Here is a 55,958-nt window from a genome sequence, read left to right as displayed (position 1 = left end):
GGCGCACCGGTCCACCGCGTGGGCGACGACACGTCGGTGGAGGCCCCGCTGAACGGGAAACTCGCCGACGGCGTCTACACCGTCTCGTGGCGGGTGGTGTCCTCCGACAGCCACCCGGTGCAGGGCGCCTACACGTTCACCGTCGGTACGCCGGGCAGCCGGCCGGCCGACGTCACGCCCGCCGACGATCGTTCCGGCGATGCCGCGACGGCGTACGGCGCCGCCCGGTGGGCCGCGTTCGCAGGGTTCGCCGCGCTGCTCGGCACCGCGTTCTACCTGGTGTGGTGCTGGCCGGCCGGTGCGCGGCGACGGCCGGCCCGGCGGGCGTTGTGGGCCGGCTGGGGCGCCAGCCTCGCCGCCGCGATCGTCTCCGGCCTGTTGTACGGGCCGTACGTGGCCGGCGGCGATGTGGCGGGCGTCTTCGACCCACGGCTGCTGTCCACGACGTGGGACACCGACCTGGGCCGTGCCCTCGGGATTCGCGTCGCTCTGCTGCTCGCCGCGGCGCCCGCGCTCGTCTGGCTGCTGAACCGCTACCCGGACGCGCCGGACCGCCGCGCGCGATGGACGGCCGCGGCGGCGGTGCTCGCGGCCGCCGCGGCGCTCGCCACGACCTGGAGCATCGCGAACCACAGCGTGACGGGCGAGGCCGGCGGGTTCGCCGTGCCGGTCGACGTCGTGCACCTCGTGGCCGGCTCGGTCTGGCTCGGGGGTCTCGTCGCGCTCGCCATGACGCACGTGCCGACCCGCGACACCGTCACCCTGCGCGTGGCGGTGCCCCGGTTCTCGCAGACCGCGCTGGTGTGCGTGGCGCTCATGGCCGCCACCGGCCTGTTCCAGGCATGGCGGCAGGTCGGGTCGCCGCCGACGCTGTTCGCCACCGCGTACGGCCTGGTTCTGCTGGCGAAGGTCGCCCTCGTGGTCGTGCTGGTCGCGTTCGGCGCCGCCGCCCGCGGATGGGTCGCCCGCCACTACGGAGCGGGCGGCAACCGGCGCAGCGGCGGCCCTGACCCGCACCAGCTCTACGCGTTCTACCGGCGGCTGCTGGCCGAGATGACGGTGGGCGCCGTCGTGCTCGGCCTGTCCGCCGCGTTGGTCGCCATGGAGCCGGCCCGCTCGGCGTACGCCGGGCAAAGCTCGACGGCGGCGCCCGCGAGTCCGGCGGCGCCCGCGAATCGAGCGGCGCCGGTGCCGGCCTTGCCCACACCCGTGCCGTTCTCGGCCGGCTCCGGCCCCGCCGCGCGCGGTGCGGTGATGCTCGTGGTATATCCGCCCAAGGTGGGGCCGGCGCAGCTGCACCTGTCGGTGCTCGACTCGAAGGGCGCGCCGCTCAACGTGCCGGAGGTGCACGCCGCCATGACCCTCACAGACCGGGACCTCGGGCCGATCCCGGTGCAGCTCCAGGGCGCCGCCGGGCACTACATCGGCCAGCTGAACCTGCCGTTCCCGGGTCGCTGGCAGGCCGTTCTCACGATCCGCACCACGGAGACGGACCAGGCCACGGTTCGCGTCGTGGTCGACGTGAGCGCCTGAAGGGCGGATTCGGACAAGCCACGCGGCATTCATCGCCGCTCCCGTGTGCCCTTGGTTCAGCCGAGTCGCCGGCTGACCATGCCGTCGATGAAGTGCTGCCAGGTGTTGCGGTGGAAGGTGAGGAAGGCAGAATCGGGATTCTTGCTGTCGCGGACGGCGGTGCGGTCGCCGATCTCGGCGATTTCGACGCAGGCTCCATTGCCGCCGCTGTGGCTGTTCTTGTGCCAGGTGATGCTTGATGAGGTGAGGAGTGTTGACATCTCGTGATTCCTCTCAATTCATCTCCTCGGACAGCGCGGCGGCTATCAGTTTGCGGGTGGCCACCGGGCTGGAGGATATTGCTCGGAGATGTTCGAACACCTGATTGTGCCGCTCTATATCGGTTTCGCTCTCCAGGAAAAGATCATTGGTCATGCTTTCCAGGTAGATGGCGTCAGCGTTGCCTTGGTCGAACTGCATGACGATGAAGCTGTCGTGCATGCCCGGATGTGCTCCGCCCTGAAATGGCACCACCTGAGGGGAGATATTCGGGCTTTCCGTCGCGTCGAGGAGCGCCTGGAGTTGAGCGTGCATGACTTTCCGGCCGCCGACGCCACGGCGCAAGGCCCCCTCATTCATGATCGCCCAAAGGTGCGGTGGATCTGCCTTGGCGAGCAGCGCCTGACGGCGGATGCGGGCTTCGAGGCGACCTTCGATCTCCTCCCGGTCTGCCGTCGGCAGCGTGCCCTGGATCACTTTCGGGTAGTCGAGCGGGGCCGGGAATGCTCTCGGTCCTGGGTGGCGCTCGTGGCTGGGGGAGGTCATCGCTGGTCGGGGTGCCGGGGGCTTTGCTAGCTTCTAGGTGTCCCGTCTAGGTGGGGAGTGACGATCCCGGTGCAGCGGAGGGACCATCCTGCGGAGTACGAGCGGCTGTGCCGCGAGTACGGCGACCGGCTCTACGACTACTGCCGGTCGGTCCTGGACGAGGAGGAGGCGCTCGACGCGACGGCGGGAGCGCTGCACGGCGCCATCGCCCACAGCGACCGGCTGTACGACCTGGCGCGGCTGCGCGCGTGGCTGTACGCGCTGGCCCGGGCCGAGTGCCAGGCCCGCCAGGACGGCACGGGACACAGAAGGCCCTCCACCCGGCGCGGCCACGACGGCGCGGCGGAGCTCGCGCTCGAGGTGCTGGCGTGCCTGGAGCCGCGCGAGCGCGAGGTCCTGGACCTGACGCTGCGCCACGGGCTGAGGGCCGACGAGGTGGCCCGCGTGCTGGACATCCCGGTCGACACGGTGGAGTCGGCCGGCCGTGCGGGCCGCCGCGACGCCGAGCAGTGGCTGGCCGCCGTCGCCGACGCCCGGGGGGCCGAGCCGCGCTGCCCGGTGCTTCCCGGCCTGGTGAGGTCCTGGGCCGAGTCGCCGACGCGGGTGCTGCGCGCCCACATGACCCGGCACATCCACTCCTGCGACCTGTGCGGGTCGGCGCTGGTGACGACCTCGGCCGAGACGTTGCTGGCGCGCGTCCCCGTCGCCGCCGGCACCGTGTCCGATGGGCCGTTACCCGACGGCACTTCGTTCACCGCGGCCGAGAATCGCGCCGAGAGCTGGCATCCCGACGGCTTCCCGGTGCAGCCCGACGCCCTGGAGGAACGGCCCGCGCCCGAGGCGCTGCTGACCGTCGACGAGGGGTTCGCCCCGGAGCGACGCGCGGGCGTCGGGTCCGTGGCCGAGTTCTGGGAGCCCGACCCCGACGCCGACGACCCCGAGAGCCGCATCCGCTGGGGGCGCGTCTCGCTGGTGACGCTGGTGTCGGTGGCCTCGGCCGGAGTGCTCTGGTCGCTGCTGTTCTCTCCCGCGTCCACCGGCAGGCCGGTGGACGCGAAGGCGGCCGGGGGGCCGATCGTCGTCACCCCCGGCGAGTCGCTGCCGCCCCTGGTCGAGTCTCCGCCGCCCCCGCCGTCCGCCACCACCGCGCGGCCCGAGCCGAGCCCGAAGGCGAAGTCGTCCGCCGGAGCCGGCGTGAAGCCGAAGGCGTCCCCCACGGCCGGCGCGAAGGCGACGTCCTCTCCCACGGCCGGTGAACGGCCGCGAGCCCGGCGGACCGGCGCCGCCTCCCGCTCACCGCGTCCCCCGCTCCTGAGCACCCGCAGGACGGTCGACGTGGGGAACAGCGGCAAGGGCGTCGTGCCGATCACCTCCACCGGAACGATCCGCTGGAGTGCGGCCGGCTCTCCCTACGTCCTCGCGTCCCCGGCCGGCGGCACCCTCGGCGACGGCGAGGCCGGCGCCATCGGTGTCACGCTGAACGACCCGGTGCCCGCGACCGCGGCCGACTGCGACCGGCCGCTGAGCACCTACGTCACCATCACCTGGTCGGGAGCGAACGACGGCGTCCAGAGATCGGGCAGCGCCACGGTGACCATCGCCTACCGCAAGCCCTGCCCCGCCAACGGATAGCGCGCCATCAGCGCAGGGAGATCCACTCGCCGTGGTCGGCCAGGCGCAGGACGGAGGCCAGGCCCGCGTCGTCGAACGCGCGCTCGATCTCGGCGCGGCCCTCGCTGAAGTGCGCCCACCCGTCGTAGTGGGCGGGGACGACGACCGGCGCCCCGAGCACGGCGGCGGCCGCGCAGGCGCGCTCGCCGGTGAGCGTGAGCGGACGGCCGCGCTCTTTCGCCGGCACCCGCGCGGCCCCTACGAAGAGCACCGCCGCGTCCACCCGGCCCACCCGGCGTGCCATCTCGGCGACCACGCCGAGCGAGGCGTTGTCGCCGCTGACGTACACGGTGGGCAGGTCCGTACCCGACAGCAGGAAGCCGGTGACCTCGCAGTTCACGTGACCGTCCTCGTCGCGGTCGCCGTCCTCGGGGCCGTGCACGGCCGGCACCGCCTGGATCGACAGGCTTCCGCCGCCGTCCGGGCGCGAAAGGACGTGGGTGGTCCAGGGCGCGAGCCCGACGGCGGGCGGGCCGAGCCGCCGCGCGCTGACCGGCCCGGTCAGCAGCACCGGCGCGGCCAGCGCGAACGCCCGCCCTCGCTCGTCGAGGTTGTCCGGGTGCAGGTCGTGGCTGACCAGCGCGGCGCCCACTGCGCCGAGGTCGCCCTCCGAGGCGGCGGGGCCGTCCAGTTTGGTGAGGTACCCCTTCGGTCCAGGCCCGTCGAAGGTGGGGTCGGCGACCAGCCGGAGACCGCCGATGTCGATCACCGTCGTCGGCCCGCCGAGCACGGTCACCGCGCACGCCTGCCGCGCCGGCCCGATCCGGGATGTCATGGCGGCTCCTTCCCGACTGCGGACCCGCGCCGGGCCCAGGCTGCGACCTCGTGAGGCCTGCGAGACGATCTCGCGAGGTCCAGGTTACGGACCAACCGAAGCGGCCCCGCCGCCGACGTGCCCGATCGGCCCGCCGCCCACCTACACTCCGGCCGGGGGCGAGACGGCGTTCAGTTTCACGAGGGCCTGTCACCTCATCCTGTCCGGCCCGCGCTAGAGCGTGTCTCGCGTGGCCTTCGTCAGCCAGGCGCTGAGATCGCGGACGCCGGTCTCGCCTCGCCGAGTCGCGTCCAGCATCTCGATGGCGGTCGCAGGGTCGAGCTTCGGCAACTCCAGGCCGTTGACGCGGAGATAGCGCATGGCCACGATCCAGGCGAACGTGCGGTTGCGCTCGCCCAGCGCTTCGACCCGCAGGAGGCTGTGCAGCAGGGCGGCGGCTTTCGCGGTGGCCGTCGGATAGATGTCGTCGCCCACCACCGTTCCGGTGTGCCGTGCCTCCGCGGCGACCAGCGCGCCGTAGTCGAGACGTGCGGATCGCCGGGCATCTCCTCCGCCAGGATGAGCATCGCGCGGACGTCCATGCCGCTCATCGCGCCTCGAGCTCGTCGAGCCAGACGCCGTCACGGTCCAGGATCTCGGCGATGAAGGACGCGGCGGCGGCACGTTCGGAGTCGATGTCGCGGCTGATCAGCGACGTGACGTAGTCCTGCACCGTCTGCTTGCGGTCGGCTCGGCCCGCGCCCGGATCTGGTCGAGCATGCCGTCGGAGACGCGGATGTTCAACTGCTTCACCCTTTCAAGCTAGCTGCTGCTAGCACGTCTTCCCAGAGTGCTCATTGTCATCACTTCATTACGTTGTGCTGAATCAAGAGTGAGGGGTGTGGATGGCTCTGCCGGGCATCGGCGGCGGTGCCGTGGGGTGGGGGAGGCGAGAGTTTCTGAGGGGAAGCCTTACGCGGCTCTTTACGGGGGCCGGGTGGTGTTGTTGAGTCGCTTGTGTGGACCGGTCCTTGCGATCGCGGAGGCTGGTCGGTGGAGGGGCGGGCTCTTCCTCGAGGAACAGGAGTCGTATGAGCGTGCTGCGGGATGCCGTGCCGATCGCTCACCCGTTCGACCAGGATGCGGAGGGAGTCAACCGGCCTGGGCTGTACAAGAACGACATGTACCACCGGGTCCGGGAGAGCGGGACCGGTGTGGCGGAGGTCGTCCGGGCGAACGGGACGCGGGCGAAGCTGGTCACCCGGTACGACGACGTGACGACCGTGCTGCGCGACCAGGAGACCTTCTCGCGCAAGGCCGCGCTCGACGTCGACGACGTGGACCTGGAAGGCACCCTGCTCGGCCTGGACTCCGGCGAGCACGCGGCGGTCCGCGACGTCGTGAAGGACAGGTTCACCCCGCAGGCGGTGGCCGCGTTGCAGGCGGCGATCGAGGAGCGCGCGGCCGGGCGGCTGAAGGAGATGCTCGCCGCCGGTGCCCCCGCCGACCTGATCGACGCCTTCGCGCTGCCGCTGGCCCTGGACACGATCGCCGACCTGCTCGGGCTGCCGGACGGGGACCGTAGCCGGTTCCGGGAGTGGGGGGAGGCGTTCCTCGCGACGAGCGCCGCCTCCCGGGCCGATGCCGCCGCCTCCCAGCTCGCCATGGCCGGCTACCTGGCGGAGCTGCTCGAACGGCGGCGGGCAGAGCCGGGGCCTGACCTGCTGTCCCGCATCGCCGCCGCGGCAGGGGCGCTGCCGCCCGACCGGGTGATCAAGTTACCGATCGCGCTGCTGGTCGGCGGCTGGGAGACCGTCGCGGCGTCCATCGGCACGTTCGCCGAGGTGCTGCTCACCCACCCCTACGGCGGCCACGACACCGCCTACGCCTACCTGGCCACCCATCCGGGAGCCGTCCCCGGGGCGGTCGCCGAGCTGGAGCGGATGTTCTCCACCACCGCGGCCGACGAGATGCCGCGCCGGGTGGTGCGCGATGCGACCCTGCCGAGCGGGGCCCGTCTGCGCGCCGGTGAGGTGGTGATCCCCTCGCACGACGCCGCCAACTTCGACCCCCGGGTCTTCCCCGACCCGCACCGCATGGACTTCGGCCGCTCCCCGAACCGGCACCTGTCCTTCGGCTACGGCGCACACCACTGCATCGGCCGCCATCTCGGGCACGACCAGGTCATCGCCGCGATCACCCTGCTCGTTCGCGAGGTGCCCGGCCTGCGCCTTGCCGTACCGGCCGGTCAGGTCCCCCGCAGGACGGGCCACGCCATCAGCGGCCCCACCCACCTCGCGGTCGCCTGGTCCTGAGCGCCCCGGGCGTCCGCTTGCCGGCCGGACCGTGGGCGGGAGCGGCGCGCGGCACGGGTGACCTATGGGCGGTGTCCAGGTGGGCGCGGCCGGGTCGGCAGCCGCCCCGGCCGAACGGTCCAGCGTCTGCGCCGGTACGGCCCTGCTTTGCGACCACACGCAACGCGGGGGCGGTTCGTCAGAGTTTGCGGTAGGTCCGGGCGTCGTCGGCGGCTTGCAGGACGGCGGGGAGGGGGGCGCCGGTGGCGGCGAGGACGGCGGCGGCGATGGCGCCCTCGACGAACGGGACGTCGGCGACGACCACGGCGGACGGCCGTTCGAACAGGCGGGCGGTGAGCACCGAGCCGCCGAGGTCGGGGATGATCAGCACGCCGATGCCCTGGTCGACCTGTTCGATGGCGGCGGCCACCTTGTCAGGGCTGGTGCCGCAGCCGCCGTCGTCGGTGCCGCCCGCCGCGGCGATCCGCGCGTGCGGGCCGGCGAACTGCCCGGCCAGCGTGGCGGTCTCGCGCGCCAGCGCGTCGCTGTGCGAGACCAGGACGATGCCGACCTGGCTGTCGGGTTCGGGGGTGGTCATCGGCGGTCGGTTCCCTCCTCGGCCGGCCCGGGGTCGCTCACCTCAGCCGCCGGCGACCGTGCGCAGCGCGGTGAAGAGGAGGACGGTGGAGGCGGCGCCCGGGTCCTCGTGGCCGGCGCTGCGCTCGCCGAGGTAGCTGGCGCGTCCTTTGCGCGCCTGGAGCGGGATGGTCGCCCGCGCTCCGGCGCGGGCCGCGGCCAGGGCGGCGTCGAACGCGTCCTCGGGTTTCAGACCGGCCCTGGCCGCCTCGGCGAGGGCACGGGTGGCCGGAGCCAGCGCGTCGACCATGGTCTTGTCGCCCTCGGCGGCGCCGCCCAGCTCGCACACCGCCGCCAGCCCCGCCTCGAACGCCGCCGCCAGGTCGGCGAGCGTCACCATGACCATGTGATCACCGTCGCCCGGCGCGCCGCCGGGGCCGGCCTCGTCTCGGGCTCCTGCCGTGCCCGTGAAGCCTGCTGTGCCAGGGCCGGGTGCCTCGATGCCGGTTCCCGGAACGGCCCCTGAGGTGCTGTCGAGGCCGGTGCCGGCTCGGCCCGCGACCGCTTGGGCGGCGCGGGCGGTGAGGGTGGTGCCCATGTGACGGTAGGCGGTGCCGTACAACGGGCCGGAGGCGCCGCCGACCTTACGGATCAGCGTCGTGCCGGTGAGGATGAGGACCGCGCCGGGGCCGGCCGGAGACGACGCCGACAGGGCCTCGCGGACGGCGGTGAAACCGCGGTCCAGGTTGGTCCCGTGGTCGGCGTCGCCGATGGCGGCGTCCAGCGCCGTCAGGCGGTCGCGGTCGGCGGTGATGGTCCGCGCCGTCTCCTCGACCCAGGCGGTGAAGAACTGGGCGTTCATCCGAACTCCTTCGAGGGACCACCGGCATCGGCCGGTGGAGGGATCGAAGGCCCCTTCGAGGCGGCCCGGCGTGGCCGGGACGGCCGGCACGCGGGTGCCGGTTTCGGGGACCACGTGTTCGTGTATCGGCGTTGTGCGCAGTTTATTGGTGTGCCGGTGACCGGCCAGGTCCTGCGGTGGCGGGGCATGGCCTCGCGGTGCCACCCGTCAGCGGCCCCAGCGCAGCGCCGGGGTCTGGACGGGGGCGTCCCACAGCCGGGTCAGCTCGTCGTTCAGCAGGCAGACGGTCACCGAAAAGCCCTGCATGTCCAGACTCGTGACATAGTTGCCGACCAGGCTGCGCGTCGCGGTGGCCCCCTTCTCGCGCAGGTACGCGGCGACCTCGGCGAACACCACGTACAGCTCCATGAGCGGGGTGCCGCCCATGCCGTTCACCATGACCAGCACGTCGCCGGACAGGGGGAGGTCGTCGTTGACGGCGTCCATCGCGACGCGGGCGAGTTCGCGCGCGGACGCGGCGGGCACCCGCGCGCGTCCCGGCTCGCCGTGGATGCCGATGCCGACCTCCACCTCGCCGTCGCCCAGTTCGAACGTCGGCTTGCCCGCCGCCGGGACGGTGCACGACGACAGCGCGATGCCGAACGACCGGCTGCGCGCGTTGACCTGACCGGCGATCCTCGCCACCTCGCCCAGGGCCGCGCCCGTCTCGGCGAGCGCGCCGGTGATCTTCTCGACGAACAGGGTGGCCCCCGTGCCGCGGCGCCCGGCGGTGTAGAGGGAGTCCTTGACGGCGACGTCGTCGTTGACCAGGACGGTGCCGACCTCGACGCCCTCCTCGGCGCACAGCTCGGCGGCCATCTGGAAGTTCATCACGTCACCGGTGTAGTTCTTCACGATGTGCAGCACCCCGGCGCCGCCGTCCACGCGGTGCGACGCCTCGATGATCTGGTCGGGCACCGGCGAGGTGAACACCTCGCCCGGGCAGGCGGCGTCCAGCATGCCGTGGCCGACGAACCCGGCGTGCAGCGGCTCGTGGCCGGAGCCGCCGCCGGAGACCAGCCCGACCTTGCCGGGCGTCGGCAGCGACCGCCGGTACACGATCTTTTGGGCGAGGTCGATCCGGAGGTCCGGATGCGCCTCCGCCATCCCGGCGAGCGTGTCGGTGACGACGGATTCGGCGCTGTTGATGAGCTTCTTCATGGTCTGGCCCCTCGCGTCGCATCGGTGGTCCCTCGGCCAATCTCTCCCCGCACACGCGTCCTGGCAAGCGATGCGGACCGGTCCGATGGCGGCCAGGGAACGGCGCGCGGGCGGCGGGGGAGGGGTACGGTGGTCCGGCGGGTGACCGTCCGTGACAGGAGGCCGGGGAGGCCGGGCGCGGACGGGCCGAGGTCAGGAGGGGGCCGGGGCGGCGGCGAGGGCCTCGTCGAGGGTGGCGAACACCGGGATGCGGGACGCCAGGCCGGTGATCCACAGCACCCGGGCGGCGCTACGGCGCACCGCCACCACGCCGAGCCACCCGCCGGACTCCGAGCAGCGCTTCCAGCAGTTGACCAGCAGGCCGGTGGAGCGCGAGTCGAGCAGGTCGAGGTCGAGCAGGTCGACGACCAGCTCGGGCCCGCACTGGGCGAACGCCTCGTCCAGGAAGTCCTCCAGGACCTGCCGCACGGCGTAGTCGAGGGTGCCCTTGAGCGTCACGACCCCGATCGTTCCCCGGCGTTCCGCCGTGAAGTGAGCGGCGTCCGTCGAGACGTTCAGATCGGACGGGTCGGACATCAGGCACTCCCCTGGGCGATCGGCGTCACATGTGCGACGAGGATGCAGGTGTCGTCACTGGTATTGCTCGGGACCAGAGCCTCCATGACGGCCGACAGCCGGTCGGCGGGCGCCGCCCGCATCACCCCGGAGATGGTCGCCGCCAAGAGGTCCAGGCCCTCGTAGAGATCACGGCCGGGTCGCTCGATCAGGCCGTCGGTGTACATCACCACGAGATCGTCGGGCTCCAACCGGATGCTCGCGTGCGTGTAGGCCGCGTCGTCGAAGACGCCGAGGAGCACTCCGGGGTGCAGCACGCGCCGCACCGTGGTGCCGCGCACGAGGAGCATCGGCGGGTGGCCGGCATGGGTGTAGGTCAGCGTGTTGTCCAGCCGGTTGTACCGCGTCACCACGGCGGTGGCGAGCACGTCCGGGCGGACGGTGCGCAGCAGGCGGTTCAGCGCCACGAGGATGCGGTCGGGGTCGTGGTCGGCGAACGCCAGCCCGGTGATCGCGTGGCGCAGCTTGGCCATGGCCGAGGCGGCGGGCAGCCCGCTGCCCGCGACGTCGCCGACGGCCAGCAGCGCCCTGTCGTCGCTCAGCCGCATCGCCTGGTACCAGTCGCCGCCGAGCAGCGCCGTCTGGGCGGCGTCGTACCGCACGCCGACCCGGAGACCGGGCAGGTGGATCAGGCTCTCCTGCACCGGCATGATGATGTGCTGCAGTTCGGCGGTGAGCCGCAGCTCCTCCTCCAGCCGCCGCCGGGTCAGGGCGAGCTGGTCGTTGGCGTGCCGCCAGGCGGTGATGTCCTGGGCCACGCCATGGATCTCGACGGCCTGGCCCGAGGCGTCGCGGTCGGCCTGGAGGACGACGCGCAGGTGGCGCAGCACGTCCCCGACGTACACCCGGATCTCGAACTCGTGGGCGCCCTCGGTGTTGGTGACCGTGGCCAGCGCGTGGTGCAGGATCGGCTGGTCCTCGACGTGGGTGATCGCCAGATAGTCCTCAAGATCGAGCGGCCCGAGCGCGGGGGCGCGGCCGTGCAGGTCGTACATGTGGCCGGACCACTCGGCATCGCCGGTGACCAGGTTCCAGTACCCCCACCCGAGGTCGCCGAGGCGCTCGGTGTACGACAGGCGGGTGAGCAGCCGCTCCTCGTCGTCCTCGCGCGCCCACGCCGCCAGCAGCCCGCCGGCCACGCGCGTCGCCGTGACCGTGTAGACCGAGCGGTGCGGCACGCCCTCCCTGGTCTCCAGGTGGACGTACCCGGAGATCTCCTCGGGGTCCCCGGTCTCCATCGCGCGCAGGTAGCCCTCCCAGAGGGCGGTGCCGGCCACGGTCGGGTAGGCGGGCAGGACGCGCAGGCCCACGAGCTCCTTGCCGGTGCGCCCGTGGACGTCCTTGGCGAGCGGCGAGGCCGCGCGCACCTCGAAGTCGGCGATCATCCCGTCCTGGCCGCGGATCGGCGTGTACCAGGCGGCCTGCGCGGGGATGGCGTCGAGCACGGCCTGGATCAGCGGAGCCGGGCCGGTCACCGGCGCGACGGCCCGGCCGTCTGCCGATGGTGGCGCCACGGGGGCGGGCCGCAGGCCGCGCTCACCACCGTCCATCGCCATAGCCACCTTCCCAAGGCACGCCTCGTCCGAACACCGGTCCATCGCCCCGGCGTGCGGCTCCTGGTCGGAGAACGATCCGCAAAGTGACCTTACCAATCACTCGGCTCGCTCTTCGGAGGGCCGCCGGACGGGGCGCCCGCTCGCGCTTTCCCGGTACGGAACGGTGGTTCCGCCGGGGCCAGGCTCGGGCCGGACGACGTTCACAGGGGAACGGTCGCGGCCGCTACACGGGGGACAAGGTGGCGCGCCAGGACACGAGAGTGCGGAGAAAGCCTACCGGACGTGCTCGTCGGCACGGACGCGCACTCCGCCGGCCGCGGTGGCGTCCGGCGGAGCGGGCGGTGGAGCGGCGCAGGCGCTCCCGATGTGTGTGGGCGATTCTAGCTGACAGCGCGTGATTGACAGGCCTTACGCCGTGGAGTCCAGGCGTCCGGTGCGCGTGTCGTGTCTCGGTGAAGGGGCCGCCAGGCATGTCGTCGCGGCTCAGCCGTCGTCTTCGCCAGGGTGGTGAACACCGGTCGAGCGCATGTGACCCGGTGGTCACGGCCCGGGCGGGAGGCTCACCAGGGGAGCGGGCCGTCGCCGCCGAAGCAGCCGCCCGTCGGGCCGTCACCGCGCAACGTGGCCAGCCGTACCGCGATCGCCGCACCGTCGGCGGCGCTGCGCGGCAGCCCGGCCACCGCCGGGGAGAACCCGGTCGCGCACGGCCCGGGGTCGGCGGCGTTGACCAGGACGCCGTGCGGGCGCAGCGCGTTGGCGTACTGCACGGTCAGCGCGTTGACCGCCGTCTTGGACGGCGGGTATCCCACCGACGGCGGCCTGCGGGCGAACGGGCCCGACGCGTCGCTCATCAGCGCCAGTGAGCCGAGCCCGCTGGTGAGGTTCACCACCCGCCCCGCCGGTGAGCGGACCAGCAGCGGGATCATCGCCGTGGTCACGGCGATCACGCCGAAGACGTTGGTCTCGAACACCTGCCGGACGGCGTCCAGGTCGGCCTCGCACGGATCCTGGCCGGCCACCTCGCCGAGGATGCCGGCGTTGTTCACCAGGATGTCCAGCACGCCGAAGTGCTCCTCGACGTACCGGGCGGCGGCCTTGACCGACGCCGCGTCGGTGACGTCCAGCCGCACCGCGCGCACGTCCGCGCCGGTCGCGGCGCGCAGCTCCGCCGCGGCCTCCTCGCCCCGGCGAAGGTCGCGGGCGCCGGCCAGCACCGTCACGCCCATCGCGGCGAGCTGGGCGGCGATCTCCCGGCCGATGCCCTGGTTGGCCCCGGTCACCAGCGCGACCTGCGCCCGCGTGCCGGCCGCCGTCTCCTGCCCGTCGCCCTGCGCCCGCGTCTCAGTCATCGCCGTCCGCCCGCCGGCCCGCGCGGCGCTCGGCACGCAGCACCTCCACGACCGCGCCGATGTCCGCCCCCTCGCCGCACAACTCGGCCGCGCGTTCGTAGCGCTGCCCGACCAGGCGGGCGATCGGCAGCGCGAGCCCGCCGGCCTCGGCCGCGGCCACCACGTGCCGCACGTCCTTGGCGCCGAGCCGGGTGGAGAACCAGCCCTGATGCTCGCCGCCGATGATGTCGTCGATCCGGTTGCGGACGGCGATCGGGACGGTCGGCCACTGGTCCAGCACCTCGCGCAGCAGCTTGGTGTCCAGCTCCGCCGCCTCGGCCGTGGCCACCACCTCGGCGATCAGGGCGATCCCGGCCATCAGCAGATAGTTGTTGAGCAGTTTGAAGGTCGTCGCCCTGCCCGGGTCCTCGCCGCAGTACCAGTGCGCCTCGAACAGCCGGCACCACAGCGGCTCCAGCCGGTCCACCAGCCGCCGCTCGCCACCCAGCAGCCCCGACGCCCGGCCTGCGGCCACCGTGACCGGCGCGGCGATGATCGGCGCGGCCACGAACCGGTGCCCGGGCGCGAGCTCCGCCAGCCGGCGGGAGGTGCCGGGGGCGACGGTGCTCATGTCCACCACGACCGGGCCGTCCGCTCCGGCGGTGTCCGGGCCCGATCCGTTGGCCCCGGACCGCTTCGCGCCGGAGGCCGCCTCCGCCAGCCGTCCCATCACGGCCAGCGCCGCCTCGTCGTCGGCGAGCGACATGATGACGGCCTCGCAGCCGCGTGCGGCCTCGTCCGGGGACCGCTCCTCCACCGCGCCCGCCGCGACGGCCTCCCCGGCCCGGCCCGGCGTGCGGTTCCAGACCCTGACCTGCTGCCCCTGGGCGGCGAGCCGGCAGGCCAGGGCGCGCCCCATGTTCCCCATTCCGAGTACCGCGATCTGCATATGTCATCCCCCCTGCGGTCATTGTCGCCGCCCCGGCCCTTCCGGCCGCGGTGACGCGCGGGAAGAAAGCCGGAGATTCAGGTTTGCCGCCGTATTGGCACACCCGGTCCGCGGATATGGTGAAGCGTCGCCAACAGCGGCTTTGAACAGGGCAAACACCGGAAACATAGCGAATTTCGCAATGATTATCCCTGGCGATGGGACACCCGCACCCATTTCCAGGAGGGGACGCGGGCACCGTATATCTTTTCCTCAGGAGCGTACGAACGGAGGCACGAATGAGAATCCGTGGACGCAGCAGTACGACGAGCGGCCTGGTGCTCGTCGCGGGGGTCGGCGCGGCGCTTTTCTGCGCCGTGCCACCGGCGGTCGCCGTCACACCCGACGCGCCGCCCGACGGGGACCTCGCCGCGCTCGGCGACATCTGGCGGCGCCAGGCGGCGGCCTGGTCCAAGGGGGACGCCGCCGCCTACGCGGCGATCTACAGCCCGGACGCCGACCTGGTGAACATCAGAGGCGAGCACCTGCACGGCCGCGGGGCCATCGCGTCCCGCATCCAGCACTACTTCGCCAACGACCTGAAGCAGACGCGGATCCTCCGGCTGGACGAGAAGATCCGCCTGGTGTCGCCGGCCATGGCGATCATCGTCAGGAAGGACTGCGTCCTGTACGGCGCCGAGCCGGCCTGCCGTCCGGCCAACCTGTCGGTGAACAGCAGCGTCATGGTCAAGCGCTACGGGCAGTGGCAGATCGAGTCGTTCCACAACACCCTGGTCGAGCAGGGTGAGGAACGCCGGCGTCCGTTCCGGCTCGTCACCGCGGCCTCACCCGCCGCCGCGGACGTGGCGGCGGCGCCTGCCGCGCTCCCGGCCACCCCGCCGGGCGGCGCGCCGCCCGCCGTCCAGGCTCCGCCCCCGGGCACCGACGAGGCGGACAACTCCGCCGCGCGGGAGGCACTGCGCAAGCTGTGGCTGCGGCAGGCCGAGACGTGGGCGAAGGGCGACGCCAAGGCGTACGCCGCGACCTACACGCCCGACGCCGACTTCGTCAACGTCACCGGCGAGCACATGCGCACCCGCGACGTGATCGCCCAGCGGTTCCAGAGCTTCATGGGCAACCAGTTGAAGAACAGCCGCATCATCACGCTGGAGGAGAAGGTCGACCTGGTCGCGCCGACGGTGGCCGTGATCGTCCGCAAGGGCTGCGTCATGTTCGGCGCCGAGACCGCCTGCCGTCCCAACACCTTCTCCTACAACACCAGCATCGTCCTCAGGCAGCGGGACGGGCAGTGGCTGGTGCGGTCCTTCCACAACACCCTGATCCCGCAACGCGACCCGGCTCCCCGCCCCGGCCGCCGGGGCGCCACCCCCGGCGCCACCCAGAGCACGACCCCGAGCTGACCCGCCACCCACCGGCCCCGCCCGCACAAGACGCGGCGCGGGGCCGCCGGGGTGCTTCGGGCGGGTGTCAGCCCATGTGGGGGTAGCGGTGGTCGGTGGGCGGGACGAAGGTCTCCTTGATCGCCCGGGCGCTGACCCAGCGGACCAGGTTGAAGATCGAGCCCGCCTTGTCGTCGGTGCCCGAGGCGCGGGCGCCGCCGAAGGGCTGCTGGCCGACGACCGCCCCGGTGGGCTTGTCGTTGATGTAGAAGTTGCCCGCGGCGAAGCGCAGCCGCTCGGTCGCCGCGGCGACGGCGTACCGGTCCTGGGCGATGATCGAGCCGGTCAGCGCGTACGGCGACACGCTCTCCATCTGGTCCAGGACGGCGTCGTACCGCGAGTCGTCGTACACGTGCACCGCGAGGATCGGCCCGAAGTACTCCTTGACGAAGATCTCGTCCGTCGGGTCCTCACCGACCAGCACGGTCGGCCGGACGAAGTACCCGGCGGAGTCGTCGTAGGAGCCGGTGAGCACCTCGATGCCACCGGTCGCCCGTGCCCGGTCGATGGCGGCCTTGTGCTTGGCGAAGGCGCGCCCGTCGATCACGGCGCCCATGAACGCCGACAGGTCGGTGGCCACGTCGCCCACGGTCAGCGACTCGGCGGTCGCCACGAAGTCGTCCCGGATCACCGACCAGACCGACCGCGGGATGTACGCGCGGGACGCCGCCGAGCACTTCTGCCCCTGGTACTCGAACGCGCCGCGGATCAGCGCGGTGGTCAGCGCGGCCGGGTCGGCGGAGGGGTGGGCCAGCACGAAGTCCTTGCCGCCGGTCTCGCCGACCAGCCGGGGATAGCCGCGGTAGCCGGTGATGTTGGCGCCGACCGTGGACCACAGGTGCTGGAAGGTCGCGGTGGAGCCGGTGAAGTGGATGCCGGCCAGGTGCGGGTCGGTCAGCGCGACCTCCGAGACGGCGGCGCCGTTCCCGGTGACCATGTTGATGACGCCCGGCGGCAGCCCGGCCTCCTCCAGCAGCCGCATGGTGAAGTGCGCGGCGAACTGCTGCGTGGGCGACGGCTTCCACACCACGACGTTGCCCATCAGGGCGGCCGAGGCCGGCAGGTTCCCGGCGATGGCCGTGAAGTTGAACGGAGTGATCGCCAGCACGAACCCTTCCAGCGGGCGGTACTCCATGCGGTTCCACACGCCCGGCGAGGAGATCGGCTGCTCCTGCAGCAACTGCCGGGCGAAGGACACGTTGAACCGCAGGAAGTCGATCAGCTCGCAGGCGGCGTCGATCTCGGCCTGCTGCACCGACTTGGACTGGCCGAGGATCGTGGCGGCGTTCAGCGTGGCGCGCCACGGCCCGGCCAGCAGGTCGGCGGCCTTGAGGAAGATCGCGGCCCGCTCCTCGAACGGCAGCGCCCGCCAGGCCGGCGCCGCGGCCAGCGCCGTGTCGATGGCGGCGCGCACGTCGGCGGCCGAGGCGTCGGCGGTGCGGCCGAGCACGTGGGCGTGGTTGTGCGGCTGGACGACGTCGATCGGGGCGCCCGCGGCCATGCGGCGCTCACCGCCGATCGTCATCGTCAGATCGAGCGCGCTGCCGGACAGTTCCTTCAGCCGGCCCTCCAGGACGGAGCGCTCGGCGCTGCCGGGTGCGTAGCCGTGCACCGGCTCGTTGGCCGGGACGGGGACGTTGCTGACGGCATCCATGGAAGACCTCACTGGGAGCGGAGTGAACGCAGGAAGAAGGCGACGTTGGCGGGACGCTCGGCCAGGCGGCGCATGAAGTAGCCGTACCAGTCGTCGCCGTAGGGGACGTACACGCGCACCGTGGACCCGGCGCGGGCCATGGCCTCCTGCTTGTCGGTCCTGATGCCGTAGAGCATCTGGTACTCGAAGGAGTCCCGGCCGCGTCCGGCGCGGTCGGCCAGCAGCTCGGCGATGGAGATCAGCCGGTCGTCGTGCGTGGCCACCATGGGGTACCCCTTCCCCGCCATGAGGATGCGCAGGCACCGCACGTACGCCTTGTCCACGTCGGCCTTCTTCTGGTGGGCCACCGAGGCCGGCTCGGCGTAGGCGCCCTTGACCAGGCGCACCCGCGACCCCTCGCCGGACAGGTCGCGCAGGTCGCCCTCGCTGCGCAGCAGGTACGCCTGCACGGCGACCCCGGTCGAGGGGAAGTCGGCGCGCAGCTCGCGCAGGATCGCAAGGGTGGAGTCGACCGTGGTGTGGTCCTCCATGTCCAGGGTCACCGTGGCGCCCGCGTCGCGCGCGGCGGCGCAGATCTCCCTGGCGTGGTCCAGCGCCATGCGCTCGTCGAGCACCTGCCCGACGGCCGACAGCTTCACCGAGACCTCGGCCCGGCCGCCCAGCCCGAGCGGCGCCAGCGCGTCGAGCAGCGACACGTACGCCTTGACGGTCCCGGCGGCGGCGCGGACGTCCCTGACCTCCTCGCCCAGGTGGTCGAGGGTGACGGCCAGACGGGCGTCGGTGAGGCGCTGCACGGCCGCCAGCGCGGCCGTGGTGTCCTCACCGGCGACGAACCGGTCGACCACGTGCCGGGTGACCGGGAGACCGGAGACGGCGCGGCGCGCGAGCGAGCTCCGCGATGCCGCCAAAAATACGGAACCGAGCATGTTCACCACCATAAATCCGCAGGTGAGCGGCTTCTATGGACATCCGCCACGGCCGTCGTCTACCCCGTTCATACAGATGTATGACAATGGACGGGTGGATCTGCAGGAAATCGTCGACGACATCGCGCGCGTCCTGGACGCCCCGGCCACGCTGGAGGACCGCGCCTTCCAGTTGCTCGCCTACGCGGCGCAGAGCGGCGACATCGACGCCGTCCGGCGGGAGTCCATCCTGCGCCGCCGCGCCTCCGACGAGGTGCGCGCCTACTTCGAGGGCTACGGCATCGCCACGGCCACCGGCCCGGTCCGCGTCCCCGGCGACCAGGGCCTCGGCGTGCTCGCCCGGGTCTGCGTCCCGCTGCGCCACCGCGAGGTGACCTACGGGTACCTGTGGCTGCTCGACTCCGGCGCGCTCACCGACGCGCACCTGACCCAGGTGGCCCCACTGGTCGACCGGGCCGCCGCCGCGCTCGCCCAAGAGGCCCGCCGCCGCCAGGACCTCGGCGTGCGCCTGCGCGACCTGCTGTCGGCCGACCCGGAGGTCCGCGCCGGGGTCCGGCTCGAGCTGCCCGGCCCGGTGGCGGCGATCGCGGTGCAGAGCGCCTCCGGCCGGGTCGCGCCGCTGTGGACGCTGCCCCGTGGCGTCCCGGCCGACGCCGGCGACCCGGTCACCGCCGTCCTGGCGCCCGCGGCCCAGGCGCGTGCCGTGGCCGAGCGGGTGCGGGCCATGTACGGCACGGCGGCGGGCATCGGCGGGCCCCGGCAGGACACCGGCGAGGCGTGGCGGAGCTGGCGGGAGGCCCGGCTGGCGCTCCGCGCGGCCCAGCGGGTGGCGAGGTTCGCGCCGGTCGCCGCGTGGACGGACCTCGGGGTGCACCGGCTGCTCGTCCGGCTGTCCCCGGCCGAGCTGGCCGACCTCGCGGGCGAGGCGGCGGCGCTGGACGCCGAGCTCGCCCGCACCGTGGTCACCTACCTCGACCAGGGCGGGCGCGCCCGCGACACCGCCGCGCGGCTCGGCGTGCACCGCCAGACCCTGTACTACCGGCTGGCCAAGGCCGAACGGCTGACCGGCCTGGACCTGGACGACGGCGAGAACCGCCTGGTGCTGCACCTCGGCCTCAAGGCCGCCGAGCTCCTCGCCGGCCCGGCCTGAGGGCCGGCTCCGGGCGCCCGCGTCCGGCGGCGGGCCGCCCGGTGGCCGGTCCAGGAGGCCGGCCGGTCACGGGGCCCGGTAGATCTTGACCCAGTCGACGAACATCGACACCGTGCGCGGGGTCGAGGAGTCGCGGCACGGCGACCACTGGTTGCACACCACGTCGTTCTGCAGCGTCAGGTGCACCGGGCCCGAGGGGACGAGCGGCCCGGTGTAGTCCCAGACCCGCCTGCCGTCCAGCCAGAACGTGAGCCGGCCGGGCAGGTGGTCGACCGCCACGGTGTGCCATTTGGTGAAGTCGGCGCGCATCAGACTCTGCGCCTGAGGAGCCTCGCCGCGATGGACGTAGATGCCGGCCGTCTGCCGGGTCGGATCGATCGACTCGGTGAAGTCGATCTCGCTGTAGTCCCCCGAACTGGACCACAGCAGCGCGACCAGGGAGTACCCTGCGCCCGCCTCGCCGCGCATGCGCACCTCCCAGCGGCCGTAGGTCTGCGACAGGTGGCTCGCGACGCCGCCGGACAGGTCCTTGCCGCCGTAGAAGCCGCCGGTCATCTTCAGCACGCCGCCGCCGACGCTCGTCGCCTGCGCGGTGCGCGGGTTCACCTTGGCGTCGGGGGAGTGGTACACCTCCCACCTGCTCCGGTCGATCTGGGCGCCGTCGAAGTTCTCCACCAGCACCGGCGTGCCCCACCGGGCGTCCGGCGCCGAGGACACGCGCCCGTTCGCGGTCGGCGTGGCGGCCGGGGGCGTGCCGGCCCGGGGCGCGGAGGAGGGCGGGAACGGTACGGGGGGCGGCGGCGGGGTGTCCGGCCCGGCCGGCGGCCACGGGGTCCCCGGCGCGCCCGGCGGCCGGGACGGAGCACCTTGCCCGGACCCGTACCGGTGGTCGTACACCGGGGGAGGCGGGTACCCCGGCGGGCCGCCCGGGCGCACGGAGGCCGCGGCGCCCGGCGCGCCGCCCGGAGTCCGGCCGGCCACCGGCGCGCCACCGGGCGGGCGGCTGGCCACCGGTGCGGCGTGCGGCGGCCGGGACGTGGCCGCGGCGGTGGGGGAGGCGGCCTCCCGGACGGCGGGCGGCCGCCCCGCACCCCCGGAATGGCCGGCGTCCGGCCTGCCGGGACCGGGACAGAGGGTCAACGTCGTCGCCGCCACGATCATGTACGCGCTACGCATCGACATGCGCCCATGAAAGCAAGCATGCTCCGCTGATCACAGGGTTATGACGATACGGTGTCGCGGATCTCCGCACTGCTTCACCAATCAAGTGGTTAGCCGCACACTGAAAGCTGTGTCCGATTACGAGGTACTCGTCCTGGGTTCCGGACCCGGTGGCCAGAAGGCCGCCATCGCGGCCGCCAAGCTGGAGCGCCGCGTCGCGATCGTCGAGCGGCGCAACATGATCGGCGGGGTGTGCATCAACACCGGCACCATCCCCTCCAAGACCATGCGCGAAGCCGTTCTCTACCTGACCGGCCTCAACCAACGAGAGATGTACGGCCAGAGCTACCGGCTGAAGGAGGACGTCACCGTCTCCGACCTGACCATGCGCACCGCGCACGTGGTCGGCCGCGAGATCGACGTGGTCAGAAGCCAGCTCTCCCGCAACCATGTGACCATGCTCGTCGGATCGGGCCGCTTCCTGGACCCGCACACCGTCGAGGTGACCGACGAGAACGGCAGGGGCACCAAGGTCACCGCCGACAACGTCATCATCGCCACCGGGACCCGGCCCGCCCGGCCCGGCAGCGTGGAGTTCGACGACCGCACGGTCATCGACTCCGACGGCATGATCAAGCTGGACCGGGTGCCCGACTCCATGGTCGTGGTCGGCGCCGGCGTGATCGGCATCGAGTACGCCTCCATGTTCGCCGCCCTCGGGACCAAGGTCACGGTGGTCGAGCGGCGCGACCGCATGCTCGACTTCTGCGACCTGGAGGTGGTCGAGGCGCTGAAGTACCACCTGCGCGACCTGGCGGTCACCTTCCGGTTCGGCGAGACCGTGGCCGCCGTCGAGCGGCGGGCGCGCGGCTGCGTCACCGTGCTGGAGAGCGGCAAGAAGATCCCGGCAGACACCGTCATGTACTCGGCCGGCCGGCAGGGCATGACCGAGGCGCTGAACCTGGAGGCGGCCGGGCTGCGGGCCGACGACCGCGGGCGCATCGCCGTCGACGCCGACTACCGGACGATGGTGCCGCACATCTTCGCGGTGGGCGACGTCATCGGCTTCCCGTCACTGGCCGCCACCTCGATGGAGCAGGGCCGCATCGCGGCCCACCGGGCCTGCGGCGAGCCGCTGAACGGCCTGCCAGACCTGCAGCCCATCGGCATCTACACGATCCCGGAGATCAGCTTCATCGGCAGGACCGAGGACGAGCTGACCAAGGCCCTGATCCCGTTCGAGGTCGGCGTGTCCCGCTACCGGGAGCTGGCCCGGGGGCAGATCATCGGCGACACCTACGGCATGCTCAAACTGCTGGTGTCACCGGAGGACCACGCGCTGCTCGGCGTGCACGTCTTCGGCACCGGGGCCACCGAACTGCTGCACATCGGGCAGGCCGTCATGGGCTGCGGCGGCACGGTGGACTACCTGGTCGACGCGGTGTTCAACTATCCGACGCTCGCCGAGTCCTACAAGGTCGCGGCGCTCGACGCGATGAACAAGATCCGGCGGATGGCCCGCTACGCCGACTGAACCCGGCCGGCGGGGATGGGACGGGCCCGTGACGGCCGCCCGGCGACACACTCGCCGGGCGGCCGGTCCCCGCTCGGGGCGTCGCCAGGGATCACAGATGCGGGAGGACGTCCTCGATGCGGACGGGCAGCCTGCGGAAGCGCGCACCGGTGGCGTGGAACAGCGCGTTGCCGATGGCGGCGGAGACCCCCACCATGCACACCTCCCCGAGTCCCTTGACCCCGACCGGGTTGAGGAGCAGGTCGGGCTCGTCGATGAAGTCGACGTCGATCCGGTGGACGTCGGCGCTGACGGGGATCGGGTACTCCTCCATGGTCGGGTTGAGGAACCCGCCGTACCGCGGATCGACCAGGCTCTGCTCGCGCAAGGTCGCGCCGATGCCCCAGATCACGCCGCCGCGCACCTGGCTCGCGGCGGTCACCGGGCTGGCGACCCGTCCGCAGTCGGCGACGCTGACGACGCGCGGGACGCGCACGCGGCCGGTCGCCGCCTCGATCCGTACCTCGACGAAGTGCGCGATGTGGCTGAAGGTGACGAACTCCGGGTACTCCGGGCCGGCGATGGCGAGAAGTCCCTTGCGCAGCCGGTCCACCACCACATCGGCGGGCTGGCCGCGGGCCACGCTGGTCGCCTCGATCTCGATCCGGGAGCCGCCGGTCGCGGCGACGGCGGCACGCATGTCCACCGGCCCGGTCCGTGGCACGCCGAGCCGGTCGCGCAGCGCCGCGTGTACGGCCGGCAGGGCGGTCGCGGTGCCCCAGGAGCCCGCGGTGAGGTGCTGCGGGGCGCTACGGGTGTCGCCGACGCCGACCTTCACCGCCGCGATCTCGATGCCGAGGTCGTCGGCCACGAGCCGGGCGATCGCCGTACGGATGCCCTGGCCCATCTCATGGCCGGCCACCGCGACCTCGACCGTCCCGGTGTCATGGGCGGACATCCGCGCGATGGCCGCGGCGGCGCTGCCCGGGTAGGCGCCGATCGCCACCCCCCAGCCGATCAGTGTGCCGTCGGGGCCCCGCATCGACCGCGGCCGCGGACTGCGCTCCGCCCAGCCGAACCGCTCGGCGCCGCGCCGCAGGCATTCGGCCACGTGGCGAGAGGAGAACGGCAGGCCGGAGACCGGGTCCACGGCGGTGTCGTTGGCCAGGCGGAGCTCGACAGGGTCCCGGCCGGTCGCGTAGGCGATCTCGTCGACCGCCGACTCCATGGCGTAGGCGGCGATGTGCTCGAACGGCGCCCGCATGTACCCGGGGGTCTGCACGTCGGTCCGGACCAGCCGCTGCAGGCCCCGGAAGGCGCCGATGCCGTAGAACCGGGAGGACACCTCGGTGTACATGGCCGGGAACAGGTCGTGCCGCGAGGTCTGCTGGTCGATCTCGTGGATCGCCGCGACCAGGCGGCCCGAGGAGTCGGCGCCGAGCCGGACGCGCTGGCGGCTCGCCGGGCGGAAGCTGGCCTGGTGGAACGTCTGCGGGCGGGTCAGCACCAGCTTGACCGGCCGGCCGAGCCGGCGTGCCGCGATCGCCAGGGGCCCGATGTGCGGCTGGAGCGAGTTCTTCTGGCCGAAGCCGCCGCCGACGGACGGTGAGATCACCTGAACGCGATCGGGGCTGATGCCGAGCTGCCGGGCGAGGCCGTTCTGGACGGCGCCGGAGTTCTGCGTGCCCTCGTGCACCACCAGGGTGTCGCCGTGCCATTCCACGACGCCGCCGATCAGCTCCATCGGCACCTGGTGCTGGTTCGGCCCGGACACCTCCACATCGACCTGGACCGGCGCGGCCGCGAAGGCGGCGTCGGCGTCACCGACGGCCGTGTCGGCGAACATCGGGATCGGGATGGCCTGCGCCTGGACCAGTGTCTCGGCGCCGGGCGCGTCGAGCGTGAACGCGGCCGGCTCCGGCTCGTAGGCGGCCGTGATCAGTTCGGCCGCCTCGGTGGCCGCGAGCGGCGTGTCGGCCACGACCAGCGCGATCGGCTGCCCGCGGTAGGCGATCCGGTCGTCCAGCAGCGGCTGGAGGCTCTGGAACCCGTAACCGCCGGTCATGATGAAGCCCGGGGAGGTCAGCTCGTCCGGGTCGAACCGGGTGATGACGAGCCGTACGCCGGGGAGATTCAGCGCGGCCTCGGTGTCCACGCCGGTGATCCGGCCCCTGGCGATGGTGGCGACGGCGAACGCGGCGTACGCGACGCTCTCGGGCGCGCGGTCCGCGCCGTAGCGCAGTGCGCCGGTGACCTTGGCGCGGGCGTCGACCCGTGCTGGCGCGGTGCTCATCGGCCCGCCCTTTCCACGGCGATGCGCAGCGCCTCGGCGACGGTGCGCTCACCCAGCTCGATCTTGAAGGCGTTGAGGTTTCCCGGGCGTGCCCCGGCGAGCGCGGCCTCGCCCGCCGCGCGCGCCGTCTCGGCCGACAGCGGCCGGCCGGTCACGGCCCGCTCGGCGGCGTACGCGCGCCACGGCCGGGTGGCGACGCCGCCCAGGGCGATGCGGCACTCCTCGACGACGCCCCCGCCGGTGAGCGTGACGGCGACGGCGGCGGAGGCGAGCGCGAAGGCGTACGACTCGCGGTCGCGGATCTTCAGGTACGTCGAGCCGCGGCCGGCCGGGGTGACCGGCACCCGGATCCGCACGATGAGCTCGTCCGGGGCGAGGCTGTGCTCGCGGTCCGGAGTGTCCCCCGGCTCCACGTGCAGATCGGCGAGTGTCACGGTCCGCTCGCCGCGGGGGCCGACGACATCGACGACCGCGTCGAGGGCGAGCAGGGCGACCGGCCAGTCGCCGGCGAAGGCCGCGGAGCAGGCGTCGCCCGTGCCGAGCACGGCGCTGCCGCGGTCGATGCCGTCGCGGGCCGCGCAGCCGCTGCCCGGCCTGCGCTTGTTGCACGGGTAGAGCTCGTCCCGGAAGTAGGGACAGCGCGTCCGTTGCAGGAGGTTGCCCGCCACCGTCGCCATGTTGCGCAGTTGCTGCGACGCCGCGCGCCACAGCGACTCCGCCAGGACGGGATAGTCGCGGAGCACGACCGGATCGGCGGCGACGTCGGCCATCCGCGCGCTCGCCCCGAAGACCAGATGGTCGTCCCCAGAGGTGTCGATGACCTCGAGCTCGCCGAGGCGGCTGACGTCCACCAGCGCCGATGGCCGCTCGACGCCCAGCTTCATGAGGTCGAACAGCGTCGTGCCGCCGGCGAAGAACCGCGCCTGCGGCCCGGCGGAGGCGATCGCCGCGACGGCGTCCGCCACCGAGGTGGGTGCGGTGTAGGTGAAGGAACGCATGTGTCACGCCTCCGCGGGCCCGGCGACCTGGCGGATCGCGGCCACGATCCCCACATATGCGCCGCACCGGCACAGGTTGCCGCTCATGTACTCCCGGATCTCGTCGTCGTCACCGGTGTGGCCCTCCGCGATGCACGCGAGGCCGGACATGATCTGCCCCGGCGTGCAGTAACCGCACTGCATCGCGTCGTTGTCGATGAACGCCCGCTGCAGCGGGTGCAACGTGCCGTCCTCGCCGGCCACGCCCTCGATGGTGCGCACCTCACGCCCCTCGACCTGCGACGCCAGAGTCAGGCACGACACGACCCGGCGCCCGTCGAGGTGGACCGTGCAGGCACCGCACTGCCCGTGGTCGCAGCCCTTCTTGGTGCCGTACAGGTGCAGCCGGTCCTGCAGGACCGCGAGCAACGATTCCCGCGGGTCCACTTCCAGGTCGACCTTGCGGCCGTTGACCTCGAATGCCGTCACGATGTTCCTTTCCCCAGTGCCGAAGTGTCGTGGAACGGCCACCGCCGCCCGATCCCCACGTGCAGGATCACGGAGAGGCCGATGGCGTTCAGGGCCACATAGGCGACCCAGTCGGCCGCCGTGGCACGCTCCCAGGGCTGCGTGCCGGCGAGGCCGGTGAGCAGGACGAACAGCGCCGTCGAGACCGCCGCCACCAGGGCGAGGACCCCCGCCTGCCCCGCCCGGCCCGGCCGGGCCTCGAACAGCATCCCGGCCAGCAGGCCGCCGGCGATCACGCAGCCGCACACCGCGCTGATGGTGTTCGCCGCCAGGCCGAGACCGGCCGACAGCAGCAGGTAGGTCAGCGCCGTGCCGGCGAGCACGGCCGCGTTGTTCGCCGTCAGCCGCCACGCCCGGGAGCCGATCAGGTTGAGCGGCCGGCCGCGCAGCACCACGAACAACAGCGTCTCCCAGGTGCCGGCGACCACCGTGAGCGCCCCGAACTCCGCGCCGCCGATCAGACCGGCATGCGCCCGAGCGCCGGCGACCGGCACGCTGACCTCGACCATCGCCGAGACCACCGCCAGGGCCGCCGTCCAGGTGGCGACGAGCGCGATCAACCCCGCGAGCCGCCGGTCCAGGCGGCTCAGCGGCCACCGCTCGCAGGCGAGGGTCAGGTGCAGCATCGCGGTGAAGGCCGCGCCGGCCAGGGGCATCGTCGCCGGGAACGTCGCCGCGTGCGCGGCGCCGGCCCCCGGATCGAAGACACCGGCCGGATCCGGCCGGGCCGTCGCCGCCTGCCCCGCCAGGGTCAGGGCCACCCCACCGGCCGCGATCAGGGCGGTGTCCGCCCAGCCCGACCAGGGAGCGCGCAGCCGGGTACCCGGCCAGTTCTCCCACCAGAAGGCGATCACCGCGGCGACCGGCAGCGCGAAAGTGGTCAACGGGCCCAGCACGAGCACCGACCCCTCGGCCCCGCCCACGCCGAACGCCAGCAGCACGGCGAGGGGGAGGACGACCATCAGACCGCCCGCCAGGCCCGGCCCGCGCCGGCGGGCCGGCCGGTCATCCGCCGAGCCGGAGGGCCGGGGCGTCGTGCGGAACGGCCGGCCGGCGTGCGACGGGTCCCGTGGCGGGCCGGGAGCGGCCTGGACGGCGGCGTCCGGCCGGGAACCACCCTCGCTCATCGTCGCCGCGGCTTGCACTGCCGTTCTCCGGGACGCGGCGACATCAGGGCTGACTCTCCTTCGGGATGGGACAGAGCAGGTCGGCGGTCCGCCGTTCTCCTGCACCCGTGCAATGGGGCGGGTGCCAAGGGGAGTGGGGCGGCAGGCCGGCCGGCGAGATCGCGCCAGATGAGCCGGGCCACGCGGACACCGAACAGTATGGTCACGGCGGCTCCGGGCTGTCCAAGACCCTTTGCGCACGGACCGATACCCTCAGGGCATGGACCTTGACCTGCGAAAGCTGCGGTACTTCGCCGAGGTCGCCGAGCAGTTGCACTTCGGCCGCGCCGCCGAGCGGCTCCACGTCTCCCAGCCGGTGCTCAGCCGCCAGATCAGCCGGCTCGAACGGGAGATCGGGACGCCGCTGCTGGAGCGGAGCAGCCGGCAGGTGACCCTCACCGCCGCCGGGCGGCAGCTCCTGGAGGAGACCCGCACCCTGCTGGCCGCGTCGGCCGCCGCACGGGAGCGGGTCCGCGCCGCCGGCCAGGGCACGCCGGTGCTGACACTCGGGTTCATGGCCGGCATCCCGATCAACCCGGTGATCTGCGCGTTCCAGGCCGCCCATCCCGGCGTCACCGTCGAGTTGCGCCGCCTCGACTGGTACGACCAGGCGGAGTTGATCCTGGACGGCAGCGTCGACCTCGCCTACGTCCGGCCGCCGCTCGTCGAGCGCGGCCTGCGCCTGCGGCCGCTGTACGCCGAGCCGCGCTTCGCGGTGCTGCCCGCCGGTCACCGCCTCGCGGGTGCGCCGAGCCTGCGCATCATGGACCTCGCCGGCGACCCGGTCGTCATGCACAGGGACGCGATCCCCGCCTGGGACGCCTTCTGCAACACCGACCCCCGGCCCGACGGGCGGCACCCGATCGCGGGGCCGGTGATCCGGAGCATGGACGAGAAACTCGAGCACGTCGCCGCGGGGCGGGCGATCACCTTCCTGCCGGCCTCCGCCGCCACGCACTACGCCCGCCCGGACACGGTGGCGGTACCGGTCACCGACATCCCACCCCACCCTGTCTGCCTCGCCTGGTCGGCCATCCGCGGCTCGGCGCTGATCGACCGTTTCGCGGCCATCGCGGCACGACACGTTCCCGATCTCCCCGGCGGCGCCACGGCGGCGGTGAACGCGTCGGCCCTGGAGGATTAGGAAGGGGCACCGGGCGGCCTCCGGGTCGCCGGGTGCCGCCGCGCGCGCACCCGTTCGAGGGTGAATCTTTCAGCGGCCGCGTGCGCCGCCCGCGCGCCGTTTCCGGTGTGCTCGTTCCGGCCCGGCCCCCGGAACCGACCGCGCGTCGCCGCCGGACAGCCGCTTCCGCGGCGCACGCGCGTCCCGGTGCCCAGGCCGCCGGGCGGCGCGGGGAGCCGTCGATACGTCCCGACCGGCCCGCCCGTTCCAGCCAGGTCCAAATCCCCGGGTGTTGACGGTGCTCTCCAGCGCGGTGCTGAATTCGCTGAGGTCGTTGTCGGTGGCAAGGGAAGGGACGCCCATGGTTGCTCGGAACCCGGTGCGGCGGATGCTGGCGCTCGGCTCGGCGCTGGTCGCGATCGGCGCGTGGAGCGCGGTGGCCGCACAGCCCGCCGCCGCCGACGCCATCGTGCTGAACGCGACGGTGGACTGCCTCAACGTCAACTACTCGGGGGACACCCGAGACTGGTACCCGCTCAGCCCTTCGGTCTACGGCCCGCTGTCCTACGCCGAGATGACCGCGATCCCGGCCACGCACGCGTGGCAGTTCACCCGCACCCTGCCCGCCGGCACCACCTCGGTGTCGGGCATCGCGCGGTGCAGTGAGGGACACCAGTACGGCGACTACACCGGGTCGTACGGGACGCTCTCCATTCCCGCGGGCGCCACCACCGTGACCGCCACCTGGAGCTGCTCCACCGCTCCGGTGTACCCCGGCCCGTGGCTGACCAACTGCACCGCGCAGCTGGTGTCGTACAGCTGACCGTCCTGCGGCGTTCCGGCCCGGCGGGTCGGCGCCCGGGCCGTGCCGGGACTCAGGCCACCGGTACGGTGAACGCGAACGAGCCCGCGCCGCCGGGTGGCGGCGCGGGCTCGCGAAAGAGTGCGAGGAGCGCGGGTCAGGCGGCTTCGACGTCCTCGGCCTCGATCTCGGCCGGCTCGGCCCGGCCGGTCACCGTGTCGTAGACCCGCACCAGCTCGCGGCTGATGCGCTCCATCGAGTACCGCGACTCGGCCCGGTCGGCCCCGGCGAAGCCGAGCGCGGTGCGGCGGGTCAGGTCACCAAGCAGCAGGCGGGTGCGGCGGGCGATCGCGGCGGGGTCGCCCGGGCGCACCAGCAGGCCGGTGACGCCGTCCACCACCGAGTCCATGTGCGCACCGGTCGCCGAGGCCACCACGGGGACGCCGCAGGCCATGGCCTCCAGGGCCACCTTGCCGTTCGGGACGGCGATCGGCAGCGAGAGCACGACATCGGCACTGCGCATGAGCTTGGGGATCGAGGTGTGCGGCACGTGCCCGAGGAGCGTGACGCGGTCCTCCACGCCGACCTCCTTGGCCAGCAGGCGCAGCTCCTCCAGGTCGCGCTCGGTGTCCGGCGCGCCCGCCACCGGCCCGCCCGCGATCAGCAGCTCGGCGCCGGGGATGCCGTCCAGGGCGCGGATCGCGGTGTGCGCGCCGCCGCCCTGGGTGATGTGCCCGACGTGGACGAGGCGGGGGCGCTCGCTCCGGGCCATGGACGGGCCCTGACGGCGGAACCGGTCGGTGTCCACGCCGTGCGGGACGACCGCGATGCTCTTGCGGGGGACGCCCAGCCTGATCAGTTCCTCGCCCTCGCCGGCGCAGGTGGCGATGACCGCGTCGGCGCGCCGGCCGATCGCCCGCTCCAGGCGCACCCGCGCCGCCTGCTCCCGCCCGGCGCCCTGCCGGATGCGGGCCGAGCCGAGCTGGTGGAAGGTCTGCACGACGGGGACGTCCAGCCCCTCCGCTGCGGCGATGGCCGCCAGGCCGCCCGTCCAGGAGTGGGCGTGGATCACGTCGGGCCGCTCCTTGCCCCACCGCTCGCGCAGCCGGGCGCTGAACGCCGAGATGTGCGGCATGAGCGCGTGCTCCGGCAGCGGCTCGACCGGTCCGGCGTCGAGGTACTCGATCGTCACGCCGGTGGCCACCTTGACCCGCGGCTTGCGGTCGGCGGCGCTGCGGCGGGTGTAAATGGTGACGCGGTGGGAACCGGTCAGTTCACGGGCGATGGCCGGGATGTCGGCGGGAAGCGCGGCAACAGAGACGATGGCGATGTTCACAGGGCACACCTCAGGGAAGCCGGGTCACGCTCAAGGGGACCCGATGATGTACTGAGTTGTGCCTGCGTCTTAGGCACGCGATATGCAGAGAAGTTTACCGGTGTCTGGACGACCGTAAACCACCTGGGGCCGAAAATCTTCGAAGACGTGCCGGCCCCGAGGGGGCCGGGACACGTTCGCGCAGGTGAGAGCGGTCAGCGGGCCCGGCGCAGCGCCAGCATCGTCATCTCGTCCAGCACCTGCCCGCCGGAGAACGCCTGGTGGTCCTCCTCGACGGCCTTGACCACCGCGGTGGCCGGCTGCCCTGTGCAGCGGGCCAGCACCTCGGTCAGCCGGCTCTCGCCGTACGCCAGCTCCTCCTGCCCCGACCGGCCGCGCGAGCCCGCCAGCCCGTCGGAGTACAGCACCATGGTCTCGCCGACGGCCAGCGCGACCTCCTCGACCGGGATGGCGGCACCGGTCTCGATGCCGAGCGGCACGCCTCCCCCCGAGGTGTACCGCACGTCGCCGTCGTTCTTCAGCACGGCCGGCGGGTGGTTGCCCGCCGAGGCCAGCCTGACCCGCCCGCCGCGCCGTCCCGGGGTGACGAACCCGGCGGCGACCATGACGAACATGCCGGTGTCCTGCGCCACCAGGGCGTCGTTCAGCCGGGAGACGACCGCGCCGGGATCGTCCTCCCACACGCTGAGCGTGCGCAGCCCGCCGCGGACCAGCGCGGTGACCGAGGCGGCCTCCTCGCCCTGGCCGACCACCCCGCCCACGGCGAAGCCCCAGCCGTCCTTGACCGGGAAGACGTCGTAGAACTCCCCGCCGATGGCCTTGGGCGCCGAACCGGTGTGATAGGCGGCGGCGACGTCGTACCCCGGGACGTCCGGCAGGGTGCGCGGCAGCACCCCGGTCTGCAGCGTGTCGGCGGCCTGCGCGCGGTCCTGGAAGAGCCGCTGCGCGCGCAGGGCCAGCCCGATGTGCGCGCCGGCGTCCTCCATCAGCGCGAGGTCGGCCAGGCCGAACGGGGGCCGCTCGCGCAGGCGCAGTAGCGTGATGACGCCCTGGACCTCGTCGCCGGCGTGGATGGGCACGCTCAGCACCGATCCGGCCCGGGTGGCGTGCAGGACGGGCGAGCCGTCGGGCAGCACGCCGAGCAGGCCGTCGTCCTCGACCATCTCCTGGACCACGCCGGCGCCGCCCTCCAGCACGTGCCGCACCAGCGGCGCCGCCGAGGGGTCCATGCGTTCGAGCGTCTGCACCAGCCGCGCGACGGGCTGGTCGCCCGGCCCGATGGCGAGCGCGCGCCGCACCGTGCCGCCCCGCACGACGTCGGCGAACACCCAGTCGGCGGTGTGCGAGGCGAGCAGCCGTCCGGCCCGGATGATCGCGACCGGCTCGCTCAGGCTCTCTTCGTCCAGCAGCAGGCGGGTCAGTCGGGACATGAGCTCCTGGCGGCGGGCGGCGGCCATGACCAGCGACTCGTCGGGCCCCTGCTCGGTCTCCCGTACGGCCTGCTCGGGCTCGGGCATGCGCACCTCGACCGGCAGCGCCACCGCGGCGATCATCTCCTGCGGCTCGCCGGGCATGCGCAGCTGGGTCAGCACCAGCCGCACGTTGTGCGCGCGTCCCTGGTGGGCGAGCCGGGTCGGGAAGGCCGCGGTCTCGCCGGTGTGCAGCACGGAGGTCAGGTGGGAGCGGAAGGCGGCCCGGCGGGAGACGTCCACCAGCAGCGGGAAGGCCCGGCCGGTCAGGTAGCCGTCCGGGCTGCCCAGCAGCCGCGAGGCCTCGGCGTTCACCCGCCGCACCGTGCCCGCCGTGTCCAGGATGATCACCGGGACGGGGAGCGAGCGGTAGACCGTCCGCAGCAGCTTCAGCTCGCGGTTGGAGCCGCCCTCCCGCCCGCCCGACCTGCGGCGGGACTTGCCCAGCTCGCCGATCGAGGCCCGCAGCAGGTCACGGGCGGTGTCCAGCTCCACCAGCGCGGCGTCCAGCGTCGGGCCGGGGTCGCCGGGGTAGGCCGAACGCGCGTCACGCAGCGAGGAGATGCGGGCGGTCAGGCCGCTGAGCGCCTGCTCCAGCGCGGGAAGGTCAGTGGAGTCGGTCAATTGGCGTCCTTCGTCGGGCGAGGGGGCACGTGCCGCCCTCCTCGCTAGACCGTACGTCAAGAAGGCGCCCGCCATCGATGAGCACCGTCCGCCGGGATTTAACCTGACGGACAGGGGAAGCGGAAGCCATGTGTGACTCCTCCGCTTCCTGAAGGGAGCGGCTTCTCGCTCGGCTCCGCCGAGGTGGGCGACGGACGATCCCTCCCGCTTTCGAACACAGGAACCATATCAGGGGAGCGCTGGATTCCATGGAGACGATGCGCATGTTCAGTCCCGCTCTCGCCCGGGACCTCGCCGCTCTGGGACGCGTCAACGAGGGCACCTCGATGGAGAGCGTGCTGCGCGGCGTGACCGGCGCCGTCGCCGCCGGGGTGCCCGGCTGCGCCGGCGGCACGGTGGAGTTGCGGCGTGAGGAACGGCTGATGCTCTCGGCCTCGCACAGCGACCTGATCGCCCTGGTCGACCGGGAGCGGGCACTGGGGGAGGGGCCGACGTTCGAGGCGGTGGCCACCGGCAGGAACGTCCTGGTGCCCGACGTGCTGCAGGACACCCGCTGGCCGCGATATGGCGCGGGGGCCGTGCGGTACGGCGTGCGCTCGACGCTGGTGCTGCCGATCGCCATCGACGGCGCCACGCTGGTGCTCGGCCTGTACGCCGTGCGGCCGGGGGCGTTCGCCGGCGCTTCCGCCGAACCGCTGGCCGCCCTGCTCACCGAGCAGCTCACCGTGGCGCTGGCCAACGTGTCCGACTACGACGAGGTGCTCACCGGCGCGGCCCAGCTCCAGGAGGCCCTGGCGGGGCGTGCGGTGATCGACCAGGCCAAGGGCATCATCATGCACGCGAGCGGGTGCTCGGCCGAGGCGGCGTTCGACGAGTTGCGCCGGCTGTCGCAGCACCACCAGGTCAAGGTGGCCGACCTGGCCCGGTTGCTGGTCAGCGAGCACCAGAGCAAGCACGGCGGCGCCCTCCCGTCCTGAGCGGGGCCACGCCACTCGTCCCGCTCCGGCGCGATCGAGCGCGCCATGCCCGCTCCCGGCAGGCGACGGCGCGGTGGAGCGGGACGGGCGTGCTCAGCGCCGCGTCACTCCTTGAACGCGGCCAGCGCCTCCTCCAGCGTGTCGTACAGCGGCAGCCGCTGCGCCAGCCCGGTCACCCACATGACCTTGGAGTTGGAGTACTGCACGCCGACCAGGGCGAAGTGCCCGCTCTCGGCCATCGTGCGCTGCCAGTGGTGCACGATCAGCCCGAGGGCACGGGAGTCCATGAACGTCACGCCGGCCAGGTCGAGCACGAGGTCGGGACCGTGGTCGTCGGCCACCCGCGCGAGATGGCCGGTGAACCGGTCGCGCGTCGTCGCGTCGAGGATGCCGTTCACCCGCACCACGGGCACCCCGTCCGCGATCTCGGACGAGAGGGTCAGAGCGGAATTCGCCCTGTCTGGAACGGTCACCACGCGCCTCCAAGCCGCTTCCCTGGCGCATGGCGCCAACCCCGTCGGGGGTCAATCGCAACATTACTGTTGCCCGGGGGGTAGCAATACTCTTGATTTTTGGGGAATACTGGAGCCGAGGTCCAGCAGAGGGCCTCGTCTCGACAGTAGTACGCGAGGCGACGTCGACTCTGCATGGGCTGGGTCGGTTCCGCCTCGCTTGCAAGGCATACGAGGGAGCAGCAATGGCTGCCGAGAACCACACTTTCTCCCAGTCCACCGAGTCCGACGTCACCGCCGAAGACCTGCTGCGCGAGCTGCACGAGGCCGGCACCTCCGAGGACCGCCGCGCGCGGCTGCGCGAGATGATCGTCGAGATGCACCTCCCGATGGCCAGGGAGATCTCCCGCCGCTACCTCCACCGGGGCGAGCCCATGGAGGACCTGCTCCAGGCGGCCTACGTCGGCCTGATGAAGGCGATCAACGGTTTCGACGCCGAACTCGGACATAGCTTCAGAGGCTATGCCATGGTGACCATGACCGGCGAAGTGAAGCGCCACTTCCGCGACCGCACCTGGGCGGTGCGCGTCCCCCGTCTCTACCAGGAGCGGCGCTCCGAGCTGAACCGCCTCGTCGCCGACTTCACCCAGGAGCTCGGCCGGTTCCCCACCGTCGCCGAGCTGGCCCAGCGGATGGGCATCTCCGAGGAGGACATGCTCCTCACCATGGACGCCGCCGCGGCCTACAGCACGCTGTCGCTGGACGCGCCGATGGGCGCCGACGACGACGCCGCCGCGCTCGGCGACCTGATCCCCGACGAGGACGACGAGCTCGGCACGCTCGTCGACCGGGAGGCGATCAAGCCGCTGATCGACCAGCTCCCCGACCGTGAGCGCAACATCCTCCTGCTGCGCTACTACGGCAACATGACCCAGGCCGAGATCGCGGCGGAGTTCGGCATCTCCCAGATGCACGTGTCCCGCATCCTCCGTAAGGTCCTGGGCCAGCTCCGCTCGCAGCTCGTCGCGGCGGGTTGATTAAGCCGCCGTCCGCGGGGCACTGGACGGCGAACGGAAGTCACGTGGAAGGGTCCCTTCCCTTGCGAAGCGGTATTCGGGGGTATCTTCGTCCCTGTGACGCCCCGGACAGGGGGCCCTTTCCACAGCTGATCGCTCTTGGAGGCGGTTGTCGGGTGAACGAGGACGAAGTCCCTCCTCCCCGCTTCCTCGTGGACGGGGGCGGCATTCTGCCGCTCCCGTCCGGCGTGACGGTCAGGGAAGTGACGTTCAGCGTCGGGGACCTCCCGGATGTCCGGGACTTCGCCGCCCTCCAGGCCCGGCGGGCGGGTATGGCCGAGGACGCGGTCGGCGACTTCCTGGTCGCCGTCAACGAGGTGGCGACCAACGCCGTCACGCACGGCGCGGCCAAGGCGCGGCTGCGCGTGTGGTGTGACGAGGGTGATCTGTTCATCGGGGTGTACGACGAGGGGCACTGGGTGCCCGAGGAGCCGCCGGGCATGGTCGCTCCGCACGACTACTCCACCAGCGGGATGGGGCTGTGGGTCGCGCGGCGGCTCACCAAGGAGCTCATCCTGCGAACCGGGGCAAACGGCACAGAGCTGATAATGCGCTTCAAACTGCCGTAAATGGCTATATGGGCGGCCAGGGAGGCGGGTACGTCCCCGGACATGACCCAGCGAATCCCGCACGTGCTGGTCGTCGGGGGCGGCGCGGTCGGCATGCTCGCCGCCCGCCGCCTGCAGCGCAGACTGCGCCGCGGCGAGGCCCGCGTCACCGTGGCAGACCTCGACTCCTACATGACCTACCAGCCGTTCCTGGCCGAGGCCGCGGCCGGCAACGTCGAACCCCGGCACGTCGTGGTCTTCCTGCGCAGGGTGCTGCCCCGGTGCGACGTCATCAGCGGCCGGATCACCCGCATCGACCTGGCCTCGCGCACCGCCGTCCTCAAGCCCCGCGAAGGGCCGGAACGGACGCTGGACTACGACTACCTCGTCTTCGCCCCCGGCTCGGTCTCCCGCACGCTGCCCATCCCGGGGCTCGCCGAGTGCGGCATCGGCTTCAAGACCCTGGAAGAGGCCATCCACCTGCGCAACCACGTGCTCTCCCAGCTCGACCTGGCCGACTCCTCGACCGACGAGACGCTGCGCAGACGCGCCCTGACGTTCGTGTTCGTCGGCGGCGGCTACGCCGGCGTGGAGGCCCTGGCCGAGCTGGAGGACATGGCCGCGGGCGCGTGCCGCTACTTCCGGCGGGTCCGGCCGTCCGACATGCGGTGGATCCTGGTCGAGGCCACCGACCGGATCCTGCCCGAGGTCGGCCCCGAGATGGGGGAGTGGACCGCCCGGGTGCTGCGCTGGCGCGGCATCGAGGTGCGCACCCGGACCCGGCTGGAGTCCGCGGTCGGCCACCACATCATGCTCAGCGACGGCGAGGAGTTCGACGCCGAGACCCTGGTCTGGACGGCCGGCGTGCGGCCCAACCCGCTCACCTCGGCCTCCGACCTGCCGCTGGACGGGCGCGGCCGGGTCAAGGTCGACGCCGGTCTGCTCGTCGAGGGCACCCGGTTCGCCTTCGCGGCCGGCGACTGCGCCGCCGTCCCCGACCTGACCCGGCCGGGACGGACCACCCCGCCCAACGCCCAGCACGCCACCCGCCAGGCCGTCCGGCTCGCCGACAACCTCGTCGCCGTCCTGCGCGGCGAGCCGCGCCGCCCGTACCGGCACCGCAGCGCCGGATCGGTCGCCTCCCTCGGCATGTACCGCGGGGTGGCCAACGTCTACGGGGTGCGGGTGCGCGGGTTCCCCGCCTGGTTCCTGCACCGGACCTACCACCTGACGAAGATCCCGACGCTCAACAAGAAGGCGCGCATCCTGATGGACTGGACGCTCGGCCTGCTGTTCGCCCGCGAGATCGTCTCCCTGGGCGCGATGCAGGACCCGCGCCAGGAGTTCGAACTGGCCACCCGCACCGCCCGCCAGGCCCTCCCCGAGCGCTCACCGGCCGCCTCCGGAACCCCCGCCCGCTGACCGCCCCCTGCGGTGTCACCGGGGGCCACGGGGGTCCGGTACGGCCCGGAGACCCCACCAGGCGGCCGGGCACGGCGACACACGCGGAAGGGCGCCGACCTGACGGCCGGCGCCCTTCGCCCTTCGTCGCGTGCCCCGAGGCCCGGAGGAGCACGCGACGGGGTCCTCAGCCGTTAGGGGGAGCGCCGCTGATCTCCGACAGCGGCGACGACGGATACCGGTCCAGCGCCATGTCCCCGAGCGACACGATCCCGACCGGACGGCCGTCCACCACCACCGGCACCCGGCGCACGGCCCGCTCCCGCATCAGGCGCATGACCTCCTCGACGTCCTGATCGGGCCGGGCGGTGACCAGGTCGGAGGTGCACAGCGCGCCCAGAGGCGTCGAGTAGGGGTCCCGGGCCTCGGCGACGGCGCGCACGACGATGTCCCGGTCGGTGACCAGCCCGCACAGCACCTCGTCCTTGGTCACCAGCACGTCCCCGATCGCCTGGTCGCGCATCACCCGCGCCGCCTTGGCCACCGGGGCGTCCGCCGGCAGGCAGACCGGGCGGTACGTCATCACGTCCCGCACCTTCTGGCCCATCATCGGCACCCCATCTCCGTTCACACCCGATCTCGTCGACGTGGTCCGCTCAGCGGCGGGTGCGCCGGTAGCCGCGCCACGGAGCGCCGCCGCCGGCACTCGCGGTGCCGATGCCGCCCTGGTGCAGGGCCAGCAGGCACAGGCCCAGCGCGATCAGGGCCGTGGTCGAGATGCCGATGCTCGTACCGAGCAGGCTGAACAGGAACGCGATCCCGAAGACGATCGCCGCGACGATGGCAAGCATCGGATTACCTCACTTAGCCTCGAGCCGGCCGCTGTCACGCCCGGCGCCCGAATGGGAAAGTCCAACCAGTTCCTGCAGGAGCGAGCGGTAGTCCCGCAGCGCCAGCCGCAGCCGCTCGGTGTCGTCCTGATCGCCGTTCTTCCAGCGGTCCGCCAGGCCCTGCCTGCGCGCGGTGATCGCCGCCACCGCCTCGTCCACCAGCCGGTCGGCCCGCTCCACGGCGTCCCGGGGGTCGTCGACGAAGCTCGACTGGACCTCCCGCCACCGCTGCTCGAACTCCCCGTCGCCGAAGCCGTTCACGGCCCCGCCGCCGCGGCCGTCCGCACCGCTCCCCACCGCCGAGCTCCGCACCCCCGCGCCGGCGGCGCCCGTACCGATGCCGCCCGTGCGCGTGCCGCTCGTACCGGCGGTGCCGGCGCCGGCGGAATCCGTACCAGAGGGCCCCGCGCCGACCGTGCCCGGCTGGGTGGTGTCAGCGTCGGCGGTGCCCACGCCGGTGACCCCGGCGTCGGTCCTGCCGCCTGCGTGCGTGTGCGCGCCGGTCTCGTTCCGGGCGGCCACCGGCTCGGGCGCCACGTCCGGCACGGCCGTCAGGCTCTGGTCCCGGGTCGGCTGGTCGGCGTCGTCCGGATACACCATCAGATCGTGTTCGGCGGCGTCCGCCAGGCCCCGCCCGCCGGAGGACTCCCCGGACAGGTGAGCGCCCGGCCGGCGCGACTCATGCGCGGGGTCCGGAGAACTCCCGTCGCCGTCCTCGTGGTCGCCGTCCACCTCGGCCGCCGCACGCGGCGTTTCCAGCCCGGAGGCGTGGCGGGCGGTGTCCGTCCCGGACGCGTCGCGCGCGCCGTCCGTCTGGGACGTGCCGGTCGCGGGGTCTACGTGCGCGTCGCCGGGCGTGACGTCCTTCTTCTTGAAGGGGTTGGTCATGGTGTCCTCCTGGTCCAGGTCGCCGGACCCGCGGTCGATGGGGTGGCGCTGATCCAGCCGGCCCAGCACCCCGTCCTCGCCGGCCCGCCGGCTCGGCGCCGAGCCGGCGCCGTGCCGTGCGACCAGCAGATCCTCATCGCGCACCGCCATCGTCGGCGAGTCGTCCCGCTCCCGCCACCCGTCGGCGCCGGAGGTGTTCCTGTTCTCCTGCTCCCGTGCGGCCGAGCCGGCCTCGTGGTCACGTCGATAGGGTTCGGTCACTGGTCAGCCTCCCTGCGTGTTCCGGTACGAGGTGCGGCCACCCGCCACCTGGGCCCCGGTCTCGGCGGTGCCGTTGCCGTGATCGCCGGCCACCTGACCGCCGTACTGCCGCCGGTCCTGCTCCCGGCGCAGGCGCAGTTCACGCTCCTGGTCGCGCACGGCGCGCATGCCGTGCCGCGCGTCGTCGTTAGCGTCGTTCTCGCCCGCGAGGTCCCGCTCGTCGTTCCGGTGCACGGCCTGGTGCCGCTCGTCATCCCGGCCGCGAAGATCCGCGGCCGCCCCGCGGTGATCGTGGCCGGTGGACGGAGTGTCCTCCAGCAGTTCCTGGAACAGGGCGCGGTAGTGCACCATCGCCTGCCGGAGCTCCTCGGTCGAGGCCTCCCGCCGGGCGGCGCGGCTGCTGATCTCGTGGGCCTTGCGGTAGTGGTCCAGCGTCCCGCCGTGGGCCACCGACAGGTCCGAGAGCTGCTGCTCGAAACCGTCGGTCGGGTAGCCGCGCTCCGCCATCACCGCGGTGACCAGGTGGTCGGCCTCGGTGACCGCGAAGCCGGGAGCGTCCACGAACCGCTCCTGGACCTCGGCCCACTTCTTGCCGTACGTGGACCGGCTCTCCGGGGTCAGCGGCCGGATGTCCAGCTCGGCGTGCCGCTGCTCCCTCTCGATGAGTTCCTGCTCCGCCGCACGGCGGCTCTCCCCTTCGCGCACGGCGCGCTCGTACTCGGGGCCGAAGCGTTCTTGGAGTCGGTGCCTGCGCTGCTGTCGCGCCACGAGGTAGCCGACGGCCAGGATCGCCACCACCGCGGCTACAACGACGGCCACCCAGGTGATGGTCATGTCTGCCTCCGGTCAGGTCTGTCTTGGTAACCCCCCGACTGCCCGAGAAGGCGCCGCCAAAACGACACGAACCCCCTGCGTTCCTCGCCGGCTCGCACGCCACCTGCGGAGGGTTCCCGGCCGCTCCGGGAAGCGCCGCTCAGCCGTCTCCGGACGCCTGCTCCTTCTCCCTCCGCTCAAGGGCCTCCAGCGCGTCACCCAGCACCGACTCCACGTGCGAGTTCCCGGTCACCGGCGTCTCGTAGAACCCGAGCTCGGGCCGGTAGGAGACGTCCAGGCCGTTGTCGACCAGCCTGCGCGCCCAGCGCAGCGCCGTGTTGATCTTCGTCTGCGCCATCTCGCCGCCCTGGGCGACCGTCGAGAGGTTCCGCAGGTTCGTCGCCGGCCCGGTCTGGTTGTGCACGCGGTTGAGCTTCCACGGGATCGCCCTGCTGTGGTCGAGCATGGGCCTCGCCAGCCCGACCGACCGCTTGGCCTGCAGGATCCCGGACTCCGTCACCCCGAAATGCGCCGCCAGCCGCGCATTGGACCACCCGGAGGCGACCAGCCTCCCCAGCTCTTCCCGATCGATGTGCGCCTTCCGCCCCATCTGCCCATCCCGTCTTCGGCTCGCTCCACAGGTGCACGGGTCACACGTGCCGGACGACGATCATCCCGTCTCACATGTGACATCCCCAGCTATGACGCGCATCCGGCATGGAAGGAGTGCCCCCGGCGGCCCCCTGCCCGTACGCAGGACCCACAGATCTGCGCTAAGGTTGTTCTTGCTCGCCCCGGCGAGCAACGGGACGTAGCGCAGCTTGGTAGCGCACTTGACTGGGGGTCAAGGGGTCGCAGGTTCAAATCCTGTCGTCCCGACCGGTAGGTACTGGTCGGAGCCGTGATCACGAGAGAGTGATCACGGCTTTTCCGTTCCTCGCGGCTCATGTACCGCTTGGCCCCGCCGGCGATCGCCGACACCTATCGGCCCTCATCGCCTCAGGCTGCCGCCGGTTCCAAGACCTCCAGAAGTACGGGTTACCTGAATTTCGAACGGGTCGGTATAACAGGCAGATACCCGTGATCTACAACGTAAAGTCGAACGCGTCACACGCCCGCTCTCGTCGCACCCCCAGCCAATAGGTAAGCCGGGGCGGTGGTCATAGCGGAGCCGCCAACGCTTGCGAACGCCCCGTAGGCCGAGGGCGTCGAGGCGTCGTGATTCACGCGTCATCAGGGTGACCGGCGTCACTGTGGCCGGCGAAGGCGCGTCAGAAGTTCCCGCACCTGCGGAAGGTCTCGGTACGGTACCAACCGCTTGAGGACGACTCGGCCACGATGGGCGGTGCGTTCGCTCGCCACGTCACTGGAGAGGTCGAACATCCGCCCGGCCGCCTTGGCGGCTTCCTCGGGCTCGTTGGCGTCGGCTAGGGCCACGGCCAGCCAGGACAGGTACAGCGCCAGCTCGCGGGCATGGGTCGCGTCGTAGCGGCTCAGCACGTCCGTCAGCAGTGGCACCGCTCGGAGTGGGCGCCGTAGTTCGGTGTAGGCGCGAGCTTCCATCACTTGAAGCTCTCTCTCGTCCACCCAGTACACGTAGCCGGGTTCGTCCTCGCCGCCGTGCTGGGCCAGGGCGGTGCCGGCCTCGCCGAGCGCCGACGTCGCCGCTCGGGCATCCCCAGATCGCACGTGCGCCCACGCCAGCCGATCCCAAGCCAGGGCACGGGCTCGTGCCGGGGTGTGCGGGCCGGCCGCTTCCAGGGCCGCCTGAGCGAGCGCCACGCCTTCGGCTGGATCGCCGACGTTGGACACCTGGTAGGCGGCCCCGGTGACACCGTGGCCCCGGACGACGAGTACCCGATCCACACCCACGTCTCGAACCTGCTGCTCACCGGGACGGGCACCGTGATCGCGTACGAGGTTCCCGAGGAGAACGCGCGCCCGCGCCAGCCGATCGTCTCACACACCGCCGTGCACCAGGCCTCTCGTTGGTGACCTGACGTACCTGCGGCCGTAGCGGTCCGGCCAGGGCAATGTACGCCAGGGACCGAAGGGGAGGGCGGTCCCTGGCGGCACCTCTCGAACACGTGGGCCGCCTGCCCGGCATACACGAAGGCCAAGCTCGGGGTCTCCGATAGCGGCAGAATCTCGGCATGAACGCGCCGACTCCCACCCCCAGCTCATCACTGCACCTCATCCCGACGGAGCCGGTCGTCACGGTGACCGGGCCCGCCCTCATCGACGCACAGCCGTACGACCCGTCACTCACCGATCAACTCCAGGGATGGGGCACCGTCGGCGCCGTGGTCGCCGCGCTGCTCATCGCGCTGATCGGATGGTGGGTCGACGCCCGCCGGCGCGAGAAGGGTCGAAGCGAGGGAGAGGAACAGCGCAAGGCGGATCGGCAGTACGCCGAGGACCAGCGGGCGCAGGATCGGGCCGAGGCTGAACGTCAGCGTGCGGAAGACCGCGCGCACGCCGGGCAGCAGCGCGCCGCGGACCGTGAGGAAGCCCAGAAGCAGAGGGCAGAGGACCAGGCCGAAGCCGAACGGCAACGCACGGCGGATCGGGCCGACGCAGATCGGCGGCTCCAAGAAGAACGGCAGGCGGCCGACGAGCGCCTACAGCGGCAGCTCGATGAGCAGCGCGAGCGCGAGCGGACGCACTTCCTGATCGCCCAGATCCAGGAGGCCGGCGACCTCTACGCCCAAACAGTGGGCAGCCAAGACACCGACCGGCAAGCGATCGCCCGACAGCGCCTACTCACGCGCCTGCCTGCCATCCCCGGACGCTACGCCTCACTGCTCAAGCGAAAGATGGGGGTCCCGCACGACAACGCTGCCAGCTTCACGGGGTCACTCCGCATGCAGGCGCTGAACATCAACGAAGTCGCGAAGATCGACCCGCACATGATCTATGACGAGCTGGCCGAGAACATCGCCGAACTCCTCGGCCACACGCAGCCACCCAGCTCGTGATCCGACCCCCGATCGCGGGCGGCTCCATCCGCTACGGCCATGCGGGCGGCACGAAGCGGGTGCCGTCGAGGGCATCGAGTCCGACAGGGTTTCTTGTCACGCGCGCTCGCGCGCCGAGGCGCTCGCCTTGGGTCCGGCACTGGCCGGTCGGCGCACATGAACATGAACTACGGGCCCTTGTAACGCGGGGTGACTGTTCACAGAGTCGGCCCCGTCCCGGTCGTAGGAAGTGACCGTGACCGTGCCGGTGCCGTGACCGCCGGACCGCTCCCTGGGGCCGGTTCGCAGGGCGGTCCGGTGCATGGTTCGGTGTCCAGTCGGCCGACGGTCAGCGTGCCGCGGCCGGTCACTTCCTCACGCGATCGTGGTTACCCTCGGCGCCGAACTGGCCGCTGTCGGCCCTCGTCGCCTCAAGCTGCCGCCGGTTCCGGGACCTCTGAAAATGCCGGCTCGCTGGGTGTTCGAACGGGTCGCTTGGAGACCCGCTGGGCGGCTTCCTCGGGCTCGTTGGCGTCGGCCAGGGCCCACAGCCAGGCAGGACAGGTACAGCGCCAGCTCACGGGCGTGGGCTTGGCCGCGCGAACGGGGCTCGTCGGCGTCGAGGTCGTGGTGAACCGGCCGGCGCCGACGATGACTTAGAAGTGGCATGGCCGGTGATCGCCGCGTCCGGGTTCCGTGGTGCGCCGGGGATGGTGCCCGCGTACGCGTTCGACGCCGTGCGGGAGGTCCACCTCGCGTCGTTGGGTGATGAAGGGCCGGCCGAGCCCCGTTGCGGAGGGATCTTCGACGGCCTACGCTTACTGATATGCAGTATATTGGATATGGGTCGCTCAGAGAGCGTGCCGCCGCGGAGATCCGGGCTGCGATCGTGCGTGGTGAGCTGGAACCGGGCGCCGCGATCAAGGACGCGGAGCTGGCGAGCAAGCTGGGCCTGTCCCGTACTCCGGTGAGAGAGGCTCTGGCCAAACTGGCGGACGAGGGACTCGTCGAGAGCAAGCCTTACAGCTACACCAGGGTGACCCCGCTTACCGCGCAGTCGGTTCGTGACGCTCTTGTCGTCGTGCAGGCGATGCACTCCCTCGCCGCACGCATGGCCGCGCCGGAGACGACGTCCGACGACCTGGCCGCGATGCGTGCGGCGAACGAGGCGTTCACCCAGGCGCTCGAGGCGAACGATGCCGCCGCGGCGCTGGCGGCGGACGACCGGTTCCACGCCGTGGCGGTGCATCGCTGCGGCAACTCGGCCATCGAGGCGACGATCGACCGCTTCACCCCCCTCGTGCGCCGCGTGGAGCACCAGCGCTTCTCCTCGCCCGCCGCGCGCCACTCCGTGGTGCAGCACCAGCAGATCATCGAGGCCTGTGAACAGCGCGACGGCGGGCTGGCGGCCCGCCTGGTGGACGAGAACTGGAGCACCTTGCTGCAGGAGCTGTGAACGAGTTGTCGATGATGTCCGGTCCTTGCCGGTCCACGAGCTGGACCGGCTGACCGCGTACCTGGGTGGGTGTGCTGACGTAGAGCGCCGTGGTCCGCGGGATGTGCCGGCGAAGCCCGCTACGGAACTCGCCCAGCTGCGACAACAGCGCTCGGTGCCCGGCGAACAGATCCCCGGCCGTCTTGGGGACAGCGTCCGGGCCATCGGCCACCGCGAAAGCCGCTGACCATGACCGGCGCCGGCGGGCTGCCCGGGTGTCCACTTCCCTGCGGCACCCGCGCCGCAGGGAACCACCGATCGCACTGGGCCGGCTCGCCCGCCTGATACGTGGTCCGCGAGACGCGATCGATGGGCTTGTACTGAGGGCGCAGCAACCGGCCCGGGTCCTTGAGCACCGTGATCGAGCGGGTCCATCGGCTCGGCGATCACTGTGGCCGGCATGCGGGAACCCCTTGAGCGGCTCCCGGATCTGCGGCTCGACCGGATCCACGATCGCCCCCTTGCGCGACCGCCTGAGTCCTCCGGTCGCCAGGTCGGGCTCGCGGGCGGTTCGCCGGGCGGCACGGCCGCCGATTTCCCCTTGATCACCCTCCAGACGTCACTGAAGGGCGTCCACACTCACCCGTCGCCGGTGTCCGCTCCTGTGGCGGCGGCCGACACCGGGCACTAGCGCCAATATGTAATATCCAATATATTAGCTGCACTTCAACGGATTCGGTGGCTACGTGGTGGCCGGATGCGCCGATCCTGCTCGATACCGCTCCGGCGACACCGGCGCGGAACACGGAAGGACAAGCCTCATGACCAGCACCGGTCAAGAGATCAAGAACGTCGTGCTGGTGCACGGCGCGTTCGCTGACGGTTCGGGATGGCGGGGGGTGTACGACAGGCTGACCGCGCGGGGCTACCGGGTCACGATCGTGCAGAATCCGCTCACCTCGCTGGAGGACGACGTCGCGGCGACCACCCGCGTGCTCGACCTGCAGGACGGCCCGGCGATCCTCGTCGGCCACTCCTGGGGCGGCACGGTCATCACCGAGGCCGGAGTGCACCCGAACGTCGCCGGCCTGGTCTACGTGTCCGCGCTGGCGCCTGACGCGGGCGAGACGACCGCCCAGCAGTACGACGGCTTCGCCCCGACACCCGACTTCGTCGTCGACGTCGGGGACGACTACTACGGCTTCATCAACCGCGACAAGTTCAAGGCCGGTTTCGCGGCGGACACCAGCGACGCCGACGCCGCCTTCTTGCGTGACTCGCAGGTGCCGATCAACATGGCGGTCTTCTCTACGCCGGTGAAGAACGCCGCCTGGCGCGACAAGCCGAGCTGGGCCGTGATCGCGACCGAGGACAAGGCGTTCGACCAGGCGATGCTGCAGCACATGGCCAAGCGCATCGGTGCGGAGATCACCGAGGTCTCGGCGAGCCACGCCCTGTACGCGACGCAGGCCGGCACCGTCGCCGACGTCATCGTCACCGCCGCGCAGAACGCCATCGGCTGACAGGCGGCCGCATCATCCCGGGCCGGCTCGCGTTCCTCGCGAGCCGGCCCCGAATTCTCGGAGCGTGAGCCGGATGTCCGTCATGCCGTTTCAGGTGGCGCTGTGGATCGAACTCCTCGCAGCGGGACTGGGTGGCCTCCAAGGCGCCCTGTTCGCTGCGGGAGAGCGGCACCGCCGTATCGACGTGCTGGGCGTCGTCGTGATCGGGCTCGCCGTGTCGCTCGGGGGCAGCCTGCTGCGCGACATCGTGCTCGACCAGCCGCCCGTCGTGCTCTGGAAGAACTGGTACCTGCTGGTGGCCGGCGCGTCGGCGATCCTCGGCATGGCGCTGCAACCGGTCCTCGCGCGGGTCGACTGGCTGATCACCGGGCTGGACGCGGTCGTGATGGGATTGTTCGGCGCGATCGGGGCCTCGAAGGCGCTTTCGCTCGGTACCGGTGAGGCGGGGGCGCTGGTCGCGGGCGTCATCGGGGCCATCGGCGGCGGGATGCTGCGCGACATCATCCTGAGCCTGCCGATCTCCTTCCTCCAGGTCGGCACCCTCTACGCGGTCGCGGCCGGTGCCGGGGCCGGGATGTTGATCGTGCTCGTCGCGTTCGGCACACCGATCGCGATCGCGGGTCTCGTCTGCGTGGGCGTCACCACGACCTTGCGTCTGATCGCGATCCGCTTCGGCTGGACCTTCCCCGAGCAACGCGCGTTGAAGGCCCGGTAGATCGGCCCCTGCTGCGAGGTTTCGCCGTGCCGGTCCAGCGGACGAGTGTGGCGGTGGCGGGTGGCGCGCTTCGGGTGCGCGGATGCTTCCCGGTGACGCACGTGCATCACCTTCGATCACCTTCGATCGATACACTGGTCGCCACGCGGTGAGGAGGGCGATGGGCACCGCGAACGGCTCTGGTGAGCGGGTGGCGGACCGCACGCGTGGCCCGCTGCTCGGACATCGGGGATCTGCGACCGCCCGCGAGGAACCGGCCCGCGTCCTTTCGCCGCCGGATGCGGCACCGCCGGCGCGGACCGGCATGCGGGGCTCGCGCAGGCGGGGAGTTACCGAGTACGGGTGGAGGTTGGCGAATGACGGTGTCCGACTCGGCCGCACCGCTTCCGGATGAGCGGCGGGCCCGAGTGATCGAGCTGCTTCGGAGACGTGGTGTCCTGCGGGTCACCGAGTTGGCGTCGGAGCTCGCCGTCTCGGCCATCACCGTCCGCCGTGACATCGCCCTGCTCGCGTCCCAAGGCCTGATCCGGCGCGTCCGCGGCGGAGCCGCCCTCCCCGGCGCGACCGTGGCATCGGGCGCACTGATCGGTCGGTTACTTGAGGGTTCACCGTCTCCGGAGCCGATGCCGGTCGCGGCCGGCGAGGCCGGAATCCAGGCGACGGTCGGGATGGTGGTGCCGTCGCTGGACTACTACTGGCCGGACGTCGTCCGGGGAGTGCGTGAGGCCGCGGCCGCCTCCGACACGCGCCTCGTCCTGCGGGGCGCGACCTACCAGGCCGCCGATGAGCGGCGTCAGCTCACCTGGCTGGTGGATTCGGTGGGAGTCGACGCCCTGCTGGTGGCGCCGACCACCACGGGGGAGGACGGCGAGGCGTTGGTGCGCTGGCTCCAGTCCATCGAGGTGCCCGTGGTCCTCGTCGAGCGTGCCGCCGTCGCCGGGCCCTACCAGGAGGCGATGGAGTCGGTGGTCAGCGACCACGTGTACGGGGCCGCGATGGCGGTACGGCACTTGGCCGCGCTGGGGCACCGGCGCATCGGAGTGGTCACCACGATGGACAGCCCGACGAGCCCGCATGTGCGGCGCGGTTGGCGACAGGCCTGCGAGGAACTCGGCCTGGGGCTGGAAGACGCCGTGGATGTCAACACGGTCGACCGCAGAGCCCCCGAGTGGCCTCACGCGCTGGACGACCTGCTCGACCGGTGCGTCACTTCCAGGACGACGGCGCTGCTCGTCCACTCCGACCCGGAGGCCATCTCCCTGGTGGACCGCTGTCAGGAACGCGGCATCCGGATACCGGCGGATCTCGCCGTCGTCGCGTACGACGACGAGGTGGCCGAACTCTGCGACCCTCCGCTGACCGCGGTCCGTCCGCCCAAAGCGGCCGTCGGGCATGCGGCTTTCGGGCTGCTCGCGGCGCGCTTGGCGGACGACGACGCGCACCGCCCCACGCACCGTGTCGTCATCGAACCCCGCCTCATCATCCGCTCGTCCTCAGCGTGAGGGATCCAGTCTGTCGACCTCGCCATCCGGCCAGGTGACGACCGCCACAGAGTCGTCCCAGCACACGGCCGGCGACTTCCCGGGTTCGGGTCCGCCGAGGAAGACGGCCGCGTCGTACCAGCTGTGCGGCCGAGCCGGGCCGGTCGTGGCGCACCACGGGATGCGTATCCGGGCCGCGAGCGGCGAGGCGTCCTCCGCGGACATAATGCCGGACGTGTTCAGCCCTTCCCCGCCTACGACCCGCGAGTGTGCGGTGTCACCCGACACGGTGGCCGTTGCCGCCAGGGCCGTACCCGCCCCTGGCAGCGGCCATCCGCCGACGCGGAGCACGCCCTGCTCGCTCCCCGCCGCGGACACCTGGATCAGGCGTACCTCCCAAGGACCGCGCACGACCGAGATCGTGTGAATCCACGGGCCCAGGCGCACCTGACCGGCTCGTCCGTATCCGTGGTCGGGGTTCGCCCGATCGGGCTCGATCCAGTGCGCCTGCCACCGGGACGCGCCGACGAGCGTCCCCGAGGGCAGGCGATCGACGGTCAGGGTCTCGAATCCGGTGCGGTGGCTGGGCTCGCCGTTCGCCGTGAGGATCACGGCCGACTGGTCCAGCGGGTGGCCGGCGTGCTCCCCGGCGAGTACGGGCGAGGTGGCCGTCGAATAGCCGAGGCGCGCGTACAGCGGGGAGTCGGTGAGGGCGGCTCCGGGATGGGAGTGGTCGGTGCCGTGGTTGGTCACCCGTACGATGCCGTCCGCACGCGTCCCGCTCACGAGCCAGCCGGGCGAGCGTACGACGAGGTGGTAGTCGTGGGACTCGACCGGCAGGGGCTCCTCGACCGCCGTCCAGACCGGGTGGTCGGCGGGGAGGGACAGTCCCAGGAAGCCCTTGGCGGCCCAGTACGGTGACCCGGGTCCGGAGTAGGACTGGGCGATCGGCCGCCACGGGTGGTGCCAGCCCAGCGTGAGCAGGCCCTCGTCGTCGGGCGCCCCGTGGTCGGCGAAATGCCGGGCGATGCCGGAGGCGGCGCGGCGCAGGACACCCGGCGAAGGGGTCACGACGCCCGCCCGCGCGCCCAGCCAGAACTGGGCCGCGGCGGCGAACCGGTAGGTGAGGCTGCGGCCCTGGACGAGGGGCGAGCCGTCGGCGCCGACGAGGTGGACGGCGTCGCGCAGGTATCGCTCCAGCCGGCGCAGGTAGACCGGCCGCCGCACGTCCGCGGCGGGGTCTCCGGCGGCCATCTCGGTCCAGATGAGCGGGTAGAGGTGCAGCGCCCATCCGACGTAATGGTCGTAGGCGCGTTCCGCGCCGTCGGCGTACCAGCCGTTCTCCCGGGCGAATCCGTCCGTCAGCGCGAGCCCCGCCTCGATGTCCTCCCGCGCGAACGGGCCGCCGACGGAGGCGAGGAACTGCTCGACGACGATCTGGAACCAGATCCAGTTGATCGGCGGATAGTGCGCCCCGATCGCCGGCGCCAGGTACTCGACCACCCGCTCCTGCACCCTCGGTGCCAGGCGGTCCCACAGCCACGGCCGTGTGAGGTGGAGGACCAGGGCCAACGACGCGGCCTCGACCTTGGCCTGGTCGTGCTCGTCCAGCCGCACCCAGCGCTCCGGCGAACCGGGGTCGGTGCCCGCGGCCAGGCCCTTGGCGTACCACTCCATGAGGTTCAGCGGATCATGCCCGTTCTCTCCGGCCACCCGGAATCCGGCGGCGAGGAACGTGCGCGCGAACCCCTCGAGCGCGTCAACGTCCGGACCGTAGCCTCCGGGGGCGCCCGGGAACGAGATGTGGGCGTGAGACGCCGAGGCGTGTCGACGGGCCGCCAGCAGGACGCGGTCGGCGAGCGCCGCCCAGTGCGCTCTGGTCCATCCGGTGAAGGGGGAGAGCTTCAGGTCGTCGAGCTCGCGCAACGTCCGCATGTCCTTCCGCCCGGCCGTCGTCGAATGCGACGCCATCCACGCGTCTGTGTGACGTTCACGTCACCGGCAGCTGACGCGATGGTGGCATGCGGGCCTGACACGGTCAAGGTATGTGTGATCGATGCGGGCACATATCGATCGGTTCAGACCGATGCGAGATCGGCTCTGATCGTTGTGGCGCCATGCCCGGTCTTGACGCGCTCAACTCGATCGCGTTGACTGCCGGGTGATGTCCTGCCCAGAAGCCACGCCCCGGTTCTCTGCTCGCGTCCAGGGGGCCCTCATTCAATCCGACAACGATCGAGCCTTCTGATCAATCCTGATCAATAAGGTATTGACGTGATTGAAGTGAGCGGACATGATCGGCCTGCTGGTAACCGCTTTCCGGAAGGATCGCGAGTGACGAACGGACGACGGCCGCAGGCCCTGCTGGTCATGGATCCCGTGCACTTCACCATGCAGTTCCAGGAGCCCCAGCTGCGCCGGTTGCACACCCTCGTGGAGCTCGGTGATCCGGTGGCGACCGGTGATCTCGACACGACGCGTGTACGGCGCCGGCTGCGCGAGGTCGAGGTGCTCGTGACCTCGTGGGGCTGTCCGTCGCTGACGGCCGAGCGGCTGTCCGACGCGCCCCGGCTGCGGGCGATCTTCCACTGTGCGGGCACGGTGCGCGGCTTCGTCACCGATGAGGTCTGGCGCCGCGGCATCCTGGTCACCAACGCCGCCGACGAGAACGCCATCCCGGTCGCCGAATTCACCCTGGCCGCGATCATTTTCGCCGGCAAGAAGGTGCCGTTCCTCGCACAGGACGCGCGCGTACATCGGCAGGACTGGTCGTATGCCGGGCGCCGCGGAGAGCTGTCCAACCGGGGGCGGACGATCGGCGTCGTCGGCTTCTCCCGAGTGGGGCGCCGGGTGGTCGAGCGGCTGCGCAGTCTGGAGGCCGACGTGCTCGTCGCCGATCCCTACGCGGACGCGGCGCAGGTGAGCGCTGCCGGCGCCCGCCTGGTGCGGTTGCCCGAGTTGCTGCCGCGCTCCGACGTGCTCACCCTCCACGTGCCCGCGCTTCCGTCCACCCGCCACCTCATCGGGGCAGCCGAGCTGGCTCGGCTGCCGGACGGGGCCACGGTGATCAACACCGCGCGCGGCGTGGTCCTGGACACCACGGCTCTGGAGCGCGAGTGCGCCCAGGGGCGCCTCGACGCGATCCTCGACGTCACCGACCCGGAGCCGCTCCCGGCGACCTCACCTCTGTACGACCTGCCCAACGTGATGATCACCCCCCACGTCGCCGGATCCCTCGGATCAGAGACCCGGCGCATGAGCGAGAGCGCCCTCAGCGAGCTGGAGCGCTACCTGTCCGGTCAACCGCCCCGCGCGGTCGTGACCGCAGACGAATTCACGGTCAGCGCCTGACCTCAGCGCAGGAAAGGAAGCCGGAGAAATGATCGCTTCGAACTCGGTGGGAAGGGCCCAAGGGCGACGCCGCTTCGTCGGACGCACAGCGGTCGCGGTCGCGCTCGCCTTGGCGGTGACCGCGTGCGGAGGCGGTTCCGGCGACGAGACGGGCGATGGAAACGTCACCCTGACCGTGGCCGTGTGGAACCTCGCCAAGACCCCCGAGTTCACGGCGCTGTTCGACGCCTTCCAGCGGGCGAACCCCGGCGTCAAGGTCAAGCCGGTGGACATCCTCGCCGACGATTACCCCGACAAGGTCACGACCATGCTCGCGGGCGGCGACCAGACCGACGTCATCACGATGAAGAACGTCACGGACTACGCGCGCTACTCCAGCCGCGGGCAGCTCGCGGACATCACCGATGCGGTCACGTCGACCGACACCTCGAAGCTGGCCGGCCTGCCCGCGTTCAACGTGAAGGACAAGTACTACGCGCTGCCGTTCCGGCAGGACTTCTGGCTGCTGTACTACAACAAGAAGTACTTCGAGAAGGCGGGCGTCACGATGCCCTCCCAGCTGACCTGGGACGAGTACGCCAAACTCGCCCGGAGCCTCACGCACGACGAGGGGGGCAAGAAGGTCTACGGCACCTACCATCACACCTGGCGGTCGGTGGTGCACGCCATCTCCGCCGCGCAGACCGGCGGCGACCAGCTCGGCGGTGACTACTCCTTCTTCAAGGACCAGTACGAGATGGCGCTCGGGCTGCAGAAGGACGGCGCGACCCTCGACTTCGGCACGGCGAAGGCACAGAAGTCCGACTACCGCACGATCTTCGAAAGCGGCACCACGGCGATGTTGCCGATGGGCACCTGGTACATCTCCGGCATCCTCCAGCAGAAGCAGAAGGGCGCCACGGACGTCGACTGGGCCTTGGCGCCGATGCCGCAGCGGCCGGGTGCGACCGGCATGACGACGTTCGGCTCGCCGACCGCCTTCGCGGTGAACAAGCGGGCCGTGCACGCGGACGCGGCCAAGAAGTTCGTGCGGTTCGCGGCCGGCCAGGCCGGCGCCGAGGCGATCAGCAAGCTCGGCGTGGTGCCGGCGTTGCAGAGCACCGACATCACCCAGGCGTACTTCTCGAATACCGGGATGCCCACCGACGAGTTGTCCAAGAAGGCCTTCCAGCCCGACAAGGTCGTGCTGGAGATGCCCGTCAGCGAACACACCTCCGACGTCGACACGATCCTCAATGAGGAGCACGAGCTCATCATGGTCGGCGACAAGTCGATCGACGAGGGCATCCGCTCGATGGGGGACCGCGTGAAGAGCGAAGTGCTCAATTAGGGAACGGCGGCGGGTTCCCGAGGCACTGCGGGCCCGCCACATCTCCGTGAAGAGCAGGAGGTCACGAAGGACGGCCATGGCTCAAGCAATGACCCGATCGGCGCCCGGCGGTTCGCCGCCGAAGCGACCCGCCTGGCGCGGCATCCTCATCGGATGGAGTTTCATCCTCCCGAACTTCCTCGGGTTCGCGCTGTTCACCTTGATCCCGATGCTCGCGGCGTTCGCTCTGGCGTTCCTGAAATGGGACTCGTACAACTCGCCCGAGTGGGTGGGGGCGGCGAACTTCCGGCGGCTGCTGAGTGACGAGAACTTCTACGTCGCGCTCCGCAACACTTTCGCCTACGCGGGAGGCCACATCCCGCTCACGCTGGTGGCGGCGCTCGGCCTGGCGGTCGCGCTCGACCGCAAGTTACGCGGGGTGCAGTTCTTCCGCACTGCGGCGTTCTTCCCGTACATCACCTCGCTGGTCGCGGTGGCCGTCGTGTGGAACATGTTGTTCAACCCGACGGCCGGACCGGTCAACCAGTTCCTCCACGCGCTCGGCGTCGACGATCCGCCCCGATGGGTGGCCAGTACCGACTGGGCGATGCCCGCTGTGATCGTCACGAGCGTGTGGCGGGACATGGGCTACTACATGGTGCTGTTCCTCGCCGGTCTGCAGACGATCCCCAAGGAGTATTACGAGGCCGCCCGGGTGGACGGCGCCAACACATGGCAGCGCTTCTGGAAGATCACCCTGCCGTGCCTGCGCCCCACGACGTTCTTCGTCGTCGTCATGCTGACGATCCAGAGCTTCAAGGTGCTCGACCTCATCGTGGTCATGACCGACGGCGGGCCAGGACGCAGCACACTGGTCCTGTCCCAGCTCATCTACCGGGAGGGGATCACCGAGGGGCGGTTCGGCTACTCCTCGGCCATCGCCCTGGTGCTCTTCGTCATCGTGCTCACCGTGACCGTTGTCCAGTTCCGCCTCAACGAACGGAGCAGCACCCGATGACCGCGCTGCCCGATGCTCCCCCGGCCGTCGCCCCGCCCCGGCCACCCGAGCGATCCGCGCGCCCCCGTTCCCGGGGACCGCGTCTGGTCCGGAGGGCGCTCGCGTACGGGTTCCTCCTCGCGGTGGCCCTGCTCGTGCTGGTGCCGTTCGGGTGGATGGTGTCGTCCTCGCTCAAGCGGAACAACCAGGTTCTCACCGTTCCCATCGAGTGGATCCCGCAGGAGTTCCGCTGGTCGAACTTCATCGAGATCTGGGACCGCATCCCGATGGCGACCTACCTCGGCAACTCGGTCTTCCTGTCGGTCGCCATCACCCTCCTGCAGCTGCTGACAGGCAGTTTCGCCGCCTACGGGTTCGCCAAGGTGCGCTTCCCCGGCAGGGACGCGCTGTTCCTGGCCTACATCGCCACCATCGCGGTGCCGTGGCAGGCGTACATGGTGCCGCAGTACATCATGATGCAGCGCGCGGAACTGACGAACACCTACTGGTCGATCATCCTGCTGCAGGCGTTCGGCGCGTTCGGCGTCTTTCTCATGCGGCAGTACTACATGTCGATCCCGGACGAGCTGTGCGAGGCCGCGCGGATCGACGGCCTGACCGAGTACGGCATCTATCGGCGCCTGATGCTGCCGCTGTCGAAACCGGCGCTGGCGAGCCTCGCCCTGCTCACGTTCGTGAACACGTGGAACGACTACATGGGCCCGTTCATCTACCTGACGAGCAACGAGCTGTGGACCATCCAGCTCGGCCTGCGCTCGTTCGTCGGCCAGTACGACGCCGAGTACGCGATGATCATGACGGGCGCCGTGCTGTCGGTGCTGCCGATCGTGATCCTCTTCCTGATCGGGCAGCGGTACTTCATCCGCGGCATCGCGACGAGCGGACTCAAGTGATGAGCGCCCACCACGCGCGGGCGCCGCGCCTGCTCAGGCCGGCCCGGCAGGAGACCTACGAGAAGCTGTTCTCCACCGTGTACGCCGGGCTGATGACCAACGTCCTGCTCGCCGTGACGTGCGCGCCGCTCCTCGCCGCGCTCGCGATCGTGCGCGATCCACTCGCGTCGTGGCCCTTCTTCGCCGTGCTGTCGGTGCTGTGCGGACCGGCGCTGGTCGGCGCGTTCGGATGCTTCGCCGGGCTGGGGGAGGGATCGACGGACGTGCTGGGCGCCTTCTGGTCCTCCTACCGGCGGGCGGCGCCGCGGGCGCTTCTCATCTGCGCGGGCGGCGCGGCGGCCGTGAGCGTGCTGATCGTCGACGTGGCCGCCGTCGCGCCCACGACGTGGGGACCGGCGCTGGTCCCGTTCTTCTCCACCGTGTCGGCGCTGGTGATGGCGGTGGCCTTCACGCTGCTGGTGCGGCTGGCCGAAGAGCCAGGGACGGCCCGGCTGCGTTCTCTCGTGCTGCCCTGCCTCTACCTCGTGGTGCGGCGCTGGTATCTGTCCGTTCTCAGCATCGCCGTGCTCGGCCTGGCCGTGGCCGTCGTCCTGCTGAAGCCGATGGCGGGCATCTTCCTCATGTGCTCTCCTCTGCTGTACGTCGCCTGGGCCACCATGCGGTTCGTCGTGGCCCCGATCCTCCCGGGCGGCGCCTTCGATCCATGCGACACCGCACGTCCGAATGCGACCGCCGGGGGATCTGATTGACCGCGATGAGGACGCCGCCACGGCTGATGACGGCGGGGATGTGCAGCGTCACCTATCGACCGCTTTTCCCGGAGCGGATCATCGCGCTTGCCCGGCAGGCCGGGCTGGAGCACATTGAATGGGGCCAGGACGCCCACGTGCGGCTTGGCGACGAGCAGGGGATCGGCCGTCTGGGCGAGGCGACGAGAGCAGCGGGTCTTTCCGTCTCGGCCCTGGGCTCGTATTACCGGGCGGGCGTCCCCGCCGATCCGGACGAGGCCGATCGGCTGTGGCGGCAGGTGCTGGCCGCCGCCCGTGCTCTGGGCGCCCCCCGGGTGCGGGTGTGGGCGGGAGACCTGGCCTCCGCGACCGCCGGCCCCGCGGAGCGCCGCAGAACGCTCGACCGTCTGAAGCGGTGCGTGGACGGCGCGGGAGACATCGTGGTCGCCACCGAGTTCCACGCCGGCACGCTCACCGACGAGATCGAATCCGCTCTGTCCATGCTGGACGAGGTTCCCGGGTTGCGGACCTACTGGCAGCCGCCGAACGGCATGCCGGACGACGAGGCGCTGGCGGGTCTGCGGGCCGTGCTGGAGCGCGTGGACGCGGTGCACGTCTTCAGCTGGTGGCCCACGTCCGAGGATCGCCTCCCGCTCGATCACCGTGCGGCGCTGTGGCGGGCGGTGATGGGCGTGCTGGCGTCGACCGGCAGGAGGATCGACGCCTCTCTCGAATTCGTCCCCGGTGACGACCCGGGCATGCTGAGCGGCGAGGCGGCCACCTTGCGACGCTACTTGGACGAGGCCCGCCCTGTGGGGAGCGGTTCCGCGGAAAAGTCCCTTAGGTCGAGGAGGACGGATGGAGACCCTTGGCGTGGTCATGAATGGGGTGACCGGGCGCATGGGATATCGCCAGCACCTGGTCCGCTCGGTTCTGGCG

52 protein-coding genes, 1 tRNA gene and 1 pseudogene (1 of these 54 running past the window's edge) are annotated in these 55,958 nt (G+C 71.9%); 25 read left to right on the top strand and 29 right to left on the bottom strand.

Annotated features, from left to right (window positions below; all coding sequences use genetic code 11):
• Window positions 1-1,533 carry the 3' portion of a copper resistance CopC/CopD family protein gene (locus IEY93_RS20940; protein ID WP_189164796.1) on the top strand. It extends 243 nt beyond the left edge of the window, so only the last 1,533 of its 1,776 coding nucleotides appear in the window; its start codon lies beyond the left edge, outside the window; it ends in the stop codon at window positions 1,531-1,533.
• 56 nt (window positions 1,534-1,589) lie between these two features.
• Here IEY93_RS20940 and IEY93_RS20935 read toward each other — a convergent pair whose 3' ends face one another.
• Both IEY93_RS20935 and IEY93_RS20930 read right to left on the bottom strand, forming a co-directional pair.
• The gene (locus IEY93_RS20935) at window positions 1,590-1,793 is read right to left on the bottom strand and encodes a DUF397 domain-containing protein (protein WP_189164795.1); all 204 of its coding nucleotides are present in this window, start codon (window positions 1,791-1,793) and stop codon (window positions 1,590-1,592) included.
• 13 nt (window positions 1,794-1,806) lie between these two features.
• Entirely contained in the window at window positions 1,807-2,268 is a 462-nt protein-coding gene (locus tag IEY93_RS20930; RefSeq protein ID WP_189164794.1) for a DUF5753 domain-containing protein, read from the bottom strand.
• 126 nt (window positions 2,269-2,394) lie between these two features.
• Between IEY93_RS20930 and IEY93_RS20925 the strand changes: the two genes are divergently transcribed.
• A complete protein-coding gene (locus tag IEY93_RS20925) occupies window positions 2,395-3,969 on the top strand; it encodes a sigma-70 family RNA polymerase sigma factor (protein WP_189164793.1) in 1,575 nt (524 codons plus the stop codon).
• Window positions 3,970-3,976: 7 nt separating this feature from the next.
• Here IEY93_RS20925 and IEY93_RS20920 read toward each other — a convergent pair whose 3' ends face one another.
• The 3 genes from IEY93_RS20920 to IEY93_RS39385 all read right to left on the bottom strand — a co-directional run bounded on the left by IEY93_RS20920 (window position 3,977) and on the right by IEY93_RS39385 (window position 5,495).
• Window positions 3,977-4,783 carry an MBL fold metallo-hydrolase gene (locus IEY93_RS20920; RefSeq protein ID WP_189164792.1) on the bottom strand — a complete coding sequence of 269 codons (807 nt, stop codon included), beginning with the start codon at window positions 4,781-4,783 and terminating at the stop codon, window positions 3,977-3,979.
• Between the two features lie 213 nt (window positions 4,784-4,996).
• The gene (locus IEY93_RS20915; protein ID WP_189164791.1) at window positions 4,997-5,257 is read right to left on the bottom strand and encodes a hypothetical protein; all 261 of its coding nucleotides are present in this window, start codon (window positions 5,255-5,257) and stop codon (window positions 4,997-4,999) included.
• 112 nt (window positions 5,258-5,369) lie between these two features.
• Window positions 5,370-5,495, bottom strand: coding sequence for a hypothetical protein (locus IEY93_RS39385; protein WP_268241571.1), 126 nt, complete (start codon window positions 5,493-5,495; stop codon window positions 5,370-5,372).
• 358 nt (window positions 5,496-5,853) lie between these two features.
• On the opposite strand from IEY93_RS39385, the gene IEY93_RS20910 reads away from it, so the two are divergent.
• Window positions 5,854-7,077, top strand: coding sequence for a cytochrome P450 (locus IEY93_RS20910; RefSeq protein ID WP_189164790.1), 1,224 nt, complete (start codon window positions 5,854-5,856; stop codon window positions 7,075-7,077).
• 178 nt (window positions 7,078-7,255) lie between these two features.
• Here IEY93_RS20910 and IEY93_RS20905 read toward each other — a convergent pair whose 3' ends face one another.
• The 7 genes from IEY93_RS20905 to IEY93_RS20875 all read right to left on the bottom strand — a co-directional run bounded on the left by IEY93_RS20905 (window position 7,256) and on the right by IEY93_RS20875 (window position 14,142).
• Entirely contained in the window at window positions 7,256-7,654 is a 399-nt protein-coding gene (locus IEY93_RS20905; RefSeq protein ID WP_189164789.1) for a PTS-dependent dihydroxyacetone kinase phosphotransferase subunit DhaM, read from the bottom strand.
• A 42-nt stretch (window positions 7,655-7,696) separates the two neighbouring features.
• Window positions 7,697-8,494 (bottom strand): DAK2 domain-containing protein, encoded by a 798-nt coding sequence (locus IEY93_RS39570; RefSeq protein ID WP_189164788.1) that lies wholly within the window; start codon window positions 8,492-8,494, stop codon window positions 7,697-7,699.
• Window positions 8,495-8,701: 207 nt separating this feature from the next.
• Entirely contained in the window at window positions 8,702-9,694 is a 993-nt protein-coding gene (gene dhaK / locus IEY93_RS20895) for a dihydroxyacetone kinase subunit DhaK (protein WP_189164787.1), read from the bottom strand.
• A 192-nt stretch (window positions 9,695-9,886) separates the two neighbouring features.
• Window positions 9,887-10,270: an anti-sigma factor antagonist gene (locus tag IEY93_RS20890; RefSeq protein ID WP_189164786.1), complete on the bottom strand. Its 384-nt coding sequence runs from the start codon at window positions 10,268-10,270 to the stop codon at window positions 9,887-9,889.
• Window positions 10,270-11,859, bottom strand: a complete 1,590-nt coding sequence (locus IEY93_RS20885) for a PP2C family protein-serine/threonine phosphatase (protein WP_189164785.1) — start codon at window positions 11,857-11,859, stop codon at window positions 10,270-10,272. The genes IEY93_RS20890 and IEY93_RS20885 overlap by 1 nt, the downstream gene beginning before the upstream one ends.
• Before the next feature lie 566 nt (window positions 11,860-12,425).
• The gene (locus IEY93_RS20880; protein WP_189164784.1) at window positions 12,426-13,214 is read right to left on the bottom strand and encodes an SDR family NAD(P)-dependent oxidoreductase; all 789 of its coding nucleotides are present in this window, start codon (window positions 13,212-13,214) and stop codon (window positions 12,426-12,428) included.
• Entirely contained in the window at window positions 13,207-14,142 is a 936-nt protein-coding gene (locus IEY93_RS20875) for an NAD(P)-dependent oxidoreductase (protein WP_189164783.1), read from the bottom strand. The genes IEY93_RS20880 and IEY93_RS20875 overlap by 8 nt, the downstream gene beginning before the upstream one ends.
• Before the next feature lie 278 nt (window positions 14,143-14,420).
• Between IEY93_RS20875 and IEY93_RS20870 the strand changes: the two genes are divergently transcribed.
• Complete coding sequence (locus tag IEY93_RS20870; protein WP_189164782.1) at window positions 14,421-15,542, top strand: SgcJ/EcaC family oxidoreductase; 1,122 nt, start codon at window positions 14,421-14,423, stop codon at window positions 15,540-15,542.
• 67 nt (window positions 15,543-15,609) lie between these two features.
• Here the strand turns inward: IEY93_RS20870 and pruA are convergent, their stop codons facing one another.
• Entirely contained in the window at window positions 15,610-17,235 is a 1,626-nt protein-coding gene (gene pruA, locus IEY93_RS20865; protein ID WP_189164781.1) for an L-glutamate gamma-semialdehyde dehydrogenase, read from the bottom strand.
• Between the two features lie 8 nt (window positions 17,236-17,243).
• Window positions 17,244-18,161 (bottom strand): proline dehydrogenase family protein, encoded by a 918-nt coding sequence (locus IEY93_RS20860; RefSeq protein ID WP_189164780.1) that lies wholly within the window; start codon window positions 18,159-18,161, stop codon window positions 17,244-17,246.
• A gap of 94 nt (window positions 18,162-18,255) precedes the next feature.
• On the opposite strand from IEY93_RS20860, the gene IEY93_RS20855 reads away from it, so the two are divergent.
• Complete coding sequence (locus IEY93_RS20855) at window positions 18,256-19,311, top strand: PucR family transcriptional regulator (protein WP_229691320.1); 1,056 nt, start codon at window positions 18,256-18,258, stop codon at window positions 19,309-19,311.
• A gap of 66 nt (window positions 19,312-19,377) precedes the next feature.
• Here IEY93_RS20855 and IEY93_RS20850 read toward each other — a convergent pair whose 3' ends face one another.
• Window positions 19,378-20,493, bottom strand: a complete 1,116-nt coding sequence (locus IEY93_RS20850) for a glycoside hydrolase family 16 protein (protein WP_189164778.1) — start codon at window positions 20,491-20,493, stop codon at window positions 19,378-19,380.
• A 109-nt stretch (window positions 20,494-20,602) separates the two neighbouring features.
• On the opposite strand from IEY93_RS20850, the gene sthA reads away from it, so the two are divergent.
• Complete coding sequence (sthA, locus tag IEY93_RS20845; RefSeq protein WP_189164777.1) at window positions 20,603-22,006, top strand: Si-specific NAD(P)(+) transhydrogenase; 1,404 nt, start codon at window positions 20,603-20,605, stop codon at window positions 22,004-22,006.
• A 91-nt stretch (window positions 22,007-22,097) separates the two neighbouring features.
• Here sthA and IEY93_RS20840 read toward each other — a convergent pair whose 3' ends face one another.
• Genes IEY93_RS20840 through IEY93_RS20825 form a run of 4 tightly spaced genes read right to left on the bottom strand, consistent with a single transcriptional unit; the run spans window position 22,098 to window position 26,910 of the window.
• Window positions 22,098-24,278, bottom strand: a complete 2,181-nt coding sequence (locus tag IEY93_RS20840) for a xanthine dehydrogenase family protein molybdopterin-binding subunit (protein ID WP_189164776.1) — start codon at window positions 24,276-24,278, stop codon at window positions 22,098-22,100.
• A complete protein-coding gene (locus IEY93_RS20835) occupies window positions 24,275-25,276 on the bottom strand; it encodes an FAD binding domain-containing protein (protein ID WP_189164775.1) in 1,002 nt (333 codons plus the stop codon). The genes IEY93_RS20840 and IEY93_RS20835 overlap by 4 nt, the downstream gene beginning before the upstream one ends.
• A 3-nt stretch (window positions 25,277-25,279) precedes the next feature.
• The gene (locus IEY93_RS20830; protein WP_372444480.1) at window positions 25,280-25,747 is read right to left on the bottom strand and encodes a (2Fe-2S)-binding protein; all 468 of its coding nucleotides are present in this window, start codon (window positions 25,745-25,747) and stop codon (window positions 25,280-25,282) included.
• Window positions 25,741-26,910, bottom strand: a complete 1,170-nt coding sequence (locus tag IEY93_RS20825) for a hypothetical protein (protein ID WP_189164773.1) — start codon at window positions 26,908-26,910, stop codon at window positions 25,741-25,743. The genes IEY93_RS20830 and IEY93_RS20825 overlap by 7 nt, the downstream gene beginning before the upstream one ends.
• Window positions 26,911-27,169: 259 nt before the next feature.
• On the opposite strand from IEY93_RS20825, the gene IEY93_RS20820 reads away from it, so the two are divergent.
• Together IEY93_RS20820 and IEY93_RS20815 are read left to right on the top strand one after the other, a co-directional pair.
• Window positions 27,170-28,093 carry a LysR family transcriptional regulator gene (locus tag IEY93_RS20820; protein ID WP_189164772.1) on the top strand — a complete coding sequence of 308 codons (924 nt, stop codon included), beginning with the start codon at window positions 27,170-27,172 and terminating at the stop codon, window positions 28,091-28,093.
• Window positions 28,094-28,433: 340 nt separating this feature from the next.
• Window positions 28,434-28,895, top strand: a complete 462-nt coding sequence (locus IEY93_RS20815) for a hypothetical protein (RefSeq protein ID WP_189164771.1) — start codon at window positions 28,434-28,436, stop codon at window positions 28,893-28,895.
• Between the two features lie 136 nt (window positions 28,896-29,031).
• Here the strand turns inward: IEY93_RS20815 and IEY93_RS20810 are convergent, their stop codons facing one another.
• Both IEY93_RS20810 and IEY93_RS20805 read right to left on the bottom strand, forming a co-directional pair.
• Window positions 29,032-30,210, bottom strand: a complete 1,179-nt coding sequence (locus IEY93_RS20810; protein ID WP_189164770.1) for a glycosyltransferase — start codon at window positions 30,208-30,210, stop codon at window positions 29,032-29,034.
• Between the two features lie 194 nt (window positions 30,211-30,404).
• Window positions 30,405-32,303: a SpoIIE family protein phosphatase gene (locus IEY93_RS20805; RefSeq protein WP_189164769.1), complete on the bottom strand. Its 1,899-nt coding sequence runs from the start codon at window positions 32,301-32,303 to the stop codon at window positions 30,405-30,407.
• 263 nt (window positions 32,304-32,566) lie between these two features.
• On the opposite strand from IEY93_RS20805, the gene IEY93_RS20800 reads away from it, so the two are divergent.
• Window positions 32,567-33,280 (top strand): GAF and ANTAR domain-containing protein, encoded by a 714-nt coding sequence (locus IEY93_RS20800; protein WP_229691318.1) that lies wholly within the window; start codon window positions 32,567-32,569, stop codon window positions 33,278-33,280.
• A 104-nt stretch (window positions 33,281-33,384) separates the two neighbouring features.
• On the opposite strand, the gene IEY93_RS20795 is transcribed toward IEY93_RS20800, so the two are convergent.
• Window positions 33,385-33,753, bottom strand: a complete 369-nt coding sequence (locus tag IEY93_RS20795; protein ID WP_229691317.1) for an STAS domain-containing protein — start codon at window positions 33,751-33,753, stop codon at window positions 33,385-33,387.
• Between the two features lie 224 nt (window positions 33,754-33,977).
• Here IEY93_RS20795 and IEY93_RS20790 point away from each other — a divergent pair, with 224 nt between their 5' ends.
• The 3 genes from IEY93_RS20790 (at window position 33,978) to IEY93_RS20780 (ending at window position 36,778) form a co-directional block, all read left to right on the top strand.
• Window positions 33,978-34,769: a SigB/SigF/SigG family RNA polymerase sigma factor gene (locus IEY93_RS20790; RefSeq protein WP_189164767.1), complete on the top strand. Its 792-nt coding sequence runs from the start codon at window positions 33,978-33,980 to the stop codon at window positions 34,767-34,769.
• A 155-nt stretch (window positions 34,770-34,924) separates the two neighbouring features.
• A complete protein-coding gene (locus IEY93_RS20785) occupies window positions 34,925-35,377 on the top strand; it encodes an ATP-binding protein (RefSeq protein WP_229691316.1) in 453 nt (150 codons plus the stop codon).
• Between the two features lie 42 nt (window positions 35,378-35,419).
• On the top strand, window positions 35,420-36,778 hold the full coding sequence (locus IEY93_RS20780; protein WP_189164766.1) for an NAD(P)/FAD-dependent oxidoreductase: 1,359 nt from the start codon (window positions 35,420-35,422) through the stop codon (window positions 36,776-36,778).
• Window positions 36,779-36,944: 166 nt separating this feature from the next.
• Here IEY93_RS20780 and IEY93_RS20775 read toward each other — a convergent pair whose 3' ends face one another.
• The 5 genes from IEY93_RS20775 to IEY93_RS20755 form a co-directional block, all read right to left on the bottom strand.
• The gene (locus IEY93_RS20775) at window positions 36,945-37,340 is read right to left on the bottom strand and encodes a CBS domain-containing protein (RefSeq protein WP_229691315.1); all 396 of its coding nucleotides are present in this window, start codon (window positions 37,338-37,340) and stop codon (window positions 36,945-36,947) included.
• Window positions 37,341-37,413: 73 nt separating this feature from the next.
• Window positions 37,414-37,608, bottom strand: a complete 195-nt coding sequence (locus tag IEY93_RS20770) for a hypothetical protein (protein ID WP_189164765.1) — start codon at window positions 37,606-37,608, stop codon at window positions 37,414-37,416.
• Window positions 37,609-37,617: 9 nt separating this feature from the next.
• Window positions 37,618-38,796: a hypothetical protein gene (locus IEY93_RS20765; RefSeq protein ID WP_189164764.1), complete on the bottom strand. Its 1,179-nt coding sequence runs from the start codon at window positions 38,794-38,796 to the stop codon at window positions 37,618-37,620.
• Window positions 38,797-38,799: 3 nt separating this feature from the next.
• Window positions 38,800-39,630 (bottom strand): hypothetical protein, encoded by an 831-nt coding sequence (locus IEY93_RS38370; protein ID WP_229691314.1) that lies wholly within the window; start codon window positions 39,628-39,630, stop codon window positions 38,800-38,802.
• 139 nt (window positions 39,631-39,769) lie between these two features.
• Window positions 39,770-40,219, bottom strand: a complete 450-nt coding sequence (locus IEY93_RS20755; protein ID WP_189164763.1) for a hypothetical protein — start codon at window positions 40,217-40,219, stop codon at window positions 39,770-39,772.
• 195 nt (window positions 40,220-40,414) lie between these two features.
• Here IEY93_RS20755 and IEY93_RS20750 point away from each other — a divergent pair.
• A tRNA-Pro gene (locus IEY93_RS20750) sits at window positions 40,415-40,488 on the top strand.
• 369 nt (window positions 40,489-40,857) lie between these two features.
• Here IEY93_RS20750 and IEY93_RS20745 read toward each other — a convergent pair.
• Window positions 40,858-41,391: an NsdA family TPR-like regulatory protein gene (locus IEY93_RS20745; protein WP_504739356.1), complete on the bottom strand. Its 534-nt coding sequence runs from the start codon at window positions 41,389-41,391 to the stop codon at window positions 40,858-40,860.
• Between IEY93_RS20745 and IEY93_RS20740 the strand changes: the two genes are divergently transcribed.
• The 6 genes from IEY93_RS20740 to IEY93_RS20715 all read left to right on the top strand — a co-directional run bounded on the left by IEY93_RS20740 (window position 41,350) and on the right by IEY93_RS20715 (window position 47,741).
• Complete coding sequence (locus tag IEY93_RS20740; protein WP_189164761.1) at window positions 41,350-41,604, top strand: hypothetical protein; 255 nt, start codon at window positions 41,350-41,352, stop codon at window positions 41,602-41,604. The two genes, IEY93_RS20745 and IEY93_RS20740, sit on opposite strands and share 42 nt — an antisense overlap.
• Window positions 41,605-41,762: 158 nt before the next feature.
• Window positions 41,763-42,587, top strand: a complete 825-nt coding sequence (locus IEY93_RS20735; RefSeq protein ID WP_189164760.1) for a hypothetical protein — start codon at window positions 41,763-41,765, stop codon at window positions 42,585-42,587.
• An 805-nt stretch (window positions 42,588-43,392) separates the two neighbouring features.
• On the top strand, window positions 43,393-44,022 hold the full coding sequence (locus IEY93_RS20730) for a GntR family transcriptional regulator (protein ID WP_189164759.1): 630 nt from the start codon (window positions 43,393-43,395) through the stop codon (window positions 44,020-44,022).
• A gap of 800 nt (window positions 44,023-44,822) precedes the next feature.
• Window positions 44,823-45,524: an alpha/beta fold hydrolase gene (locus IEY93_RS20725; RefSeq protein WP_189164758.1), complete on the top strand. Its 702-nt coding sequence runs from the start codon at window positions 44,823-44,825 to the stop codon at window positions 45,522-45,524.
• 73 nt (window positions 45,525-45,597) lie between these two features.
• The gene (locus IEY93_RS20720) at window positions 45,598-46,239 is read left to right on the top strand and encodes a trimeric intracellular cation channel family protein (RefSeq protein WP_189164757.1); all 642 of its coding nucleotides are present in this window, start codon (window positions 45,598-45,600) and stop codon (window positions 46,237-46,239) included.
• A 407-nt stretch (window positions 46,240-46,646) separates the two neighbouring features.
• Window positions 46,647-47,741: a substrate-binding domain-containing protein gene (locus tag IEY93_RS20715; RefSeq protein WP_203968387.1), complete on the top strand. Its 1,095-nt coding sequence runs from the start codon at window positions 46,647-46,649 to the stop codon at window positions 47,739-47,741.
• Here IEY93_RS20715 and IEY93_RS20710 read toward each other — a convergent pair.
• The gene (locus IEY93_RS20710; protein WP_229691313.1) at window positions 47,733-49,691 is read right to left on the bottom strand and encodes a DUF2264 domain-containing protein; all 1,959 of its coding nucleotides are present in this window, start codon (window positions 49,689-49,691) and stop codon (window positions 47,733-47,735) included. The genes IEY93_RS20715 and IEY93_RS20710 overlap by 9 nt on opposite strands.
• A gap of 363 nt (window positions 49,692-50,054) precedes the next feature.
• Between IEY93_RS20710 and IEY93_RS20705 the strand changes: the two genes are divergently transcribed.
• From IEY93_RS20705 to IEY93_RS20680, 6 genes and pseudogenes are all read left to right on the top strand, one after another.
• Entirely contained in the window at window positions 50,055-51,071 is a 1,017-nt protein-coding gene (locus tag IEY93_RS20705) for a hydroxyacid dehydrogenase (RefSeq protein ID WP_229691312.1), read from the top strand.
• Between the two features lie 28 nt (window positions 51,072-51,099).
• On the top strand, window positions 51,100-52,401 hold the full coding sequence (locus IEY93_RS20700) for an ABC transporter substrate-binding protein (RefSeq protein WP_189164755.1): 1,302 nt from the start codon (window positions 51,100-51,102) through the stop codon (window positions 52,399-52,401).
• Window positions 52,402-52,477: 76 nt separating this feature from the next.
• On the top strand, window positions 52,478-53,398 hold the full coding sequence (locus tag IEY93_RS20695; protein ID WP_203968386.1) for a carbohydrate ABC transporter permease: 921 nt from the start codon (window positions 52,478-52,480) through the stop codon (window positions 53,396-53,398).
• On the top strand, window positions 53,395-54,291 hold the full coding sequence (locus tag IEY93_RS20690; RefSeq protein ID WP_189164754.1) for a carbohydrate ABC transporter permease: 897 nt from the start codon (window positions 53,395-53,397) through the stop codon (window positions 54,289-54,291). The genes IEY93_RS20695 and IEY93_RS20690 overlap by 4 nt, the downstream gene beginning before the upstream one ends.
• Window positions 54,291-55,040, top strand: a complete 750-nt coding sequence (locus tag IEY93_RS20685) for a ferredoxin-NADPH reductase (protein ID WP_189164753.1) — start codon at window positions 54,291-54,293, stop codon at window positions 55,038-55,040. Before IEY93_RS20690 ends, IEY93_RS20685 begins: the two co-directional genes overlap by 1 nt.
• A gap of 5 nt (window positions 55,041-55,045) precedes the next feature.
• Window positions 55,046-55,699, top strand: a pseudogene (locus IEY93_RS20680) (sugar phosphate isomerase/epimerase family protein); the annotation flags it as partial.
• Window positions 55,700-55,958: the final 259 nt, after the last annotated feature.

Origin of the sequence: Sphaerisporangium melleum, from assembly GCF_014646695.1 — a bacterium.
Lineage (GTDB): Bacteria > Actinomycetota > Actinomycetes > Streptosporangiales > Streptosporangiaceae > Sphaerisporangium > Sphaerisporangium melleum.
The sequence above is the reverse complement of the archived record's forward strand: the minus strand, read 5'-3'. Positions and strand labels throughout refer to the sequence as shown.

Coding starts and splice junctions, on each gene's coding strand:
- IEY93_RS20935 (WP_189164795.1), bottom strand. CDS start 1,793: ATGTCAACACTCCTCACCTCATCAAGCATCACCTGGCACAAGAACAGC.
- IEY93_RS20920 (WP_189164792.1), bottom strand. CDS start 4,783: ATGACATCCCGGATCGGGCCGGCGCGGCAGGCGTGCGCGGTGACCGTG.
- IEY93_RS20910 (WP_189164790.1), top strand. CDS start 5,854: ATGAGCGTGCTGCGGGATGCCGTGCCGATCGCTCACCCGTTCGACCAG.
- IEY93_RS20905 (WP_189164789.1), bottom strand. CDS start 7,654: ATGACCACCCCCGAACCCGACAGCCAGGTCGGCATCGTCCTGGTCTCG.
- IEY93_RS39570 (WP_189164788.1), bottom strand. CDS start 8,494: ATGAACGCCCAGTTCTTCACCGCCTGGGTCGAGGAGACGGCGCGGACC.
- dhaK (WP_189164787.1), bottom strand. CDS start 9,694: ATGAAGAAGCTCATCAACAGCGCCGAATCCGTCGTCACCGACACGCTC.
- IEY93_RS20890 (WP_189164786.1), bottom strand. CDS start 10,270: ATGTCCGACCCGTCCGATCTGAACGTCTCGACGGACGCCGCTCACTTC.
- IEY93_RS20885 (WP_189164785.1), bottom strand. CDS start 11,859: ATGGACGGTGGTGAGCGCGGCCTGCGGCCCGCCCCCGTGGCGCCACCA.
- IEY93_RS20880 (WP_189164784.1), bottom strand. CDS start 13,214: ATGACTGAGACGCGGGCGCAGGGCGACGGGCAGGAGACGGCGGCCGGC.
- IEY93_RS20875 (WP_189164783.1), bottom strand. CDS start 14,142: ATGCAGATCGCGGTACTCGGAATGGGGAACATGGGGCGCGCCCTGGCC.
- IEY93_RS20870 (WP_189164782.1), top strand. CDS start 14,421: ATGAGAATCCGTGGACGCAGCAGTACGACGAGCGGCCTGGTGCTCGTC.
- pruA (WP_189164781.1), bottom strand. CDS start 17,235: ATGGATGCCGTCAGCAACGTCCCCGTCCCGGCCAACGAGCCGGTGCAC.
- IEY93_RS20860 (WP_189164780.1), bottom strand. CDS start 18,161: ATGCTCGGTTCCGTATTTTTGGCGGCATCGCGGAGCTCGCTCGCGCGC.
- IEY93_RS20850 (WP_189164778.1), bottom strand. CDS start 20,493: ATGTCGATGCGTAGCGCGTACATGATCGTGGCGGCGACGACGTTGACC.
- IEY93_RS20840 (WP_189164776.1), bottom strand. CDS start 24,278: ATGAGCACCGCGCCAGCACGGGTCGACGCCCGCGCCAAGGTCACCGGC.
- IEY93_RS20835 (WP_189164775.1), bottom strand. CDS start 25,276: ATGCGTTCCTTCACCTACACCGCACCCACCTCGGTGGCGGACGCCGTC.
- IEY93_RS20825 (WP_189164773.1), bottom strand. CDS start 26,910: ATGAGCGAGGGTGGTTCCCGGCCGGACGCCGCCGTCCAGGCCGCTCCC.
- IEY93_RS20820 (WP_189164772.1), top strand. CDS start 27,170: ATGGACCTTGACCTGCGAAAGCTGCGGTACTTCGCCGAGGTCGCCGAG.
- IEY93_RS20815 (WP_189164771.1), top strand. CDS start 28,434: ATGGTTGCTCGGAACCCGGTGCGGCGGATGCTGGCGCTCGGCTCGGCG.
- IEY93_RS20800 (WP_229691318.1), top strand. CDS start 32,567: ATGTTCAGTCCCGCTCTCGCCCGGGACCTCGCCGCTCTGGGACGCGTC.
- IEY93_RS20790 (WP_189164767.1), top strand. CDS start 33,978: ATGGCTGCCGAGAACCACACTTTCTCCCAGTCCACCGAGTCCGACGTC.
- IEY93_RS20780 (WP_189164766.1), top strand. CDS start 35,420: ATGACCCAGCGAATCCCGCACGTGCTGGTCGTCGGGGGCGGCGCGGTC.
- IEY93_RS20775 (WP_229691315.1), bottom strand. CDS start 37,340: ATGACGTACCGCCCGGTCTGCCTGCCGGCGGACGCCCCGGTGGCCAAG.
- IEY93_RS20770 (WP_189164765.1), bottom strand. CDS start 37,608: ATGCTTGCCATCGTCGCGGCGATCGTCTTCGGGATCGCGTTCCTGTTC.
- IEY93_RS38370 (WP_229691314.1), bottom strand. CDS start 39,630: ATGACCATCACCTGGGTGGCCGTCGTTGTAGCCGCGGTGGTGGCGATC.
- IEY93_RS20755 (WP_189164763.1), bottom strand. CDS start 40,219: ATGGGGCGGAAGGCGCACATCGATCGGGAAGAGCTGGGGAGGCTGGTC.
- IEY93_RS20735 (WP_189164760.1), top strand. CDS start 41,763: ATGAACGCGCCGACTCCCACCCCCAGCTCATCACTGCACCTCATCCCG.
- IEY93_RS20730 (WP_189164759.1), top strand. CDS start 43,393: ATGCAGTATATTGGATATGGGTCGCTCAGAGAGCGTGCCGCCGCGGAG.
- IEY93_RS20725 (WP_189164758.1), top strand. CDS start 44,823: ATGACCAGCACCGGTCAAGAGATCAAGAACGTCGTGCTGGTGCACGGC.
- IEY93_RS20720 (WP_189164757.1), top strand. CDS start 45,598: ATGTCCGTCATGCCGTTTCAGGTGGCGCTGTGGATCGAACTCCTCGCA.
- IEY93_RS20710 (WP_229691313.1), bottom strand. CDS start 49,691: ATGGCGTCGCATTCGACGACGGCCGGGCGGAAGGACATGCGGACGTTG.
- IEY93_RS20700 (WP_189164755.1), top strand. CDS start 51,100: ATGATCGCTTCGAACTCGGTGGGAAGGGCCCAAGGGCGACGCCGCTTC.
- IEY93_RS20695 (WP_203968386.1), top strand. CDS start 52,478: ATGGCTCAAGCAATGACCCGATCGGCGCCCGGCGGTTCGCCGCCGAAG.
- IEY93_RS20690 (WP_189164754.1), top strand. CDS start 53,395: ATGACCGCGCTGCCCGATGCTCCCCCGGCCGTCGCCCCGCCCCGGCCA.
- IEY93_RS20685 (WP_189164753.1), top strand. CDS start 54,291: ATGAGCGCCCACCACGCGCGGGCGCCGCGCCTGCTCAGGCCGGCCCGG.